Here is a 57,671-nt window from a genome sequence, read left to right on the forward strand (position 1 = left end):
GCTCACCGAAGAGATCAACACCCGCAAGGGCTGACCCCCTGGCGAACACCCCGACCCGGGCCGCACGGTGAACACCACCGCGCGGCCCGAGGCCGCTTCCGCACCGTCGTCACGGTCGTCGCTCGGCCCGACGTGACGCGGCATCCCGGTCGTCCCGGTCCTGCGCGTCGAGGCCGAACGTGGTGAAGGCCGTACGTTCCGGCAGCGGGTAGAACTCCTTGCCCGTCAGCGCGTTGACGATGACGGCAGAACGCCAGGCGGCCAGGCCCAGGTCCGGTGCACCGACGCCGTGCGTGTGCCGTTCGGCGTTCTGCACGAAGACGGAACCGGCTATCTCCGGTGCGAGAACGAGGCGTTGGGCCGCGTCGACCTGCGGACGCCCGGCCTCGTCGCGGACGATGTACGGGTCGAGAGCGGCGAGCAGCGTGTCGACCGGGCGCTCCCGGTATCCGGTGGCGAGAACGACGGCGTCCGTGACGACTCGGCCCCGTGTCTCCTGCTGGCCGTGCTCGACGCCCAGTTCGATGCGTCCCGACTCGGTGACGGTGGCTTCGGTGACCTCGATGCCCGGGGTGAGGGTCACCTCGGGCCAGCTTCCGCCGAGGCTTCGCCGGTACAGCTCGTCGTGGATCTCTCCGAGCGTTTCCCCGCTGACGCCCTTGTACAGCTGCCACTGGCGGGGCAGGAGCCGGTCCCGGGTGGCCTGCGGAAGTCCGTGGAAGTAGCGGGTGTAGTCGGGGGTGAACTGCTCCAGGCCGATCTTGCTGTACTCCATGGGCGCGAACGCGGGCGTACGGGCCAGCCAGGTCAGCCCCTCCGCCCCCTCGGGCCGGGACCGCAGCAGGTCCAGCAGGATCTCGGCGCCCGACTGGCCCGAGCCGACGACGGTGATGTGGCGGGCGGCCAGCAGCTGATTCCGCTGGGAGAGATAGTCGGCGGAGTGCAGCACGACGGCGGCCGGGTCCTGGACCAGCTCCCGCAGCGGTTCGGGGACGTGAGGGGCCGTTCCGACGCCGAGGGCGAGGTTGCGGGCGTGGGTGAGCCCGGTGGTGAGCGTCTCCCCACCGGGGCCCAGCCGGGTGAACTCCACGGCGAACGCGTCCTGTCCGGGATCCCAGGCCACCGTGTCGACCCGGTGGCCGAAGCGGGTGGCGGGGATCTCGGTGCTCACCCAGCGCAGATAGCTGTCGAACTCGGAGCGGTGGATGTGGAGCTGCTCGGCGAAGTAGAACGGGAAGAGCCTGCGGCGGATCTTGAGGTAATTGAGGTACGACCAGGGACTGGTGGGTTCGACGAGGCTCACCAGGTCGGCCAGGAAGGGCACTTGGAGCGTCGCGCCCTCGATGAGCAGGCCGGGATGCCAGTGGAAGGCGGCTCGCTGCTCGTGGAAGAGGGTGCGCAGCCCGGGGACGCCGTCGGCGAGTGCGGCGAGCGAGAGGTTGAAGGGGCCTGCCCCCACCCCCAGCAGATCGAGGGGCGGCGTGCGCGGTCCGGGCGTCATCGGGTTCCTCCGGCGGGGGTCGCTGGGGCGGCGGGGAGTCGTCCCGGGCGCGTCGTGCGCGTCGTCGGCGTCATGGCGCCAGCCTTTCCGGCACGGGGGATTCGGCATCGTCGGCCGCTGCGGCTTCGAAAGCGGCACGGTCCGCCGCCGCCGTGACGAGGTCGAGCAGCGGCAGCAGGTCGGCCGTCGCGGCGTCCGGGTGCAGCAGGGTGGCCTTCAGCCACAGGCGGCGCCGTCCGTCGCCGTCCTCCGCCACCGCTCGGCCGAGGACGGCGCGCCCCTCGGTGAGCAGGGTGCGGCGGACGGCGGCGACCACCGCGTCGCCCGCCTCGTCCGGCAGCGCGTCGGCCACCGCGGGGCGGAACAGCACGGTGCTGATCCCGATGTCGCCGGGGCGGCGACGCAGTGCGGGGCGGGCGTCGACGGCCCCGCCGAACTCGTGGGCCGTACGCACGCAGTGCTCCACCAGTTCGCCGAGCCCCCGGCGTCCGAGCGCCCGGAAGGTGACCGCCATCTTCAGGGCGTCGGGGCGCCGGGTGGTGCGGATCGAGCGGCCCAGCAGGTCCGGGAGCCCGGCCTCGGTGTCGTCGTCGGCGTTGAGGTAGTCGGCGCGCAGGGACAGCGGCGCGAGCATCTCCGCGTCCGCGACGGCCAGCACTCCGGCGGCGACCGGCTGCCAGCCGAGTTTGTGCAGGTCGAACGTTACGGAGGCGGCGTGTTCCAGACCCGCGAGCAACGGGGCCAGCCGCTCGCTGAACAGCAGCGGACCGCCGTAGGCGGCATCGACGTGGAGCCGGGCCGCGTGCCGCTCGGCGACGCGGGCGATCTCCGGGAGCGGGTCGATGCGTCCCTCGTCGGTGGTCCCGGCGGTGGCGACGACCAGGAGCGGTGCTCCGGCCAGGGCGGTCAGGGCGTCGTCGAGTGCTGCCGGGTCGATCCGGCCGTCGCGGCAGGCAACGGTCACGGGGGCGGGCAGACCGAGCATCCATGCGGCGCGGTGGACGCTGTGGTGGGCGTTGGCGCCGGTCACCACCCGGAGGGTGCCGGGGGCTGCTCGCTCCCGGGCGAGGAGCAGGGCGACCAGGTTGGACTCGGTGCCGCCGCTGGTGATGAGGGCGTCGGGGGCCGGGGCGGCCGGGTGGATCAGCCGGGCCAGTGCGGCCGTGGTCAGCTCTTCTATCACCCCGGCGGCGGGCGCCTGGTCCCAGGAGTCCATGGAGGGGTTGAGGGCCGCCCCGGCCAGGTCCGCCGCGACGGCCACGGCGAGCGGCGGGCAGTGCAGATGGGCGACGCAGCCGGGGTCGGCCGGATCGGCGGCGCCTTCCGCGACCGCGCGGACCAGGTCCCCGAGCGCGGCCTCGGGTCCGATGCCCTCCTCCGGCAGGACCGGGGCGCAGAGGGCGAGCGTGCTCAGGGCCACGGCCTCGGGCCCTCCGGCGGGCAGCGGTCCGCCCCGGGCCGGGGCGGCGCTCTCCAACGCGTCCAGGACGATCGCGGTGAGGGCCCGTAGCCGACCGGGCCCGTGCGCACCGCCCGCCACAAGGCCTCCCCGCGGACCCGACGGGCCGGGAGCCGGCGACGTAACGTCGCTCACACCCCACGCTCCACGGGGAGTTCGCGGGGCGGCAGGCCCTGAGCACGCAACATGTTCGAAGTCCTTCGGTCGGAGTGCGCGGCGGGTCGTGCGGGTGTGCCGCCCCGCGCACGGGGCGGCACCGGTCACGGAAAGATCCACAACCGGGCATTCGCTGGTTAGGCTAACCTAACTCCGACCCCGCGAAGGAATGCGCTCCCGCCGTACGGGACGATCCACCGGCGCCCGAACTGCCGTTCCCCCGAGCGTAGTCGGGACGGAGCCGACGGCCCAAGCCGGCACCGGTCCGGCGGCGCGGACAGGGCCCGGTGCGGGGCCGGTCGAGGCCGCCCCCGCACCGGGACCGGATCACACCGCTTCGGTGGGCAGCTCCGCGCGGACCTCCCGCGCGGCGGCGACCAGATTCTCCAGGGAGGCCCGGGTCTCGGGCCAGCCGCGGGTCTTCAGGCCGCAGTCCGGGTTCACCCACAGGCGTGTCGCCGGGATGGCCTCAAGTCCCCTGCGCAGCAGGGCCGCCGCCTCCTCGGTGCTGGGGATGCGCGGGGAGTGGATGTCGTAGACGCCCGGGCCCGCCTCGCGGGGGTAGCCGTGGGCGGCCAGTTCACCGGCGACCTGCATGTGGGAGCGGGCCGCCTCCAGACTGATGACGTCGGCGTCGAGGTCGTCGATGGCCTGGACGATGTCGCCGAACTCCGCGTAGCACATGTGGGTGTGGATCTGGGTGCCCGGCCGCACCCCGGAGGTGGCGAGCCGGAAGGACTCCGTCGCCCACTCCAGGTACGCGGCGTGCTCGGCCGCCCGCAGCGGCAGTGTCTCGCGCAGTGCGGGCTCGTCGACCTGGATGACCGAAGTGCCGCCCGCTTCCAGGTCGTTCACCTCGTCCCGCAGGGCGAGGGCCACCTGGCGCGCGGTGTCGCCGAGCGGCTGGTCGTCGCGGACGAAGGACCAGGCGAGCATGGTGACCGGACCGGTGAGCATGCCCTTGACGGGGCGTGCGGTCAACGACTGCGCGTACGTGGTCCAGCGCACCGTCATCGGCTCGGGGCGCGAGATGTCGCCCGCGAGGACGGGCGGCCTGACGTACCGGGTGCCGTAGGACTGCACCCAGCCGTGCTGGGTGGCGAGGTAGCCGGTGAGCCGCTCGGCGAAGTACTGGACCATGTCGTTGCGTTCGGGCTCACCGTGCACCAGGACGTCGAGCCCGGCCTTCTCCTGGAAGGAGAGGACCTCGCGGATCTCGTCCTTGATGCGCTCCTCGTACCCGGCCTCGTCGATCCGCCCCGCACGCAGGTCGGCGCGCGCGGTGCGCAGTTCGGTGGTCTGCGGGAACGAGCCGATGGTGGTCGTCGGCAGCGGCGGCAGCCCGAGGTGGGCGCGCTGGGCGGCGGCGCGTTCCGGGTACGGCTGGGAGCGGCGGCCGTCCGCGTCGGTGACGGCCGCCGTGCGGGCGCGGACGGCCGGGTCGCGGGTGAGCGCGGCGTCGGTGCGGGAAGCCAGGTCGGCCCGGTTGGCGGCGAGTTCGGCCGCGATGGTGTCCGTTCCCGCGCCCAGGCCGCGGGCCAGGACGACGATCTCCTCGGTCTTCTGCTTGGCGAAGGCGAGCCAGCGGGCGATCCGCGGGTCGATGTCGTGCTCGGCGTCCGCGTCCAGCGGGACGTGCAGCAGGGAGCAGGAGGCGGAGACGTCGACCCGGTCGGCGAGGCCGAGGAGGGTGCCGAGGGTGGCGAGTGACTTCTCGTAGTCGTTGATCCAGATGTTGCGGCCGTTCACGACACCGGCGACCAGGCGCTTGCCGGGCAGTCCGCCGGCCGCCGCGAGGTCGTCGAGGTTCCCCGCGCCGGACTCGGTGAAGTCGAGGGCGAGCCCGTCGACGGGGGCTTTGGCCAGGACCGCCAGCGCTTCGCCGAGCCGGCCGAAGTAGGAGGCGACCAGCAGTTGGGGCCGGTCGGCGAGTCCGCCGAGCTCGCGGTAGGCGCGGGCGGCGGCGTTCAGCTCGGCCGGGGTGCGGTCCTGGACGAGTGCGGGTTCGTCGAGTTGCACCCACCCGGCGCCCGCCGCGCGCAGGTCGGCGAGGACCTCGGCGTACACGGGGAGCAGCCGGTCCAGCAGGGTCAGCGGCTCGAAGTCCGGGGCCACGCCGGGGGCCGGCTTGGCGAGCAGGAGGTAGGTGACGGGGCCGACGAGCACCGGCCGGGGGGTCAGGCCGAGGGCCAGCGCCTCCTGGAACTCCGCGACCTGCTTGGCCGATTCAGCGGTGAACTCGGTGTCCGGCCCCAACTCGGGTACCAGATAGTGGTAGTTGGTGTCGAACCACTTCGTCATCTCCAGCGGGGCGACATCCTGCGTGCCGCGGGCCATGGCGAAGTAGCCGTCGAGGGCGTCGGCGTCGACCGCTTCGCGGTGCCGCCCGGGGATGGCACCGACCATGACGCTGGTGTCCAGGACATGGTCGTAGTACGAGAAATCACCGGTCGGCACCTCGTGGACGCCGGCCCCGGCGAGCTGCTGCCAGGTCTCGCGGCGCAGCTCGGCGGCGGTCTCCCGGAGGGCGTCGGCGCCGACGCGGTTCTTCCAGTAGCCCTCGACGGCCTTCTTCAGTTCACGGTTCTGGCCCTGCCGGGGGTAGCCGTACACGATGGCCCGTGCTGCCGCGGCTGCGGTCTTCGCTGTCACGTGACTCTCCTTCGCGAGCGTGTCTGCGGGACAGACCCCGGGACGGGACGCGGACGCGAAGGGATGACGCATCGGGCGGAGACCGGGACACGGGATCCGTGTCCGTCCGCCTGATGGTTACGCCGACCCGCCCACGAGGTCACCGAGATCTCCGCACGCGAACGGTCGCGTGCGGGCAACGGGCAGGTCTTCGGACTCGCGGGCGCGTCTGCCGGGGCAGACACCTACTGGCCGTCGCTTCCCAGACCCGGCCGGGCCCAGTGCGTATGACGGCGGTCGTTCCCACTCACCGCTGCGGGGCAGTCCCGGATTCCCACCGGGTTCCCTCTTGCGACACCCCGCCTGGCGGACAGGGCGAACCAGCTGCACCGGCCAGCCTAAGGGGACGCCCGGCCCGCGCACACCGTTGCTCGTACTTCGGACGGTGACGTGGGACACGGTCCGGCGTACGTCCCCGGCTCCGGGTCGGACTCCGTCGCGGCGGGCCACAGCGTCGAGCTACGCGCGTTCTCCGCTCGTTCGGCTGTTCGTCGGCGTCGTGCTGACCGCCAGTCAGGTCGGTCGCGTCCACTGGACGTGACAGTGACACAGATGTAACCGAATGGCGTAGGGACTGCGGAACCACCAAGCGTCACAAGCCGTTCTTCTTCCCACTACACGGCCGCCGACCCGCGGCGAGGCCGACCGAGGAAACGGAAAACGCCAGATGAAGAAGACAGTCGGGTGGGCCCAGGACGGCGACGACTGGACGATCACCGTGAACGGCACGCTGTATCGCGCGATCGAACGACCGGCGGACGGCCGGGTGCACAACTACCTGGTGCGGGGCGACGACCTCACCGCCGAATGCCCGAGCCTGGGGCACGGGCTCGGCGTGATCAGGGCGCACGAGACCCGGCGCTGACGCCTCCTGACACCTCGGCCGGTCCGACGACGAGGTGCGGAGGCCCCCGCTGCCCGCGCCTCGACGTGGACCCGTCAGCCATCGGCCGTCAGTCGCCGTCGGCGCCGGGCGGCCGGCTCAGCAGGTAGGTGTCCATGATCCAGCCGTGCCGTTCGCGGGCCTCCGCGCGCAGTCGGCTGACCCGGCCCGCCACCTCGTCGAGCGGGCCGGAGACCAGGATCTCGTCCGGGGTCCCGATGTAGGCCCCCCAGTGGATCCACCACCCCTTGCCCGTCAGATGCGTGAAGCTCTCGTGGCCGTCGAGCATCACGACGAGGTCGCAGTCCTCGGGGAATCCCTGGGCGAGGCGTCGTCCGGGGGTGATGTGGACGGGGCGGCCGACCCGGTTCAGGGTGACGCGGTGCCGGGCGGCGAGGGCGGAGACGCTGCTGATGCCGGGGATCACCTCATGGCCGAATTCCACCGTTCCGCGGCTTCGGATGTCGTCGAGGATCGCGAGGGTGCTGTCGTACAGGGACGGGTCGCCCCACACCAGGAAGGCTCCGCACTGCCCCGGCGCGAGCTCCTCGGCGATCAGGCGTTCGCAGATGTCGGCGCGGCGGTGGCGCCAGTCGCGCACCGCCGAGGTGTAGCGCCCGGCGTCCTGCTGGGTGCGGTCCCGCCACGGGTCCTCGGCCTCGACGACGCGGTAGGGGCCGGTCAGGTGTTCGTCGAGGATGTCCCGCCGCAGCCGGGTCAGCGCGTCCTTCTCCTTGCCCTTGCCCAGCACGAAGAAGACGTCGGCCCGGCGCATGGCCTTCACCGCGGCGAGGGTCAGGTGGTCGGGGTCGCCGGCTCCCATGCCGATGACGAGGATGTGGCGCGGTGCGTCGTTCATGTCGGCCGATCATGCCAGGGTGCGGCGGGATGAACCGGTCGCGCGCATGCGTTATGGACGTTGGTGTCCGGCTCACAGCGGGCCGGGACCGGAGGGCGGAGGCATGGCTGTGCACGGTGAGTACAAGGTTCCCGGCGGCAAGCTGGTCGTGGTGGACCTGGACGTGGAGGGCGGGGCGTTGCGGAACGTCCGCGTCGCCGGGGACTTCTTCCTCGAACCCGACGAGGCGATCCTCGCGATCGACGCGGCGCTGGAGGGCGCCCCGGCCAACACCGACACGGCCGGGCTCGCGGCCCGGATCGAGGCGGCGCTGCCCGACTCCACGGTGATGCTCGGGCTCAGCGCGGAGGGAGTCGCCGTCACCGTGCGCCGGGCGCTCGCCCAGGCCACGGAGTGGAGCGACTACGACTGGCAGCTGATCCACGAGGCCCCGCAGTCGCCCGCCCTGCACATGGCGCTGGACGAGGTGATCACCGCCGAGGTCGCGGCGGGGCTCCGGCCGCCGACGCTGCGGGTCTGGGAGTGGGACTCCCCCGCCGTGATCATCGGCAGCTTCCAGTCGCTGCGCAACGAGGTGGACCCGGCGGGCGTCGAGCGTCACGGCGTGGACGTCGTGCGCCGGATCTCCGGCGGTGGCGCGATGTTCGCCGAGCCGAGCTCCACCATCACCTACTCGCTGGCCGTCCCGCAGTCCCTGGTCTCCGGGCTTTCGTTCGCCGACAGCTACGCCTATCTGGACGACTGGGTCCTCGGAGCCCTCGCCGACATGGGCATCAAGGCCTGGTACCAACCGCTCAACGACATCGCCACCGAGGTCGGCAAGATCGCCGGGGCGGCGCAGAAGCGGATGGTCGGGCCGGACGGCGGGCCGGGCGCCGTGCTGCACCACGTGACCATGGCGTACGACATCGACGCCGACAAGATGCTGGAGGTGCTGCGCATCGGGAAGGAGAAGATGTCCGACAAGGGCACCCGCTCCGCGAAGAAGCGCGTCGACCCGCTGCGCCGGCAGACGGGCCTTCCCCGCCAGACCGTCATCGAACGCATGATCGAGTCGTTCCGTAGGCGCCACGGTCTCACCGCGGGAAGCGTGACGGACGACGAACTGGCGCGCGCCGAGGAACTCGTACGGACGAAGTTCGGTACGCCGGAGTGGACGGCCAGGGTGCCGTAGCGAAGCCCCGACCTCTGAGTCCTCCACCCGGCATACTGGGACCCATGGACAGGGCGGCGCCAGGCTCCGGGATGAGGGAACGGCTCGGCCGGAGCCTGTTCTCCCGGGTCGCGGGCCCCTCCGGGCCGGAGAACCGGGCCCGGATCCACGGCACCCCTGGCCCCCGCTGGTTCGGCCACGACCGACCGGTGCGCCGTGTGCACGGCGACGCGTCCATGTTCATCGGCGGGCTGCGGGCCCTGCTCCTCCAGTCGCTGCACCCCCTCGCCATGGCCGCCGTCGCGGGCCACTCGGGGTTCCGGGGCGATCCGTGGGGGCGGCTCCAGCGGACCAGCACGTTCCTGGCGGTGACCACGTTCGGTACGGCGGAGCACGCCCAGGAGGCGGTCGACCGCGTACGGTCCGTGCACGAGGGGGTGCGTGGAATCTCGTCCTCCGGTGAGCCGTACCACGCGGCCGACCCGCACCTGTTGTGCTGGGTGCACATCGCCGAGGTGGACAGCTTCCTGCGCGCCCACCAGCGGTACGGGGCACGTCCGTTGGACGGCGCCGGGTGCGACGGGTACATCGACGACATGGCGACCGTGGCCCGGGCCCTCGGCGTCCTGGACCCGCCGCGCGACCGGGCGGAGCTGGCGACACGCATCGCCGCCTACCGCCCCGAGCTGCGCGCGACCCAGGAGGCGCTGGACGCGGCCCGCTTCATTCTTCTGCGTCCACCGCTGCCCTGGCCGGCCCGTCCCCCGTACGCCGTGCTCGCCGCCAACGCCGTGGCCGCCCTGCCGCCGTGGGCCCTGGAGCAGCTGCGGCTGCCGCGAATGGCGGGGGTCGAGAGGATCTGCGTACGGCCCGCCGGAAGGGCCCTGACAGGGACGATCCGGTGGGCGATGGCCTCCCCGCCCGCGCCCGCGGAGGCGTGAGGGTCCCCGGGTGCCGGAGACCGCCGATGGCAGGACGATGGAGAAAACCGTATTAAGGGGGGCGCACGGCGGGAGGCCCCGGTGGCACGCAGCACATCGACCGACGTACTCGTGGCGGGCGCCGGCCCGGTCGGACTGACGCTCGCCGCCGAATTGCGGCGATCGGGGGTCTCCTGCCGGATCGTGGACCGGCTCCCGGCACGGCTGCCGTTCGCGAAGGCGGTGGGCGTCCAGCCGCGCACCCTGGAGCTCTTCGACCGGATGGGCCTGGTGCGGGACGTGCTGGATGCCGCCGTCCCGATGCGCGGACAGCTGACGTACGTGAACGGGGTGGCTGAGGAGCGGATGGAGCTGGTCCTGCCGCCGGACGTGCCGTACGGCTTCGCGGCGCTGCCGCAGTACGAGACCGAGCGCGTCCTGGAGGAGTTCCTGGGGCGTTTCGGCACCCCGATCGAGCGTGCCACCGAACTGGTGGCGTTCGCCCAGGACGCCGACGGGGTGACGAGCCGGCTGACCACGTCGTCCGGTGCTGAGGAGGAGGTCCGGTCCCGGTTCCTCGTGGGGTGCGACGGGGCGCACAGCCTGGTCCGCAAGGGGCTCGGGCTGTCCTTCGGGGGCGGCGCGTTCCCGGAGGAGTACATGCTCGCCGACGTGGAGGTGGACTGGGGCCTGCCGCCCGGGTACGGGGTGCGCTCGATGCACCGGGGCGCGGACGGTGCGGTCGACGATCTCCTGGTCTGCATCCCGTTGCCGGGGACGGGCCGCTACCGGATGTCGATGCTCGTGCCGCCCGAGCTGTCCGCCGCACGGCAGGCGGAGGCGTCCGGGGCGGCGGGCGGCGACGGGGTGGCCCACGGCCTGGAGGGCGGCACCGCGCCCGCCCTCGCCGACATCCAGAAGGTCCTGGACCGGCTGGCGCCGGAACCGGTCTCGGCGTCCGCGCTCCGCTGGTCGTCGGTGTTCCGGATCAGCCACCGGCTGGTGGACCGGTACGGTCGGGGCCGGGCGTTCGTCGCCGGGGACGCGGCGCACATCCATCCGCCGACCGGCGCCCAGGGCATGAATACCGGGATCCAGGACGCCTGCGGCCTGGCGTGGAAGCTGGCACTGGCGGTCGGGGACACGGCGGCGCCGAACGTGCTCACCGGTTACGACGCCGAGCGCCGTCCGGTCGGTGAGGAGGTCGTCGGGCGGACCGTCCGGCACGCCGCCGAGGGCGTCCAGGCCGATCCGGCGGACCTCGGCACGCTGCTGCTGCGCGAGGCCCAGTTGCTCATCGGCTACCGGGACAGCCCGCTGGTGACGCCGCTTCCCCCGGACGACGGGAGCGTGCCGCGCCCCGGGGACCGGGCCCCGGACTGCGGCGGCCTCACGGGCGACATCGCCGCGTATCCGATGCGCCTGTTCGACGTCCTGCGCGGGAGTGGACACGTCCTGCTGGTGTACGGGACCCACCCGGGCGGCGACACGGTGGCCGATCTGGCCGCCGCGGCGCGGGAGTCGTCCCATGGCCTGATCGAGACCCGCTGGATCCTGCCCGCCGACGCGACCGCCCCTGCCGGCGCGCCGGTCCCCTTCCACCGGGACTCTCTCGGCGAGTTCGCGCGTCAGTACGGGGCCGGGGAGGGGACGGCGTTCGTGGTGCGGCCGGACGGCTATCTGGGCGCCCGGCTCTGTCCGCCGACGGTCCGGGGGTTGTCGTCGGCGCTCGGGAGGGTCTTCGCCCCGTGAGACGGGGCGAAAGCCGCGCCAAGGGCGGCACGTGACGATTCGTCAGGCCACGGTCACCACGACGATGAATCGTCAGTCCACCGTCACCACGACGGAGTGCCAGCCGCTCGCGCCGTCGGGGACGGTCTTGGTGCGCTCCTCGGTCTGGAGCTCGCCGGTGCCGTCGGTGGCGCGGACGGTCAGGGTGTGACCACCGGGGGCCGCCTTCCAGGGGTAGGACCACTGGCGCCAGGTGTCTACGGTGCCCTGCTCGGCGAGCTGCGCCGGCCGCCAGGGACCGTCGTCCACCCGGATCTCGACCTTCTCGATGCCGCGGTGCTGGGCCCAGGCCACTCCGGCCACCATCACCGTGCCGGCCTCCGGGCGCCCGAAGGGCTTGGGTGTGTCGATCCGGGACTGGGTCTTGATCGGGGCCCTGCGCGCCCACTTGCGCTTCACCCAGTAGGCGTCGTAGTCGTCGAACGTGGTGAGCTCGATGTCCTCGATCCACTTGCAGGCGGAGACGTACCCGTACAGGCCGGGGACGAGCATCCGGGCGGGAAACCCGTTGACGAAGGGCAGGGGTTCGCCGTTCATGCCGACGGCGAGCATCGCGTCCCGGCCGTCCATGACGTCCTCGACGGGGGTGCCGAGCGTCATGCCGTCCACCGAGCGGGCGATGATCTGGTCGGCCTCGCCGCCTCGGGACGGCGGCTTGACGCCCGCCTCCTTGAGCAGGTCGGCCAGGCGCACGCCGATCCACCTGGCGTGACCGATGTAGGGTCCGCCGACCTCGTTGGAGACGCAGCAGAGAGTGATCTCGCGTTCGATCAAGGGGCGTTCCAGCAGGTCCTGGTAGGTGAACTCCAGGTCCCGGCGTACGCCCTTGCCGTGGATGCGCAGCCGCCAGGAGTTCGCGTCGACCTTGGGCACCACGAGGGCGGTGTCCACCCGGTAGAAGGAGTCGTTCGGGGTGGTGAAGGGGCTGATGCCGCGGACCCTCAGCTGTGCGCCCGCCGGGATCGGCTTCGCGCGCGAGGCCGGCTTCGGCAGTGTCACGGACTCGCGGGACGCTACGGCGTTCTGGCCGCTTCGGCTGTTCAGCGCGCGGCCGACGGCGCCGGCCGCGGTGGACGCGGCGGCCGCGGCGGTGGCGGCGATCACGAAGCCCCGCCGGTCCCAACCGGCCTCGGGCTCCGGCTCGTCGGCCCGTTCGCTGTCCTGCTCGTCGCCGGTGTCGCGGTGCGGGCGGGTGAGCCGGCCGATGAGGACGTACAGCAGCGCGGCCCCGATGATCGCCCCCAGCAGGGACGGCAGACCGTCCACGAGGCCGGTGGAATCCGGCCTGCTGACGGCGGCCGCCGTGCCGACCACACCGAAGAGCAGGACGGCGGCGGATCCGGCCCGCCGGTGCCGCAGCGCCAACAGGCCTACGGCCAGGGCGAAGAGGGCGAGCATGACGACGATGCCGAGTTGCAGGACGAGCTTGTCGTCCTCGCCGAAGTTCCGGATCGCCCAGTCCTTCACCCCGGCGGGCGTCCGGTCGATGGCCGCTCCGCCGACCGCCGTCACAGGGCTCGCCTCGGGCCTGACGGCCGCCGAGACGAGCTCGGCGACGGCCAGCGAGGCGAATCCCGCGAGCAGTCCGCTCAGGGCGGCGAGCGTGACGCGGGTCAGGGCTTTCCGGGTGATACTCACGGTCGTCATTCGGAGCCCCGGCCCCGGCGGATTGGTCCGTCCCCCGTACGGGCTCCGAACGCGCCCCGCCCCGGCGGGCACGGGGCCTGCCGGGGCGGGGCGGTGAGACGGACGGGTCCGCCTCGCTTCAGGTCAGGCGAGGGACGCGATGGCCTGGTTGAACGTGGCGGACGGGCGCATGACCGCCTCGGCCTTGGCCGGGTCGGGCTGGAAGTAGCCGCCGATCTCGGCCGGGGAGCCCTGCACCGCGATCAGCTCGGCGACGATGGTCTCCTCCTGCTCGGCCAGCGTCTTGGCGAGCGGCGCGAACGCCTCGGCGAGCTGCGCGTCGTCGGTCTGCCGCGCCAGCTCCTGGGCCCAGTACAGGGCCAGGTAGAAGTGGCTGCCGCGGTTGTCGATGCCGCCGAGGCGACGGCTCGGGGACTTGTCCTCGTTGAGGAAGCTGCCCGTCGCCCGGTCCAGGGTGTCGGCGAGGACCTGCGCCCGCGCGTTGTCCGTCGTGGTCGCCAGGTGCTCGAAGCTGACCGCGAGGGCCAGGAACTCGCCCAGGCTGTCCCAGCGGAGGTAGTTCTCCTTGACGAGCTGCTGGACGTGCTTGGGGGCCGAGCCGCCCGCGCCGGTCTCGAAGAGGCCGCCGCCGTTCATCAGCGGGACGACGGAGAGCATCTTCGCGCTGGTGCCGAGCTCCAGGATCGGGAAGAGGTCGGTGAGGTAGTCGCGGAGCACGTTGCCGGTGACGGAGATGGTGTCCTCGCCGCGGCGGATGCGCTCCAGGGAGAAGGCGGTGGCCTCGACCGGGGACTTGACGGAGATGTCCAGGCCGGCCGTGTCGTGGTCGGCGAGGTACGTGGTGACCTTGGCGATCAGGTTGGCGTCGTGCGCGCGGGTCCCGTCCAGCCAGAACACGGCCGGGTTGCCGGTGGCGCGGGCGCGCGTGACGGCGAGCTTGACCCAGTCCTGGATCGGCAGGTCCTTGGTCTGGCACATCCGGAAGATGTCGCCGGCGCCGACGGCCTGCTCCAGCACCACGTCGCCGTTCGTGTCGACGACGCGCACGGTGCCGGTGGCGGGGATCTCGAAGGTCTTGTCGTGGCTGCCGTACTCCTCGGCCTTCTGTGCCATCAGACCGACGTTGGGCACGGAGCCCATGGTCGACGGGTCGAAGGCGCCGTTGGCGCGGCAGTCGTCGATGACGACCTGGTAGACACCGGCGTAGCTGCTGTCCGGGAGGACGGCGATGGTGTCGGCCTCGTCGCCGTCGGGGCCCCACATGTGACCCGAGGTGCGGATCATGGCGGGCATGGAGGCGTCGACGATGACGTCGCTGGGGACGTGCAGGTTGGTGATGCCCTTGTCGGAGTCGACCATCGCGAGGGCGGGGCCCTCGGCGAGCTCGGCCTCGAAGGACGCCTGGATCTCGGCGCCGACGTCCGGCAGGGAGCCCAGGCCCTTGAGGATGCCGCCCAGGCCGTCGTTCGGGGTGAGGCCCGCCGCGGCGAGCTGGTCGCCGTACTTGGCGAAGGTGTTCGGGAAGAAGGCGCGGACCGCGTGGCCGAAGATGATCGGGTCGGAGACCTTCATCATGGTGGCCTTGAGGTGCACGGAGAACAGCACGCCCTCGGCCTTGGCGCGGGCGACCTGCGCGGTGAAGAACTCGCGCAGCGCGGCGACGCGCATGACGGCCGCGTCGACGACCTCGCCCTCGAGCACGGGTACGGACTCGCGGAGCACGGTGGTGGTGCCGTCGTCGCCGTGGAGCTCGATGCGGAGCGAGCCGTCCTCGGCGATGACCGCGGACTTCTCGGTGGAGCGGAAGTCGTCGACGCCCATGGTCGCGACGTTCGTCTTCGAGTCGGCCGTCCAGGCGCCCATGCGGTGCGGGTGGGCCTTGGCGTAGTTCTTGACGGAGGCGGGGGCACGGCGGTCGGAGTTGCCCTCGCGCAGCACCGGGTTCACGGCGCTGCCCTTGACCTTGTCGTACCGGGCACGGACGTCCTCGGCCTCGTCGGTCTGCGGGTCGTCCGGGTAGTCCGGAAGCGCGTAGCCCTGCTCCTGGAGCTCGGCGATGGCGGCCTTGAGCTGCGGGATCGACGCCGAGATGTTCGGCAGCTTGATGATGTTCGCGCCGGGCGTCCTGGCCAGCTCGCCGAGCTCGGCGAGAGCGTCATCGATACGCTGCTCGGCCTTGAGGTGCTCCGGGAAACTGGCGATGATCCGGCCCGCGAGGGAGATGTCACGGCGCTCGACCGTGACGCCTGCGGTCGAGGCGTAGGCCTCGACGACGGGCAGGAACGAGTAGGTCGCCAGGGCAGGGGCCTCGTCGGTGTGCGTATAGATGATGGTCGAGTCAGTCACCGGGTGCTCCGCTCCACGTCTGCAACATTGCTTGACATCAAGATATCTCTTCACCGTGCCGGGCTCCACAAGGCCCCCGCACGGGTTCACCCACCGTGGGCGCGTCCGTGTCCCGGGGCTGGGCCCCCGTCGGTCCGCGACCGGGGCTCGACCAGCCCGGACTCGTAGGCGAAGACCACGAGCTGGGCCCGGTCGCGGGCGCCGAGCTTGATCATCGCGCGGCTCACATGGGTCTTGGCGGTGAAGGGGCTGACCACCATGTGGACGGCTATCTCGTCGTTGCTGAGGCCCCGGGCGGCGAGCGCGGTAACCTCCCGCTCACGTCGGGTGAGGGACTCCAGTCCGGGGGCGGTGGAGCGGTCCGGAGGACGGGCCACGAACTCGCCGATCAGCCGACGGGTGATCGCGGGCGAGAGGAGGGCGTCGCCGGCGGCGGCGACCCTGATCGCCCGGAGCAGCTCGGCGGGCTCGGTGTCCTTCAGGAGGAAGCCCGCGGCTCCGGCGCGCAGCGCCTCGAAGACGTAGGCGTCCAGTCCGTAGTTGGTGAGGATGACGACGCGCACCGGGTCCAGGAAGGGGTCGGCGGTGATCGCGCGGGTGGCCTCGATCCCGGTCATCACGGGCATGGTGATGTCCAGGAGCGCCACGTCGGGCGTCCGCTCGCGGACGAGGTCGAGCCCGGCGCGGCCGTCCGCCGCCTCTCCGACGACCTCGATGTCCTCCTCGGCGTCCAGCAGGGCCCGGAACCCCGCACGCATCAGCGCCTGGTCGTCGATGATCGCGACGCGCAGGGGGCCGCGCGCGCTCACCGGGTACTCACGGCGCCGGGCAGCGGAAGGGCGAGCGGCAGTTCCGCGTGGACGGCGAATCCGCCGTCCGGTCGAGGGGCCGCGACCAGGGTGCCGCCGAGGGCAGCGACGCGTTCGCGCATGCCGGTGAGCCCGGTGCCCGGGGTGATGCTGGAGCCGGGAGCGCACGGGCCCTCGTCGAGGACCGCGACGGTGAGGATCCGCTCCGTGTAGCCGATCCGCACGGCGGTGCTCGCCCGGCCCGCGTGCCGGGCGACGTTGGTCAGGGCTTCCTGGACGATGCGGTACGCGGTGCGGTCGACGTCCTCGGGCAGGGCGCGCGCGTCGCCGTCGGTACGGACGGACAGCGTGATCCCCGCGGCCCGGGCGCGTTCGGTCAGCTCGCCGATCCGCGCCAGGCCCGCGGCCGGGGACGAGGGCTCCTCGGGTCCGTCCGTGCGCAGGACCTCCAGTGTGGCGCGCAGTTCGCGCATGGCCTCGCCGCCCGCCTCCTGGATGGCGAGCAGGGCGGGGTCGACCGCGGCTCCACGCTTGTGGGCGAGGTGGACGGCGACGCCCGCCTGGAGCTTCACGATCGAGATGGAGTGGGTGAGCGAGTCGTGCAACTCGCGGGCGATGCGCAGGCGTTCCTCGCCGGCCCGACGCAGCGCCGTCTCCTCCCGCGTGCGTTCGGCGTCCAGCGCCCGCTGCTCCGTCTGGTGCAGATAGGCCTGCCAGTTCTTGTCGATCAGTCCGGTGACCGAGGCGCAGAGGAACCAGCCGAGCAGCAGCAGTGCCCGCTCGACGGTCTCCCCCGCGCCGGGCCCGGAGGCGAGCAGGACACCGAGGTACCCGGCCAGGAAGACCGCCCCGGCCGCGACGCCGAAGGCCCGGTGTCCGCTGCGGGCCGCCGCGTGGACGGCGACGACGACCGGAAAGGCCGCCCAACTGCCGGGCCGGGCGTGGACGACGTACCCGAGGAGGCACAGGGTGGTCACCGCGAGGACCGCCCGCGGCGCGCGCCGGTGTCCGGCCAGGGCGAGCGAACCGGTCCCGATGAGCAGCAGGTCGAGGGCGCTCGGCGATGAGGCCGCCCAGGCCGCCGCGGTGATCGCCGCGGCGATGGCGGCGGCGAGCGCCCCGTCCAGCAGATACGCCCGTCGTGCCCTGTCCCCCTGCATGTGCGGCAGCCTAACGCCGGTGCGGTGGCGGCCGCGTCCTCCTCGGAGAGGGGCCCGGCACTACTCCCGCGGAAGTAGCCGGGCGCCCGGCCGGTCGGTGCGGAGCAGCCTCGATCGCCTCCCCCCGCACGACGCCCCGGAGGGCTCGCGACCGCCAGTATCCGGGGCATGACCTCACCTTTCCGCTTCACCTCACCCGAACCCGCCGGCAGGACGACGGGAACGGCCGCCGCCGTCCACGCGCAGCTGACCCGGGACTTCGGCATCGAGGGCGCTCTGCCCTTCGTCGCGCTGTCCGCCGCGCCCGATCTGATGGCGGGAGCCTGGGCCCTGATGCGGGAGTCCCTGCTGTCGGGCCACGCCTCACGTACGGAGAAGGAGTTGGTGACGTACGGGGTGTCGCTGGCCAACCGCTGCCCGTTCTGCGTGGGCGCGCACACCCTGCTGCTGTACGCGGGTGGCGACCGGGACCTGGCCGGATCGCTGGCCCGGGGCGAGCGGCCGGCCGATCCGGAGCACGCGCGACTGCTGGCCTGGGGGCAGGACATGCGGGGGCCGTGGCCCTTCGCCGCCGCCGACGCACCGGAGTTCGTGGGCTCCGCCCTGGCGTTCCACTTCATCAACCGGATCGTCTCCGCCCTCATCGACGAGGAGGCGGTGTCCGGCGGCGCGGACCCGGCCGAGCTGCTGGACAGCGAGGCGGGGCAGGCTCTGGTCCGTGCGGTGCGCGGCCGGCCGGAGCCGGGGCTGAGCCTTCCGCTGCTGGGAACCGGGGGCCCGCAGCCGCCCTGGGCCGCGGGCACCCCGGTGGGCGCGGCCTTCGGCGCCCTGCGCGCGGCGGCCCACGCGGGCGCCGGGCTGCTGGACGAGCGGGACGCCGTGTTCGTACGGGAATCGGTGGCGGCCTGGGACGGGTTCACGCCGCTGCCGCTGACCGGTGAGCTGCCGGACCGGGCGGAGCGGCCGGAGGCCCGGCTGGCGCTGCTCGCGGCGCGGGCCCCGTACCGGATCACGGCCGAGGACGTGAAGGCCTGGCGGGTGCCGCCGTTCACCGATCACTGTCTGGTCCACCTGGTCGCGTTCGGCGCGATGCTGGCCGTGGAACGGGTGGAGGCGGGGCTGACCGCCCAGAGGGAGGCCCGAGGGGGCGCCCGGGGATGAGCCTTGGCCGTCAGACCGGCGGGCGGTGCTCGTACCAGCGCAGGTCGTCCTCCAGTTGGGCGGCGAGCGCGATCAGCCGCTCCTCGCTCCGGGAGGGGCCCAGCAGTTGGGCGCCGACGGGGAGCCCGGACCGGGTGAAGCCGGCCGGAACGCTCACCCCGGGCCAGCCGAGGACGTTCCACGGCCAGGCGTAGGGGCAGGCGGCCGCCATCGTGAGGTCGGTGCGCCAGGCGCTGAGGCGGTCGAAGGCGCCGATCCGGGGCGGCGGCGCGGCCGTGGTCGGGGTGAGCAGCACGTCGAAGCCGGAGGCGTCGAAGAGGGCGCCGATCCTGCGGTGCTGGCGCACTTCGCGGGCGCGGGCGGCCCGCACCACCCGCCCGCCCAGCCGCGTCCCGGTGCGCAGGGCGCTGCGGGTGCGCGGGTCGAGCAGGGCAGGATCGGGGTGGCGGGCGGCGAATTCGGCGATGCCCGCGGTGGCGCGGGGCACGAAGGCGAGGCCGATCAGCCCGTACCGGGGGCGGGCCTCCTCGACGTGGTGGCCGAGCCGGGCGAGGGTCTCGGCGAGCGCGGTGACGGCCCGGCGCACCTCCGGGTCCGGTCCGGCGCCGGTGAGCGTGAGCGGGGGGCGCCAGGCGAGGGCGACGCGCAGGCGGCCCGGGTCGCGGCGGGCGGCGTCGGCGGCGCGCACGGCGGGCGGGCGGTGGAGGTCCTCGGGGTGCGCTCCGGCGACGGCGTCCAGGAGCAGCGCCGCGTCGGCGACCGTACGGGTGAGGGTGCCGTTCACGGTGAGCCCCTGGAAGGCGTCGCTGTGCGGGTGGACCGAGATGCGCCCGCGCTGCGGTTTGATGCCGACGAGGTGTGTCCACGCGGCGGGGATGCGCACGGATCCGGCGCCGTCCGAGCCGAGAGCGGCGGGAACGAGGCCCGCGGCGACGGCCGCCGCCGATCCGCCGGAGGAGCCGCCCGGGGTGTGCGCGGTGTTCCAGGGGTTGCGGGTGGCCCCGAAGGCGGGGCCTTCGGTGAAGGGCCACTGGCCCAGTTCGCAGGAGTTGGTCTTGCCGACGACGACGGCTCCGGCGGCACGCAGTCGGCGGACCGCCTCGCTGTCGGAGGCGGCCGGGGGCCGCTCTCCGTCGCAGCCGAAGTGCGTGGGCAGGCCCGCCACATCGGTGTCGTCCTTGACGGCGACCGGCACGCCGAGGAGTGGCAGCCGCTCCCCCGCCGCGAGCCGCCGGTCGGCCTCCGCGGCCTCGGCGAGGGCCGCTTCGGCCCGCAGGTGGCGGAAGGCGTTGAGGGTGGGCTGCGTGGCCTCGATGCGGGCGAGGGCATCGGCCACCAGTGCGGTGGAGGTGGTGGCGGAGTCCGCGAGCCGGCGGGCGCTCTCCGCGAGTCCTGGCCCCGGACCCGGCGGCGGAACGGGGGCGGCGGGGCGGGGGCCGCGTCCGGGTTCCCGTACGGCCGGGCCGGTCTGCCCGGTGGGCTCCGCTTCGGTGGGCTCCGCTGAGGACATGGGCGTGCCGCCTTCCTCGTGGTGCGGGCCGACCGGTCGTCCCGGCTGCGCCCGCACGTACTTACTGGAGGGTAACGAGAGGAGAGGGCACGCTCAACCGTTCGGACCGGACCGGGTGCCGGGACGGGCGTCAGGTCACGGGCGGACGTGGATCTCGCCGATGCCGCTACCGAGGCCCGCGCAGTGGGCGGTGGACTGGCCGGACTCACCGGGCCTGAGGGTGACGTGCTCGCCGTCGACGTCCGGGGACCAGCCGCAGACGAGGTGGACCCAGAAGGTCTGCGTCCGGGTGCCGTTGTTGCGGCAGAGCGCGAAGCCCGTGTAGTCGTCGATGGCGTGCTTGCCGGTGTCGCAGGAGAGGCCGGGCGGGATCGCGGCCGGGGCGGCGGTCGCGATCGCCGCGGTGACCGGGACCGCCAGCGCGCCCGCCATGGAGGCCGCGGCGACGGCCCGCCGGGCCGGCCGGAAGCGGTCGCTCCCCGTGAACGGCCTCTTCCCCGTGAACAGCTTCATGGTTCTCCCTACGTGGTGCGTGCCCGGCGTGATCCCGGGCGGGAGCAGAGCTGCGGTGATCCCGGGCGGGATCACCGCAGCTCTGCCCACCCTCCGTAACGAGAAACACGACCACTTCTCACACTCTGTGAGTGCGCCGGGCGGCTCCCCCGCTCGCGGCGTACGCTCGAATGTGCCGGTTCTCATGGAGCGCACCCCCTGACCGGGGCGTCTTCGAGGAGGCGATGTGAACGCACACCGTTGGGCCGCACGTGCGGCGGCAGGGGCCGCGACCGTTGCCCTCACCCTGACGAGTGGCATGGTCGCGCGGGCTGACGACGACATCGACTCGCTCCCCGCCGAGGAGATAGCCGACCGCTCGCGCGACGCCCTGCTCGACGTGGACTCCCTGCATCTGAGCGCGCGCGGGAGTCTCGACGGGAGCGGCCCGGACATGAGCCTCGACCTCACCCTGGACCGCGAGGGGAACTGCACGGGCGGGGTCGACATGGGCGAGGACGGCTCGGTGGAGATCGTGAAGCGCGGCGACGACGTCTGGCTGAAGCCGGACGCCGCCTTCTGGAAGAAGCATGTGCCGATCGGCGGCTCCACCTTCGACGCGATCCTCGACGGCCGCTACATGAAGGCCGAGGCGGACGACCCGCGGCTGCTGAGCGTGACCGAGGTCTGCGATCTCGACACCTTCCGCGAGCTGATCACGGACAACGCCGACACCACCGACCGGTCCACCCTGACCAAGGGCGAGCGGACCGAGGTGAACGGTGCGCCCGTCGTTCCGGTGACCCGGGCCGAGGGCAACGACCGCCTCACGGCCTACGTGGCCGCCGAGGGCACGCCGTACCCGGTGCGCATCACCGTGCGCGACGCCGCCGAGACAGGGACCGTGGACTTCTCCGGATTCGACCGGCCCGTGCCCACGGCCACTCCCTCGGCGGACGAGACGGTGGATGTCACGGCTCTGCTGGGGCGCAGCATCAAACCCGTCTGAGGCGCCCGCCTGGAGCTACGCAGAGGCCCGGCGGGTCAGTGCCACGTACAGCAGCAGCGACGAGGTCGGCCCGACCGCCCAGCCGTGGTCGGCCAGCGGATTCAGGAACGGGATCAGGCCGTCGGCGGGGAAGTGGCCCTTGCCGGGAGCCGAGTGCGAGCCGCCCACCGCGAGGACGCCGCCGACCGCGAAGGCCGCCACCGCCCGCCAGTTCCAGCCGCTCCGGTAGGCGTACCTGCCGCCGGGCCGGTACAGATCGGCCAGGTCGAGGACGGTGCGGCGGATGATCCAGTAGGCGGCGATCAGGATGCCCGCGACGGTGCCGAGCAGTCCACCGACCAGGCCCAGCCAGGTGAATATGTACAGCTCGGGCGTCTTGGTGAGCTTCCACAGCATGATCACAACCCCGAGCACGCCCGTGATCAGCGCCTCGGTCCGGAAGCTGATGAACCTCGGCGCGAGGTTGGCCAGGTCGTACGCCGGTGAGACCACGTTCGCCGCGATGTTCACCGAGATCGTCGCGATCAACACGGTGACGAGGCCGAAGACCAACCCGAAGACGTTTGTCGGTACGGGCCACGAGCTGAACCGGGTCCCAGATGGCCGCCCCGTACACCGCCTGCGATCCAGAGGTGACGAAGACCGAGAGCAGGGCGAAGAACGTCATGGTGTCGGCAGCCCGAGCGACTGCCCCCGGTTCTGGGCGCGTTGGCCGGCGCCGAAGCGGGGGGCGTCGGGATGTTAGGGGCAGGACGCCTGCGGGGCCGGGGGTCTGCGGGGCCGGGGGAGATTACACCGGGGTCGAACCGGTAAGCGGCACTTCTCAGGCTTCGCGGCTTCCGAGCAGGGAGCGACGAAAGGCCCTCGCACCGCTCCCTTCGCAGAGAGGCGGCACGAGGGCCTGGGCAGGTGCAGGTTCCATTGTTCGCGTCTCGCAAGGTCACGTACGATCACGAGGTCGTATCGCAGGGCAGCCAGGTCGGCATTCAGGCCGTCGAGGTCCGGACGGTGCGCCAGCTTTCCGGAGACGGCTCCGTCCGTGTAGTCCTCGTCGCGACCATGGACCTCCTGGGCCAACTCTTCAACACCACCGTCCCGCATCTGGATGAGCGTCAGTGTCGGCTGGCCATAGGGGCGGAAGCGACCACCACCAGCACACAGGACGAGGCACGAAATCGGGTTCGTGTTCGCAGCGTCTTGAGCAGACCCGGCGGTCCGGGTCCCGGCCTGACCGGCCGAAACCACACAAAGGAGATCATGGGCGAGGATCGAGCCGCTGCTGCCCGACCGGACGCCGAACCGAAAGTGGGCGGTGGCGTGATCACCGGTAGGTGATCGACGCGATCGCGTGCAAGTCACGTACTGGCCCGCCGTGGATGGACCTGCCCGCGTCCGTCGGGACAGGGAAGGACGCCCACAACCAGCTGCGGAGGTGGGCCGCCGACGGTACTTGGGAGAAGGTCTTCACTGGGCGTCGCGGTCGGCTCGACCACCGCCCTGCCTCATCGGCACGCTGCCCGGGCCCGTCACAAGGCGTTCCGGCCGGCGAGCCGGACGACCATGCTCTCGGACGGTCCCGCGGCCGCCCGACCGTTGAGATCCACCTCGGCGCGGACAGCCGCCCGGTGCCTCGGCGAGCCGGCAGGCCGAGGAGCACGCCGGATACGCCTGGTCGGCAAGGTGCCGTCGTCGCGCGCGATCCGGACCCGTCTCCGGCGACGCGATGCCCGGGCAGAGTGATTCGGCAGCCTGCCGATCAGGCCGCGAACCGCAAGCGGCGCGGCCGACTCAGCGGCCGTCCGCCGGCCGCGACAAGCTCGAGCGGTGGCGCGGTCCGGCCACCAGATCCGACAGACCGCCACGATCCACCTCGCCGCGCCAGGCCCCGGGTCTCGGGTGCGGGGTGTGTCAGGTGGGTGGTTTGTGGGCGACCGCGACGATTGCCGCGCGCGGGATCTCCGCGATGAAGGCGTCCTCGGAGCGGTAGACGACGGGTCCCGGTGTGAAGTCGGTCTTCTCGGGCAGGGTCGCCGCATACGCTTCGTGCTGGAAGTAGTGCTCCAGGAGTCGCCACCGGGCGTCGGTTCCGCCCAGGGTGGCGAAGAACGCGCCGACTCCGTACATGTCGGCCACGTACGCGCACATGCGGCGGCGCGCATCTTCCCGGGTGGTGCCGCGGACGACGAGGGGGTCGTACAGGTCGATGACGCGGGCCGGTGTGCCCGCTTCGGCGAAGAGTTCGGCCAGGGGGCCGCGGGAGAAGTGACGGTAGTCGTGGCCGGCTGTGGTGTGGGGGTGGACGACGTCGGTGAAGAACCGTGCCATGGGGCTGGTGTCGTCGAAGTCGTGCAGGACGACGTGGCCGCCGCCCTTGACCACGCGCAGGGCCTCGGTGACGGCGTCGAGCCTGTCCTGCGGCGCGATGTGGTGGGTTCCGTAGGCGAGCAGTGCCGCGTCCATGGTGCCGTCGGCGAGGAAGAGGTGGTCCGCGGCTTGCCGGATGGCGGCCAGGCCCTGGGCGAGGGCTCGTTCGACCATGTCCCCCGAGAGGTCGCCGGTGAGGATGTGGACTTGGTCGCGCAGGTCGGGGGCGTTGTCGTGGACAGCGCGGGCGATGGTTCCGTCCCCGCCCAGGACGTCGAGGACGGTGCGGGGAGCGGCCGTGTCGGGCGTCGCGCGGGAGGGGGCGGCCAGTTCGAGCAGTTGTCGCATTCCCGCCCACCGGACGGAGGAGTCCTGCTGGGCCCTGCGGTAGGAGTCGCCGCGTCCGGTGTCGTCGGAGTCGAATTCCGTGGTCGTCGCGGCCAGTGCTCTCAGCGCTTTGTCGGCGCCTGGGCGGCCGAAATCCACGGACGCTTTCAGGACCGGGTGGGCCGGGACCGTGTCGCGCAGATAGTCTTCGAGGGTCAGGGACGGTAAGTAGGCGTCCGTTCCCGTCGGTGCATCCGCCTGCATTTCCACCAATCCGGTCAGTCGATGGATCTCATTGTGGACAACTGGTCGTTCCGTATGAAGGGTTTTCACCCTCCGCAGCCCATGAACGGCCCGTGATTCCGTCGGTCCGTCGAACCCTTTCAGGGCACCGATCCCGCGTCAAGAGTGCTCACGCGGGGGTACGGCCCCTGGGGCGGGTCGCACCGATCGCCGCTGCCGGTCGTGTGAACCCCGGCGAAATAAGCGGGACTTAGGCCGTGATTCGGCCACCGCGATTCATGCCCGACCAAGGAACACCGTCGGTGAGTCGGGGGGCCGCCGTGGGACTGTCCACTTCGTGTCTTGATTCGAGAGTGTTGTTTGTACCTCGTCTCCGATTCAGGCGGACAATCCCCAAAATTTCCCTTCCTGTCAACTCCGGTCGGCGAGTCCGCCGTGCCCCACCGGTCGGGCGGAACGAACCGTCCGGGGCTCCCTGGTAGATTGACGTCCCTTCACCCTTCTCCACGCCCCGTACCGGTCGGCCGGGGATGCGCCCGGTGAAACCGGGAAGTCGTTTCACTGTTCCCTTCGGTGAGCTCTCGAAGGGCGCGGGATTCCCAGGGGCGCCGCCAAGAGGGCTCCACGAGCAAGGAGAGGCGGAACGGTGCTGCCATGTCTTGGATGAACGATCTGCTGACAGCGGTGTCGGAGATGAACCCGGTCGCCAGATTCGCCCTGGCCTCGGCGTTCGCGTTCGCGGAATCCGGCCTCGGGGCCGGAATGGTCGTCCCCGGCGAGGTCGCGGTCCTGGCCCTGAGCGCCGGAACGGAGGGAACCCGCCCGCTGCTCGCCCTCTTCCTCGTCGTCACCATCAGCAGCTCGGCCGGCGACCACATCGGCTACTTCCTCGGCATCCGCTACGGGCAGCGAATGCGCGAGACGCGCCTGGTACGCCGGATCGGGCAGCACCACTGGGACCGCGCCCAGGAACTCTGCCACCGGTACGGGGCGAGCGCCGTCTTCCTGACCCGGCTGCTGCCCGTGGTGCGCACCCTCACCCCCGCGACCGCCGGAGTCGGCTCCGTACGCTACCTCCGCTTCCTGCCCGCCTCCCTCGCCGGAGCCGCGATGTGGTCCGCGCTCTACGTGACCGCTGGAACGTTGGTCTCGGCCTCCCTGCGCGAGGCCGAGACCCTGCTCTCCACCATCCTCTGGACCCTGCTGGGCGTAGCGGCCGCACTCACGCTCGCGACCGCGTGGTGGCGGCGCAGGCACCGCCGCCGCAGCGCTTGACCGTGCGTCGCGTCGTCCCAGGTCGCTCGCCCCGGACGTCACGGTCGTCGGCGCGTCATCGCGTCCCGCCGGCGCGTCGTCACGATCACTCGTCGGGCGGCCTGCGGAAACCGCGCGCGGCGAGGACCATCATCACCGCCATCAGGCCCAGGGCAGCGCACAGCGCTGCGGGCACCTCGCTCCCGACCTGGCCTCCCAGGGCGAGGCTCCGCGACGCCTCCACCGCGTAACTCACCGGATTGACGGTGGCGACGGCCGCCAGCCAGCCGGGCAGCACATCGACCGGCACGAACGCGCTGGAAGCGAACATCAGCGGGAAGTTGACGAAGAAGCCGATGCTGGACAGCACCTCCACCTTCCGCAGCCACGCGGCGAGCGCGATGAAGATCCAGATCAAGGACCAGATCACCACCGTGGACAGCGACAACGCCGCCACCAGGCCCCCGATCCCTCCCCCGGCCCGGTAGCCGAACAGCAGATGGCCCCCGGCGACCAGGACCAGCAACTGCATCCCCGAGCGCGTCAGATCGGCGATCGAACGCGCCACGAGCACCAGCGGCAGCGACAGGGGCAGGACACGGAAGCGGCGCACCATCCCGCCCTCCATGTCCCGCACCAGCCCCACCCCCGCGGACTGCGAGGTGCCGATCCCCGTGGTGACGAGGAGAGCAGGCAGCAGGAACTCGATGTAGGACACCCCGCGCGGCAGGACCGAGCGGTCCGCGAGGCTGCCGAAGACCTGGCTGATCAGCAGCAGCATCACCAGCGGCTGCGCCACGCTGAAGAGCACCACCCTGCGGTCCGCGTAGACCAGGCGGATCTGGCGTGCCGTGAGAACCCGAAGTTGCGCGGCCCTGCCCGCCGGTGTCCAGCGCGGGACCCGCGCTCCCGTCGGGGGCTCGGCCAAGGGCGCCATCGTCCCAGGTACGTTCACGAGGTCTCCGAGGGGTCGCCGGTACGCCGTTCGGCCGCCGGGGTGGTGCTCAGGTGGCCTGTCAACACCGGAGCGGGGGCAGGAGGCCGGCCGATGGCACCGGTCGCCGGGGCGGGGGTGCCGGGGGTCGTAGCGGTCAAAGCGAGGTAGACGTCGTCCAGAGAGGGCTCCGCGTAGCGGATCTCGCTCACGTGCTGTCCCACGGCGTCCAGCACCCGGATCACCACGGCCAGATCCGCCGAATCCCCCGCCGGCACCGTCAGCTCGCCGCTCCCGCCCTCCACTCCTGGCGGGAAACCGGCCCGGCGCAAGGCCTCAGCGGCCACGGCCCTGTCCCCTTGCGGCCCGACCCTCAGCGAGATGGAGCCACTACCGGCCTGTGCCTTCAACTCCACCGCCGTACCCGAGACCAGAACCCGGCCCGCCCCCAGGACGGTGATCCGGTCAGCGAGCCGGTCTGCTTCCTCCAGATACTGCGTCGTCATCAAGACCGCCGTACCACCCCGCGCCAGCCCCTGGACCATCTCCCACAACCCGAGACGGCTGGGCAGGTCCAACCCCACGGAGGGCTCGTCCAGGAACAGGACATCGGGAGACCCGACCAACCCCAGCGCCACATCCAGCCGACGACGCATCCCCCCCGAATACGACGCCACCCTGCGCCTCGCAGCGGCACGGAGGCCGAACACCTCGAGCAACTCGTCCGCACGGCCCACAGCCTGGGCCTTGGAGGCTCCGCACAGCCGGGCCACCAGGACGAGGTTGTCGTATCCGGAGAGTTCCTCGTCGAGCGCGGCGAACTGCCCGGTGACCCCGATGCGCCGACGCACCTCCTCGGGGTGGCCGACCACGTCGAAACCGGTGACCGAGGCGGTGCCCGACGTGGGGGGCGTGAGGGTGGACAGGATGTTGACGAGGGTGGTCTTGCCCGCCCCGTTGTGGCCCAGAAGGCCCATGATCTCCCCGCGCGCCACGTCAAGGTCCACGCCGTCGAGGGCTTGGACCGCGCCGAAGCGCTTGTACAGGCCGGTGGCGTGGATCACCTGGTCCGCCGCCATCAGCTCAGCACGCGCCCGTGCTGCGCGCGCACGGCGCGGGACCGACGGTGGTCCAGGTGGACGAAGGTGCGCTGGAGCCAGCGGTCCTGGCCGTCGTAGCGCGGGACGAAGGCCGTACGCCCGTGCAGCGCGACGCGGTTGTCCACGAACACCAGGTCGGCCGGGTCCAGGACGAGTTCCTCGGAGACGGCGCGGACGGCGTCCGCCAGGGCGTCCATGGCCTGCCTGCCCCAGGGGTCGCTCGCGTGGGTGGCGTGGAAGTCGACCCGGATGTCCGGATCCTCCGCGTCACCGGTGAGCACGGCGTGCGGCTTGGTCCCGCTGTCCGGCCGTCCGAAGGAAGGGGGCGGCTCGGTGGTGAACAGGGGGCGTCGCAGCGTTTCGCGTGTCCCGGCGTCCAGGTGGTCCATCGCGGCGCGGATGGAGGCGACCCGCAGTCCGGCGGCCCGTTCGTGGTCGCTGCGGACGCAGAACAGGCCGACGTAGTCGGGGCGGTGGGGGTGGAAGGCGTTCTCGGTGTGCATCTCCAGCGGGACGGAGCCGGCGTTGGACTGCTGGCCCTCCCGGCCGGGCACGGGCACCACGTTCTGCACGAGCGCCCCCTGCTTCTCGTTGCGGTAGGCGATGACGTCGCCCAGTTCCATGGACAGGGCACACAGCACGGAGGCGCTCAGCGTCGCCCTGCGCTCCACGGAGTCGGCCTCCTGCGGAGTGGCCGGCACACCCTCGGTGGCGGGGAGGTTGCGCAGGAGCAGTCTGCCGGTGGGGCCGGGGTCCTGGCGGAAGGCGCGGAGCCGGTCCTGGAGCCGGGCGGGCAGGTGGCAGGAGAGGGCGCGGCACCGGTCGAGCCATTCCCGTTTGTCCACGAGGCCGGGGGGCGTGCGCGTCAACTCCTGGGCCAGCGCCGTCACGTCGTCGCGTTCGGCGGCGGACAGGGTGAAGCTGTTCTCGGGGTTCATGCTGTCTCTCCGGGTCGGGGAACCGTTCGGTTCGGATCTGCGGGGGGCGGCCGGGCAGGGGCGTGCCTCAGCCGCGGCGGGACCCAGCGACGGCGAACACGGAGTGGCGGTCGCTGCCCGCGTACCGGTCCTCCTGCTCGGTCAGGACGCTGAACCCGCGCCGCTCCAGCTCGTCGGCCACCGCTCGCAGCCGGCCGGCAGTGTTGCTGTCAGGGCTGTCGTGCACCTCCATGGCGATCTGGCGGACCAGTGGCCAGTGCCGGTCCGCCAAGCCCCGCAGCACCTCCCGCTCACCGCGCTGAACGTCGATCTTCAGCAGGTCGATCCGGTCCACGGGGTGCTCGTCGAGGACCGCAGAGAGCGGGCGGAGCCGGCAGTTCACCTTCTCCTCCCGGAACCGGAAGGCGAGGAGTTCGTCCAGCATCCGCTCGGCCTCGGGCAGGTGGTCGGTCCGCACCTGCCCCCGGACGAAAGCCCGTTCCGCCTCGGTGTCCGCCAGGGTGCTGCGCGTGGACATGGTCGAGTAGCCCGGATAGTGGGTGAACTCGACCTGCTGTTCCGCCTCGGCGAGGCCGTAGGGGTGGGCCTGCCCTGCCACCGCGTGGCGCTCCCGGTTGCGGCGCAGGAGTTCGTACACCTGGGGGACCGGCTCGAAGGAGTGGACCGTGGCATCGGGTCTCTCGGAGCGCACGAAGAGGGTGAACACGCCGATGTTGGCCCCGATGTCGAAGACCACGGGGGCCTCGGGCAGGTGCAGGGCCTCGGGCAGGTAGGCGCGGCGGGTGAAGATCTCGTCGTAGAGGAACTCGGTCTCATGCTTGTTGAGCCCTTCCACGTCGGCGAGGGCGATGGTCATCGGCGGCCTTCCTGTGAGGTGCGCGGCGGCTGTCTGTGGCGGTGGGAGCGGCCCGCGGGCCCGGCATGATCCGAGAGACGGGACCTAGTCCGACATGGCGACCAGGATGCGGCGTTCGCCGGTGAAGGGCCTGCGGCCGTGGGCCGCCTGGACGTTGTCGACGAGCATGAGGTCGCCGGGCCGCCAGTCGTTGTCCACGGCGTGCTCCAGTCCGCGGTCGCGCACCCGGCGTACGTGGTCGGCGGGTATCGGGGTGCCGTCCGCGAAGGCCACCGACTGGGGCAGTTCCTCCGGGGGCAGCATCCCCATCAGCGCGGCGGCGGCCTCGTCGCCGAGCGTTGCCGGGTGCCACTGATCGCTCTGGTTGAACCACAGCGGCTCGCCCGTGACGGGGTGCTCGATCGTCGCGGGCCGCACGTGGCTGACGCGCAGTCCGTTGCGGGCGTTCCACTGCCAGGTGGCCCCCGTGCGGGAGAGGTAGTCCTCGACCTCCGAGCGGTCCTGCGTCTCGAAGGTGTCCTGCCAGCTCTTGCCGAGCCCGCGTCCTCCGTGGAGGTTCTGGGTGTAGCGCAGGCCGCCCGCGAAGGCGTCGCGGATGTCCTGGTCCAGTGCGCGGTACCAGGCGGCGTTGTCCACCACCGGTGTCGCGCCGCCGCTGTCGGCCGCCCGCTCGCAGTAGAAGAGCAGCCGGGCTGGCCACCGCGCGGCGTAGGACATCTCGCTGTGCATCGAGATGGTGTACTCCGCCGGGTACTCCGTGGAGGTGTACACGTTGTGGCCGACCTTGGTGCGGGGGGAGTTGCCGAAGACGTAGGGCAGGCGGTCCGGGAGCAGGAGCGGCATGATCTTCTCCAGCTCCGTCGGGTCCACTCCGAAGCCGCTCAGGACCAGTGCTTTGTGGGCGGCCAGGAGTTCGTCGGTGCGCGCGGAGTCCTGGAGGAAGCCGGCCAGGGCGTCGGCGGTGGCGGGCAGCGCGTGGCTGTCCGGGCTGATCGCGGCGGGGCGCCAGGGGGTGGTCGGTTCCATGGAAGGGCTCTTTCATGCGTCGAGGAATCGGGTGATGAGCCGGTTGACCCGGTCGGGCTGTTCGAGGTAGCCGTAGTGGCCGCAGTCGGGCACCACGTGGTAGTCGGCTTGGGGCAGGGCGTCGGCGATCTCCTTGGCCAGGTGCGGCGGCGCCACGATGTCGTCGGCGAAGGCGATCACCCGGCAGGGGGTTGTGATCTGGGCCAGGTCCTCCCCGTGGGCGTCGGTGGCGCTGATCTCCGTCTGGGTGCGGACACCGGGGCCCGCGGTCGCCGTCAGCTCGAAGAGGTCGAGCCAGTCGGTGATCCGCTCGTCGTCCGCGAGCGTCCTGGGCGATAGGTTCCCCATGGCCCGCACCACCGCCAGGTAGCGGGGCGGCACGGTGACGCCGCTGTCGGCGAGATCGATCTCGGCTGCGGTCGCCGCGGCCCTCATCCGGTCCGCCCGGGCGCGCGGCGCCATCAGGACACACCGGGAAACCAGGTCGGGGCGGATACGGGCGACCTCGCGCGCGACCCTGGCTCCCAGGGACGTCCCCACGACCGAGCATGGGCCCAGACCGAGGTGCTCGATCAGGCCGATGGTGTCGGCGGCCATGTCCTGGAGGGTGAAACCGGGGCCCCCGCCGCTGGGGGCGATGCCCCGGTTGGTGAACGTGACGGCCTCGAAACCCGCGGCGACGAGCGCGGGCACCTGGTGCAGGTGCCAGCTCGTTCCGGCGGCTCCGCTCCCCATGATCAGGAGGACGGGGGGACCACTGCCGGTGCGTGTGTGATCCAGGTCGATCCCGTTGATCCGTGCCAGCATCCAGGCTTCCTCGCAGTTCGTCGGCGGTCTCCAGGACCGGGTCGGTCGGTGAACGGGCGCGGAGGGCGCGGGCGGGCGGGTCCGTGCACCGGGCCGCCCGCCCGCGCCCCCGAGGTCACCGGGTCGCGCCCGCGGACTTCTCGTGGGTCTCCATGGCGTCGATGAGGCTCTGGGGGCGCAGGTCGGTCCAGTTCGCCTCGATGTAGTCCAGGCACTCCTGGCGCGGGCGCTCGCGCACGACGGCCCGCCAGCCCGCGGGGATCTCGGCGAAGTGCGGCCACAGCGAGTGCTGGTTCTCGTCGTTGACCAGGACGTTGAAGACGCCCTCGGCGTCGTCGAAGGGGTTGGTCATCGTCATACCTCTCGTTTCTTCGTGGGGGCTCCCCGCAGGGAGTCCAGTCGGCGGGTCAGGACGCGGCCGGCTTCGGCGACCGACGTCGGTTCGGTGAGCATGGACATGTGGGCGGCGTCCAGCCGGTGCACCTCGACGCCTCCGTCGGTGTGCGCCTCCCACGCCGCGGGGTCGAGGCTGCGGGTGCGTTCCGCGGTCATCAGGGTGATCCCGCACCGGACATGGCCGGGGGTGAAGGAGCGCATGAGCCGGACGTTGTTGACGTAGACGTCCTTGGCCGCCGTCAGTTCGGCGTCGTCGAGGTGGCCGAGCGAGCTGTCGACCCGGCGCAGATGGGCGCGGAACCGCTCCAGCGGGAAGCGCCCCGCGCGCTGGTCGGCCTCCTCCCACGCGAACCCCGACTCGCGCAGGTTGGCCGCGACGATCTCGGCCTCGGACTCCCCGGCCCTTCCGCCGGGGGCCCCGGCGCGGTGGGGAGGGTAGGCGTCCAGCATGGCAAGCAGGTCCACCCGCTGCCCGTCGCGCTCCAGCAGGGCCGCCGCGGTGTGGGCCACGTGGGCCCCCAGCGACCAGCCGAGCAGCCGGTAGGGGCCGTGCGGCCGGACGCGGCGGATCAGCCGGACGTAGTCGGCGGCCATCTCCTCGACGCTCGCCGGCAGACCGACACCGTCCGCGGGCGTGCGGGCCTGCAGCGCGTGGAGGGGGACGTCAGCGGGGAGCCACGGCAGGAGACTCGCGTACGCCCATCCCAGACCGACGGCCGGGTGGACGCAGAACAGGGGCGGCTGCTCACCCCGGCCCCGCAGGGTGAGCAGGGGCGCCGGGGCGCGGCGCTCGGTGCCCCGGCCGAGGTGCGCGGCCAGGGCGGCCGGGGTAGGCGCCTCGAACAGGTCCCGTGCGGCCAGGGGCACGCCCAGGCGCTCACGGATCCGTGAAACCAGACTGACGGCGAGCAGGGAGTGCCCCCCGTTCTCGAAGAACCCGTCGTCGGCGCCGAACGACGTGCGCTCCAGCACCTCGGCGAACAGCTCGCACAGGGCGGCCTCGCGTTCGTCGCGCGGCGGCCGCCCGGCCTCCTCGGCGACCGGTTCCGGCGCGGGCAGGGCGTCCCGGTCGAGCTTGCCGTTGGCGGTGGTCGGCAGGGCGTCCAGCACCAGGAAGGCGGCGGGCACCATGTAGGGCGGCAGGAGCGCGGTCAGGTGCGCGCGCAGTTGGGTCGGGGTGGGGCGGGGCGGGCCGTCGGCCGGTACCGCATAGGCCACCAGCGCGCGTCCGCCCGGCCCGTCCTCCCGCAGGACGACCGCCGCCTCCCGCACGGCGGGGTGCTCGGTGAGCCGGGCCCGGATCTCGCCGGGCTCGACGCGGAAGCCGCGCAGCTTGATCTGCTCGTCGGTGCGGCCCATGTGGTGGACACGGCCCTCCCTGTCCCGGCGCACCAGGTCGCCGGTGCGGTACATCCGCTCCCCCGGCTCTCCGAACGGGCAGCCGACATACCGGCTCGCGGTGAGCGCCGGGCGGCCGCCGTAGCCGCGTGCCAGTGACGCGCCGGCCAGGTACAGCTCTCCCGTCACGCCGGGCGGGACGGGTCGCAGCCGGTCGTCGAGCACGTAGGCCCTGGTGTTGGGCACGGGGGTGCCGATGGCGGGCGGTGGGCCGCCGGGGGTCAGGGCCTCGCTGGTCAGGGTGACCGCGGTGGTCTCGGTGGGGCCGTAGATGTCGAGCATGCGCCGGCCGCGGGCCCAGCGGTCCACGAGGGGGGTGGTGACCGCCTCGCCGCCGACGACGAGGCAGCGCAGGCCCTCCAGCCCTTCGGAGGGGAGGCCGCTCAGCACCGCCGGGGGGATGAAGGCGTGGCTGATGCGGCGTTCGGCCAGCATCTCGGCGAGCGGTTGCCCGGCGAGCAGGGGCCCGTCGGGCAGGACGAGGGTCCCTCCGGTGGTGAGGGCCATGAGCAGTTCGAGTACGGCGCCGTCGAAGGACGGCGAGGCGAGTTGCAGCACGCGGCTGCCGGGCTCGACCGGGTACCGCTCGCGCTGCGCGACGGCCAGGGGCAGCAGGCCGCGGTGTTCGGTCACCACGCCCTTGGGGCGGCCCGTGGAGCCGGAGGTGTAGACGACGTACGCGGCGTTGCCGACGGTGAGGGGGGCGTTGCGGTCGCCGTCGGTGAGGTCGGCTGCCCGCTCCTGGGCCGGTTCGTCGTCGGGGACGAGGACCGGGACGCCGGCGATCTCCTCGCGTCCCGCCGCGTACGGGTCGTCTGCCAGGACCAGCGCGCAGGCGCTGTCGCGCAGCATGAAGGCGATGCGCTGCTCGGGGTGGCCGGGGTCCACCGGTACGGCGGCGCCGCCGGCCTTGGCGATGGCGAGCAGGGCGGTGATCTGCCCGAGGGAGCGCGGCATCAGCGTGGCGATGCGGTCCTCGGGGCGGATGCCGCGCCGCACCAGCACTCTGGCCAACCGGTTGGCGCGGGCGTTGAGTTCGGCGTACGTCAGTTGGTGGCCCGCGTGTTCGAGGGCGGTGGCGTGCGGGGTGCGGGCGACCTGCTCCTCGAACATCCGCGGCAGGGTCGCGACCAGGCCCGCGCGCCGGGTGGCGTTCCATTCGGTGACGACCGTGTGCCGCTCGTCGGCCGCGAGGAGTTCTCGTGCGCCGATGGTGTCGGCCGGTTCCGCCGCCCAGATCGCCAGCATCCGGCCGAAGCGGTCGAGGAGGCTCTGCGCGGTCTCCCGGTCGAAGAGGTCGGCGCTGTATTCGAGGGCGGTCTCGATGCCGGTGGGCCGCCCGTCCTCCCCGTGGCTCTCCAGGAAGGTGAACATCAGGTCGAACTTCGAGCGGGCGGTCTCCACATGGTGCGGTGCGACGGTGAGTCCGGGGGGGCGGCCGCCCTGGCGGGCCATCTGCTCCTCGGTGTTGTTGCAGGACAGGGCGACCTGGAAGAGGGGGTGCCGTCCGAGGGAGCGGGTCGGGCTCAGCCGCTCCACCAGCTGCTCGAAGGGCAGGTCCTGGTGGGCGTAGGCGGCCAGCGCGGTTTCACGGGCCCGACCGATGAGTTCGGTGAACGTGGGGTCGCCGGAGGTGCCGGTCCGCAGGACCAGGGTGCTGACGAAGAATCCGACCAGCTCCTCCACCGCTTCGTCGGTGCGCCCGGCGACCGGGGCGCCGATGGGGATGTCCTCCCCGGCGCCCATCCGGCTGAGGAAGGCGGCGACGGCGGCCTGGACGACCATGAACACGCTGGCCCGGCAGGTTCTGGCCAGGTCGGCCACGGCGGAGTGGACCGTCGCCGGGAGCGTCAGCCAGACCTGGCCTCCAGTGCGGGTCGGGCGGGTAGGGCGCGGCCGGTCGGCGGGCAGCCGCAATTCCTGGGGAAGCCCTGCCAACTGCTTCTCCCAGTAATCCAGTTGGACGGCGGCGGGGCTGGCGGGGTCCGCGAGGTCGCCGAGGTAGCGCCGTTGCCACAGGGCGTAGTCCGAGTACTGCACCGGCAGCGGCCGCCACTCAGGGGCCCGGCCCGCACGGCGCGCGGTGTAGGCGGTGAACAGGTCGCGCAGAAGCCGCCTGCCCGACCAGCCGTCGCTGGCGATGTGGTGGAGCACCAGCGCGAGGACCCGGCTGCGCGGACCGCTCTCCAGCAGCCAGGCGCGCATCGGCGGTTCGGACTCCAGGTCGAAGCGGTGGGCCGCCAGCTCGGCGAGGGTGCGGTCCACGTCCTGGCCGGCGACCGGGAGGACGGTGAGGGCCCCGGCCGCCCGCCGGGCCGGGAGCACCTTCTGGTAGGGGCCCTCGGCGCCCTCGGGGAAGACGGTGCGCAGCGTCTCGTGCCGTTCGGTCACGTCGTGCAGCGCGGCCTCCAGCGCCGGGACGTCGAGGTCGCCGTCGAGCCGCAGGGCCCGGTGGATGTTGTACGTAGCGTCGGGGCCGGTGAGCCGGTGCATGATCCACAGCCGCTGCTGGGCGTACGAGAGCGGGACGTGCTCCGGTCGCCGCGCGGGCGTCACCGGTGGGCGTCTGCCGTCGTGGGAGTCCAGCAGCGCGGACAGGGAGCGCACCGTGGGGTGTTCGAAGACGCGCCGCACCGGCAGCTCCGCGTCCAGGGCCGCCCGCACCCTGCTGGCCAGGCGGGTGGCCAGCAGGGAGTGCCCGCCCAGGGCGAAGAAGTCGTCGTCGATGGAGACCTGCGGGCGTCGCAGCACGTCGGCGAAGATGCCGCACAGGATCTCCTCGCGGGGGGAGCGGGGCGCTCCCCCGGCCGGGGCGCCGGCGACGGAGGGCTCCGGCAGGGCTGCCCGGTCGATCTTGCCGTGGGGCGTGACGGGCAGCGCGGGCAGCTCCACCAGGTGCGCGGGAACCATGTAGGGCGGCAGAGTCCGGCGCAGGTGCTCCAGGATCTGCTCGGTGGGCAGCGGGGGGGCGGAGGGCTGTGTGCCCCGTTCTCCTTCCGGCTCGGTGGGGACGGCGTAGCCGACCAGTCGGGCGTCGCCGGGCGTGTCCTCCCGCAGCACCACCGCGGCGCGGCGGACCGCGGGGTGGGCCGCCAGCGCCGCCTCCACCTCGCCGGGCTCCACCCGGAAGCCGCGCAGGCTGATCTGGTCGTCCACCCTGCCCAGGTACTCCAGCAGTCCGTCCTCGTTCCAGCGGACGAGGTCGCCGGTTCGGTACATCCGCTCCCCGACGGCGTAGGGGCAGGCGACGAAGCGCTCGGCGGTCCTGCCCGGATCGCGGAGGTAGCCGCGGGCCAGTCCGGCGCCGACGACGTACAGCTCGCCCGGAACGCCGACCGGCACCGGGGCGAGGCCGGGGCCCAGGACGAACAGGCGGGTGTTCCAGAGCGGCCGTCCGATGGGGACCGGCCCGTCGCCGACCGGGTCACGGGGGGCTATGCGGTGCTCGGAGCAGTTCACGGTCGTCTCGGTGGGTCCGTAGACGTTGTAGACGGTGACGTCCGGATGGCCGGCGCGCCAACGCCGCAGGTGGCGGCCGGTGAGCTGTTCCCCGCCGAAGGTGATCGCCCCGGTCGGGCTGACCTGGCCCGGCAGTCCTTCGAGGACGGGCAGATGGCTGGGGGTCACCTTCACGAAGTCCGGGGAGGCCTCGCCGGGGCGCAGGACCGGTTCGTCGTCGAGGGAGGCGAGGCGCACGGTGCCGCCGCTGATCAGCGGGACGTACAGGGCGCCGACGGTGAGGTCGAAGGAGACCGGCGAGTGCACCAGGGAGCGTCCGTCGGACGGGTACTGGTCGGATCCGCGCAGCAGGTAGCCGACGAGGGAGCGGTGGGTGGCGACCACCCCCTTGGGGCGGCCGGTGGAGCCGGAGGTGTAGATGGCGTACGCGGCGTTCTGCGGGCCCGCGGGGGCGTGGAGTCCACTCGCGTCCAGCGGGCCGCCGGGCAGAACCTGGAGGGCGGCGGCGGTGCTCGGGGCGTCCAGGACCAGCAGCGGGAGCCCGGCCGGCAGCCGGTCGGCCAGGTCGGCGGTGGTGACGGTGAGGGCGGGGTCGGCCTCCCGCAGCAGCCGGGCCACCCGGTCGGCCGGGTGGGCGGGGTCCACCGGGACGTAGGCGGCTCCGGTCTGCCACACCGCGAGCGCGGTTTCGACCAGTTCGGGCGAGCGGGGCAGTACGAGGGCGACGAACCGCTCGGCCCGGGCACCGCGCTCCGCCAGCAGACGGGCCAGCCGGCCGGAGCGGTCGGCGAGCCGGGCGTAGTCGATGGAGCGCTCGGCCGTCTCCACGGCGATCCGGTCGGGGGTGCGGGCGGCCTGGCGGAGGAACAACGCGATGGCGGTGGTGTCCTCGACCTCGCGCGCGGTGTCGTTGAACTTCTCCAGTACCAGGGCGCGTTCGGTGTCGTCGAGGACGTCGAGCCTGCCCAGGGGCAGGTCGGGGGCGGCCAGGAAGGCGTCGACGAGCCGCAGCAGGCGATCGCGCAGGGCGGCTGCCAGGCGCGGTGTGACCGCGCTGGGCCGGTGGCCCAGGCGAAAGCGCATCGGCGGTCCGGGCGAGGCCAGGAGGCCGAGGGGGTAGTGCATGGCGTCGCGCATCCTGGAGGCCACCACGCGCACGCGTTCCGGCGCGTCGGCGGACGGGCCGGAGGGCTCCTCGGCCGGGTCGGAAGGCTCCTCGGCGGGGCCGTCCGGGTAGTTCTCGAAGGCCATCACCGAATCGAACAGCTCGCCCTGGCCGGCCAGGCGCTGGATGTCGGCCAGCCGTAGGTGCTGATGGTCCAGCAGCGCGCTCTGCTCGCGCTGCAACCGCCGCAGGAAACCGATCAGGGGTTCGTCGACGGGCATCCGGGCCCGCAGCGGGACCGTGTTGGCGAACAGGCCGATCATGGACTCGACGCCGTCCAGCTCCGGCGGACGACCGGAGACGACCACCCCGTACACCACGTCCTGACTGCCGGTGGTGCGGGCCAGGGCCAGGGCCCACAGTCCCTGCACGACCGTGTTGAGCGTGAGGCCGGCGCCTCGCGCGGCCGCGGTCAGACCGGCGGAGGCGGCCTCCGACAGTGCGAAGTCGATCCATTTCGGCGCCTCAGCAGCCCGGTCGGCCCGCGGGGCGATGAGGGTGGGGGCCTCCAGGCCCGCCAGAGCACCGCGCCAGGCGTCCCGCGCGGCCCCGTGATCGCGGCTCCCCAGCCAGGCGAGGTAGTCCCGGTAGCGGCGCACCGGCGGCAGGGCGGAGGCATCGCCACCGGTGCGGTAGAGCAGCATGAGCTCGCGCAGCAGCATCGGCATCGACCAACCGTCCAGAAGGATGTGGTGGTTGGTGAGGGCGAAGCGGTGGCGGTCGTCCGCCGTACGCAGCAGCAGGAACCGCACCAGCGGCGGCTTGGCGGGCCGGAATCGGCGCCAGCGGTGCTCCTCCAGCCGTCGAGCCGCCTCCGCGTCCGGGTCGTCGGCCGCGCGCAGGTCGGCCTCCTCCCAGGGAAGCTCGACCTCTCGGGGGACGAACTGCACCGGGTCCTTCAGGGCGCGGGTCGCGAAGCCGGCCCGCAGGTTGTCGTGGCGGCGCAGCAGGGCCTCGGCGGCCGCGCGCAGCGCCGGAACGTCCAGCGGTCCGCGCAGCTCCACCTCGGTCTGGACGGTGTAGACGTCGACGGCCTCGTCCCCGGCGTACTCGCTGTGGAAGAGGAGGCCCTCCTGCAGCGGAGAGAGGGGCAGGACGTCCTGTAGGGATCGGCGCATCAGTCGGCCTTCCACTCTGCTTCGAGCTGGTCGAGTTCGGCGTCGGAGAGTTCGACCAAGGGGGCCGGGTCCGACAGGGGCGGGGGACCGAGCGGGGGCGGTTCGGCGGAAGCGAGCTCCTCCAGCTCGCGGAACCAGAGTCCGGCCAGTTCGCGGACGTCCCGCTCCCGGTGGAGCCGGCCGGCCCAGGACCAGGTGGCGATCAGACGCGGGCCCTCGGGCCCTTCGGCAGCGACCGCTGTGACCTCGATCTCGTGGGCCAGGGGGAGCCCGGCGGGCTGGCCGGCGAGCCCGCTGCCCACCGGCGACCAGTCCGGGGTCCGGTCGGCCGTGTCCCGGTCGCCGCCCGAACCGCCGAACCGGCCGAGGTAGTTGAAGCCGAAGCGCGGCGCGGGCAGGGAGGCGAGCCGTTGCCGTGTGCGCGGGTTGAGGTAGCGCAGGAGGCCGTAGCCGAGCCCTGCGTCCGGCGCCCGGTCCAGGATCGCGCCCAGCGCCCGCAGTGCGCCGGTCCGGTCGTCGTCGGGCGCGGCGGCAGGCACCCGGACCGGGTGGGCGGCGGTGAACCAGCCGACCGTACGGGAGAGGTCCGCTCCGGGGACGACGTCCTCCTCGCGGCCGTGGCCCTCCAGGTCCACCGTGACGCCGTCGGCGGCCTCCGCCGGACGCCAGCGCCGCACAGCGGCGGCGAACGCCCCGAGCAGGACGTCGGTCACCCCGACGCCGAGCGCGGCGGGCACCGGGCCCAGCACCGCGCGGGTGGCGGCGGCCGGGAGTGTGAGGGAGAGGGCCTTCTCGGTGCTCCGGTCGTCGAGGGCGGGGTCGAGGCGGCCGGTCTCCCAGGGCCGCGCCGACTGCTCCTCCCAGTGGGCGCACCTCTCGGCGCCGCGCGGGTCGGCGGCCAGCTCCGCCAGGTGCCGGGCCCAGATCCGCAGCGGTGTGCCCACCGGGTCGAGCCGAGGTTCCCGGCCCTCGGCGAGAGCCTGCCACGCGCTGCCGAGGTCGGCAGTGAGGATGCGCCAGGAGACGCCGTCCACGACGAGGTGGTGGGCGACGAGCCCGAGGTGTCCCGGCTCCCGCGGCCCCCGGTCGAACCAGACGGCGCGCAGGACGGAACCCTTCTGCGGGGCGAGCCGGTCGCGGGCCGCGGCGCAGTGCGTCCGGACCAGCCGGTCCAGCTCCTCCCGCCCGGCTCCCGCCGCGTCCACCCGCTCCAGTACGGTGGCCGCGTCCACCGTGCCCGCCTCGGCGATCTCCATCCGCCAGTGGCCGTCCTCCTGTTCGGCCCGCATCCGCAGCGCGTCGTGGTGGTCCAGCAGCGCCTGGAGGGCACCGGTCACGACGGCCACATCGGCCTCCGCAGGGACGCGCAGCAGCATGGACTGGTTGTATCCGTCGACCGCGCCGCCCAGCTCGGCGAGCCAGGAGCTGATCGGCGTCGGCGCCACCGTCCCGGTCCCCCGGCCGCCGAGCACCTCGGTCGCCGGGCCGCCGGGGCGCGAACGGGCCGCGAGGGCGGCGGGCGTCCGCTGTTCGAAGACGTCGCGGACGGTCATCCGGCCGCCCGCCCCGCGCACCCGGCCGACGAGCTGGATGGAGCCGATGCTGTCGCCGCCGAGGGCGAAGAAGTCGTCGTCCACCCCGACCTCCGCGACCCCCAGCACCTCGCGGAACGCCCCGCACAGCACGCCTTCCCACGCGTCGCGCGGCGGCCTGCTCTCGTGCGGGGTGTCGACGGGCGCAGGCGGCTGGGGCAGCGCCCGGTGGTCGAGCTTGCCCCCCGGAGCCAGCGGCAGGGCGTCCAGCCGGACGAACGCGGCGGGGACCATGTACCGGGGCAGCCGGGATGCGAGGGCCTGGCGGAGCGCGTCCGCGTCGAACCGCTCCGACGGGGCCGCGACGTAGGCGATGAGGCGTTCGCCGCGCAGGACGACGGCGGCCTGGCCGATCTCCGGCCGGTCGAGCAGCGCGGTCTCGATCTCGCCCGGCTCGACGCGGAAGCCGCGCACCTTCACCTGGCCGTCGCGGCGGCCGAGGTACTCCAGGTTCCCGTCGGTCCGCCAGCGGGCGAGGTCGCCGGTGCGGTACATCCGCTCCCCCGGCTCACCGAACGGGCAGGCCACGAACCGCTCGGCGGTCAGCCCCGGCCGGCCCAGATAGCCGCGGGCCACGCCGACGCCGCTGACGTACAGCTCGCCGGGGACGTTGGCGGGCGCCGGGCGCAGGCGCCCGTCCAGGACGAACAGCCGGTGTCCCGCCAGGGGGCGTCCGATCGGCACGGTGTCCGCGGGCAGCGGGTCGCCCGGTTCCAGGACGAAGTCCGCGCAGCTCACGGTGGCTTCGGTGGGGCCGTAGTCGTTGTAGACGCGCATGTCCGGATGCGCCTGACGCAGCCGGGCCAGTCGGGCCGCGGTCAGTTGCTCGCCGCCGACGACCAGGTCGGCCGCGGGGGCCGCCCAGGAGGCGATGGTGTCCAGGAAGGCGAGGTGGGAGGGGGTGACCTTGAGCAGGTCGGGGCGGGCCGGGGCGTCCTGTTCCGGCGCGTCCAGGTCCGCCACCACGATGCAGCCGCCAGCGATCAGCGGGGTGAACAGGGTGGTCACCGTGAGGTCGAAGGCCGGGGAGCCGTGCAGCAGCGCGGTTCCGGCGGCTCCCCGGTACCGGGCGGCCGAGCGGACCAGGAAGGCGGCGAGGGAACGCTGTTCGATCACGACGCCCTTGGGCGTACCGGTGGACCCGGAGGTGTAGACGACGTAGGCCGGGTCGTGGCTCGCGGCCGGTGCGCGGCGATCGGCGTCGGTGCAGTCGCCGCCGTCGAGCCCGGCGAGCGCCACCTCGGTGGCCGGGGCGTCGAGGTGGACCACGGGGCCTGCCCCGGCCGGGAGGGCGTCCTGGGTGCCCGTGAGGGCGAGGACGAGCACCGGGCGGGCGTCGTCCAGCATGTGGGCGATCCGCTCGGCGGGCAGTTCGGTGTCCAGGGGGACGTAGGCGGCCCCCGCCTTCTGGACGGCCACCAGGGCGGTGATCAGCTCGGGGCCGCGCGGCAGCAGGACGGCGACGGTGTTCTCGGGGCCCGCTCCACGCGCGGCGAGCATCCGGGCCAGCCGGTTGGCCCGGTCGTTCAGCTCGGCGTAGGACACCTCCCGGTCGCCGTCGCGTACGGCGGGGGCGTGCGGGGTGCGGGCGGCCTGCGCCTCGAACAGGTCCGGGAAGCGGGCGCCGTCCGCGGGCGCGGCGGGCTGTCCGGGGCCGGGCTCGCTCCACGCGCCCTCCAGCAGCGCGCGTTCGCCCGGCAGCAGTATGTCGATCTCGTCGAGCGCGGCGCCGGGCGCGGACACCACGGCCTCCAGCACCCGGCCGAACCGCTCCACCAGGTGCTCGGCGGTCGCGCGGTCGAACAGATCGGTGCTGTACTCCAGCACCCCGCGCAGTCCGTCGGGGCCGCCGTCGTGGGCGCGGGTCTCGGTGAGCGCGAACGTGAGGTCGAACTTGGACGTGGTGACGCCGAGCCGCTGCCCGGCCACGGTCAGCCCGCCCAGTTCGGGTGCGGCTTCGCGTGCTCGGGCCGTCTCGGCCGTGTCGTAGTTCAGCGAGACCTGGAAGAGCGGGTGGCGGGCCAGCGAGCGTTCCGGATCGCGGAGCTCCACCAGGCGTTCGAAGGGGAGGTCCTGGTGCGCGTACGCCGCCAGGTCGGTGGCCCGCACCCGCTCCAGCAACTCCCCGAAGCTCGGGTCGCCCGAGGTGTCCGTACGCAGCACCAGCGTGTTCACGAAGAACCCGACCAGGCCCTCCAACGCGTCATCGACACGCCCGGCCACCGGCGAACCGATCGGCACGTCCGTCCCCGCCCCCAACCGCGTCAGCAACGCGGCCAACGCCGCGTGCACCACCATGAACGGCGTCGCCCGGAACTCCCGCGCCAACTCCACCACCCGCCCGTGCACCCGCGGCGGGATCGAGAGGGGCACGCTGTCCCCCCGGTACGAGGGGACGGCGGGGCGGGGCCGGTCGGCGGGCAGCGCCAGCTCCTCGGGGGATCCGGCCAGCGCGCCCTGCCAGTAGGCGAGTTGGGCGGACAGTTCACTGCCCACCTCCCGCTCGTCCCCCAGGCGGGCCTGCTGCCACAGGGCGTAGTCGGCGTAGGCGACCGGCAGCGGCGGCAGGGCCGGGGCCCGGCCGGCGTGGCGCGCGGTGTAGGCCGCGGCCAGATCGGCGATCAGCGGCCGGCGCGACCAGGCGTCGGTGGCGATGTGGTGCATGACGAGCAGCAGGGTGTGCTCGTCGGGCGCCGTGGCGAACAGGTGTGCGCGCAGGGGTGGTTCGGCGTCCAGCCGGAACGCGTGGTCGGCCGCCTCCCGCAGCAGGCGGGGAAGTCCGTCCTCGTCGGTCCGGACGGGCCCGGTGAGCGGGGCGGGGCGGTCGGCGGGCAGGACGACCTGGTGCGGGCCGTGCTCGTCCTCGGTGAAGACGGTGCGCAGGCTCTCGTGCCGGGCGACCACGTCCCCCAGCGCGGCCCGCAGCGCCGCCACGTCCAGCGGACCGGTCAGCCGCAACGCCAGCGGGACGTTGTAGGTGGCACCGGGCCCCTCCAGTTGCTGGACGAACCACAGGCGGCGCTGGGCGTAGGAGAGCGGCAGCCGCTCGGGGCGCGGGTCTGCGGGGCGCAGCCGGGGTCCGGCCTCGCCCGCCCCGGAGAGCGCGGCGGCGAGGCCGGCCACGGTCGGTGCCTCGAACACCTCCCGGACCCCCAATTCGACGCCGAGTGTGCTGCGGACGCGGGCGACCAGCCGGGTGGCGAGCAGGGAGTGGCCGCCCAGGGCGAAGAAGTCGTCGTCCACGCCGATCCCGGACGTGCCCAGCACCTCGGCGAAGAGCCCGCACAGGATCTCCTCGCGCGGCCCGCGCGGCGCCCGGCCGGCGGCCCGGCCGGTTGTCGCCTCGGGCGCCGGGAGCGCTGCCCGGTCCAGCTTGCCGTTCCCGGTCAGCGGCAGACCGCCGTCCAGCACCACCAGCGCCGAGGGGACCATGTACTCGGGCAGCACGGCCCGTACGGCGGCGGACACGGCCTTCTCGTCGAGTACGCCGGTCCCGCCGGCCGGAACCAGATAGCCGACCAGGCGGGCGGAGCCGGAGGGGTCCGGGTGCACGGCCGCGGCGGCCCGGCCAACGCCGTGGGCCTGTGCCAGCGCCCTTTCGACCTCGCCCAGTTCGATCCTGAACCCGCGGACCTTGACCTGGTCGTCGGTCCTGCCCAGGTGTTCCAGGCTTCCGTCGGTCCGCCAGCGGGCGAGGTCGCCGGTGCGGTACATCCGCTCCCCCGGCTCACCGAACGGGCAGGCCACGAACCGCTCGGCGGTCAGCCCCGGCCGGCCCAGATAGCCGCGGGCCAGCCCGGCCCCGGCCAGGTACAGCTCGCCCGGCACTCCGTCGGGCACGGGCCGCAGCGCGGCGTCCAGTACGTAGGCGGCGGTGCGGGCGATCGGCGCCCCGGTCGGCACGGCGCCGCCGTGCGCCTCCAGGGTCTCGGCGGTGATGGGCGCGGCGGTGGACCAGACGGTGGTCTCCGTCGGTCCGTACAGGTTGAGCAGACGACCGCCCGACGGCGCGCGGCCGGGTTCCAGGAGGGTGCGGGCCAGGGCGGGTGGCAGCGCCTCGCCGCCCACCAGCACGCGCAGGGAGGTAAGGTCGAGGCCGCCGTCCACGGCCATGGCGTGCCACCAACCGGGGGTGGCCTGGATCACCGTCACACCCTCGCGGGCGCACAGGGACCTCACGGCCGCGGGGTCGCGCTGGGCGGTGGCGTCGGCCAGGACGACCGTGCCGCCGGTGAGCAGCGGAGCGAAGATCTCCAGGACGGCGATGTCGAAGGAGACCGTGGTGACCGCCAGCAGCCGGTCCCCGGGCCCCAGTTCCAGGCGTTCGGTCATGTCGGCGAGGAAGTTCGCCACGGCCGACCGGGTCACCATGACGCCCTTGGGGCGGCCGGTGGAACCGGAGGTGTGGATGGTGTACGCCAGCTCCTCCCCCCACTCCCGCGCCCGCGTGTCTTGCGCCGGTGCGGGAACGTGGGCGGCGGCCAGGCGTGCCGCGGTGGCCGGGGCGTCCAGGACGAGCAGCGGGGCGGGCACCGCCGGGAGGCCGCCCGCGACGTCGGTGGTGGTGAGGACGCAACCGGGCGCGGAGTCGCTGAGGATGTCCGCCAGGCGGTTCTTCGGGTGGTCGGGGTCCAGCGGCAGGTAGTGCAGGCCCGCCTTCCAGACGGCGAGCAAGGCCACCGGAAGCAGCGCGCCGCGCGGCAGGGCGACGGCGACGGGTCCGCCGCGCCCATCGGCGCTCTCGGACAGCAGGGCGGCGAGCCGGTCGGCCCGCGCGTCGAGTTCGGCGTAGTCGATCCGCTCCTCGCCCGCGACCAGGGCCGTGGCCCGGGGAGTCCTGGCGGCCTGGACCTCGAACCGCCGCAGCGGGGAGGTGTCGGGCAGGGCGCGGGCCGTGTCGTTGCGCCGGACGAGGACGTCGTGCAGCTCGGCGTCGCTCAGGACGGGAATGCGGCTCAGCGGCGTGCGGGGCTCCGCGACCGCCGCTTCGAGCAGCCGGAGGTAGCGCTCCGCCATCCTTCGGGCCGTGCTCTCGTCGTACAGGTCGGCGCTGTACTCCAGAACGCCCCGCATCCCGGCCGCCGGGCCGTCGGCCGCCCGGTCCTCGTTGAAGGACAGCGACAGGTCGAACTTGGCCGCCGCGATCTCCACCGTCTCGGGCCGTACCAGGACGTCCGCGGCCCGGTCGGCGGGTCCTTCGTCGGGCGCCGCGCCGTTGTTGAAGGCCAGCAGGACCTGGAAGAGCGGGTGGCGGACCAGGGAGCGCGTCGGGTTGAGCACTTCCACCAGGCGTTCGAAGGGGAGGTCCTGGTGCGCGTACGCCGCCAGGTCGGTGGCCCGCACCCGCTCCAGCAACTCCCCGAAGCTCGGGTCGCCCGAGGTGTCCGTACGCAGCACCAGCGTGTTCACGAAGAACCCGACCAGGTCCTCCAACGCGTCATCGACACGCCCGGCCACCGGCGAACCGATCGGCACGTCCGTCCCCGCCCCCAACCGCGTCAGCAACGCGGCCAACGCCGCGTGCACCACCATGAACGGCGTCGCCCGGAACTCCCGCGCCAACTCCACCACCCGCCCGTGCACCCGCGGCGGAACGGTGAAGGCGACGCGGCCGCCCCGGTGCGAGGGGGTGGCGGGGCGGGGCCGGTCGGTGGCCGGCGCCGACTCCTGCGGCAGTCCGTCCAGGGTCTGGCGCCAGTAGCGCAGTTGCGCGGCGATGGGGCTGTCCGGATCGTCCTCGGATCCCAGCTCCTCGTGCTGCCACAGGGTGTAGTCGGCGTACTGCACGGGCAGTTCGGGCAGGTCCGGGGAGGCGCCGCGGCGGCGGGCCGCGTAGGCGGACGCCAGGTCGCGCACCAGGGGGCGGACCGACCAGCCGTCCATCGCGATGTGGTGGACCGCGAGCAGCAGGACGTGGGTGCGTTCGTCGAGGACGAAGAGGCGGGCGTGGACCGGCGGTGCCTGGGCGAGGTCGAAGGGGCGGCCGGCCTCGGCCTCCAGGTCTGCCCGCAGGCGGTCCTCGGTGGTGGGGACCGCCTTCAGGCCGGGCTCGGCGGCCCGGGGCGCGAGGACGATCTGGTGCGGGCCGTGCTCGTCCTCGGCGAAGACGGTGCGCAGGCTCTCGTGCCGGGCGACCACGTCCCCCAGCGCTGCCCGCAGCGCCGCCACGTCCAGCGGACCGGTCAGCCGCAACGCCAGCGGGATGGTGTAGCTGGCGCTCCGCCCCTCGATCTGGTGGAGGAACCACAGGCGGCGCTGGGCGTAGGAGAGCGGGAGGCGTCCGGGGCGCGGCATTGCCGGGCGCACCGCGCCGGGGCCGCGTCCGGGCCCGTCGAGCTGGGCGGCCAACCGGGCCACCGTGGGGGCCTCGAAGAGCGCGTCGATGGCCACGTCCACGTCGAGCAGGGCCCTGATCCGGCTGATCACGACGATGGCCAGCAGGGAGTGGCCGCCCAGGGCGAAGAAGTCGTCGTCCACGCCGACCGCGGGCACGCCCAGCACGTCGGCGAAGAGCCCGCACAGGATCTCCTCGCGCGGGCTGCGCGGCGCCCGGCCCGCGGTGCGGGCCGGCTCGGCCTCCGGCGCCGGCAGCGCGCTCCGGTCGACCTTGCCGTTCACCGTCAGCGGCAGCCCGCCGTCCAGCACCACCAGCGCCGAGGGGACCATGTACTCGGGCAGCACCGCCCGCACCGCGTCCCACACCGCCTCCTCCTCCAGCACCCCGTTCCCGGCGGCCGGTACGAGGTAGCCGACCAAGCGCTGGTCGCCCGGCTGGTCCTCGCGCAGCACCACCACCGCGCTGCCGACGGAGGGGCAGCCCTCCAGGGCGTGGGCGACCTCCGCGGTCTCGATGCGGAACCCGCGCAGTTTGAGCTGGTCGTCGCTTCGGCCGACGTACTCCAGCTGGCCGTCGGACCGCCAGCGGACGAGGTCGCCGGTGCGGTACATCCGCTCCCCCGGCTCACCGAACGGGCAGGCCACGAACCGCTCGGCGGTCAGCCCCGGCCGGCCCAGATAGCCGCGGGCCAGCCCCGTGCCGGAGACGTACAGTTCGCCGACCGCGCCCCCGGCGGGGACCGGGCGCAGGCCGGGGCCGAGCACGTGGACCCGCACCCCGGCGAACGGGCGGCCGATGGGCACCGGTCCGTCGCCGACCGGTTCTCCCTTCGGCAGCCAGTACTCGGTGCAGTTGACCGTGAGTTCCGTCGGCCCGTAGGCGTTGACGACCTGGGCGGCGGGGTGCCGTTCGAGCCAGGGGCGCAGCCGCCCGCCGGTCAGCGCCTCGCCGCCGAGGATCAGGGTGCCCCCGTCCGTCAGGACTCCGGGCAGCTCGCTCAGCAGGGGCAGGTGGGAGGGCGTCGCCTTGACCAGGGTGGCCCCGGCGGCTCGGGCGGACTCGTCCAGTTCGCCCAGGCGCACGGCGCCGCCGGCGGTGAGCGGGGTGAGCAAGGTGGTGACGGTGAGGTCGAAGGCGAGCGAGGTGTGGGCCAGCGAGGTCCCGGCCGCGTCGGGGTAGCGGCGGCGCGCGCCGCCGACGTACGCGCCGAGGGCGCTGTGGTCGATCACCACGCCCTTGGGGCGGCCGGTGGACCCGGAGGTGTAGAGGGCGTACGCGGCTCCGCCGGGCGTCACGGGGCGTATCCGCTCGGCGTCGGTCAGGGCCTGGGCCCCGCGCGCGGCGAGGGCGGCCGGGTCCACGGGGAGCACCGCCGCCCCGAGCTCCCGCGCGGCTCCGCTGACTGCTCCCGCCGGGGCCAGCACGAGCGCGGGGCGGCAGTCCTCCAGGACCGTGCGGAGGCGTTCGGTCGGCCACTGCTCGTCCAGCGGGACGTAGGCAGCGCCCGACTTGAGGACGCCGAGCAGGACGGTGAGCACGTCGGGGCGGCGGGGGGCCAGCACGCCGACGTAGACGTCGGTGCCGCCGACGGCTTCGACGCGGTCGGCCAGCCACCGGGCGACGCCGTTCGCCCGCCGCTCCAGCTCGGCGTAGGTCAGGGTGCCGTCGGGCGAGATGACCGCCGGGGCGTCGGGGGTGCGGGCGGCCTGCTCCTCGAACAGCTCGACGTAGGTGCGCGGGGCGTCCTCCGGTGCGGCGCCGGTGCCCCACTCAAGCAGTCGGGCGCGCTCCTTGGCCCCGAGCAGGTCGAGGGTGCCGGCGGGGGCGAAGGGGCGGTCGACGGCCTCGGTCAGGGCGGCGATCACCCGCTCGCCCAGGGAGCGGGCCCAGTCCTCGCCGAAGAGGTCGGGGCGGTAGTCGATGCGGACGGTCAGCTCGGTCCCGCGCATGGCGCCGACCAGGGTGAGCGGGTAGTGGTTGCGGCTGTAACTGGCCGTGCCCGACGCGCGGAAGGGCGCCTGCCGGGCGGTGATCTCCGCCGGGTAGTTCTCGAACACCATGGTGGTGTCGAAGAGCTCGGGCAGGCCGCTCCAGCGGTGCAGGGTGGTGAGCGGGACGTGCTGGTGCTCCAGGAGTTCGAGCTGTTCTTTCTCCAGCCGCCGGACTAGTTCCATGAGGGGTTCGGCCGGGCGGAGGCGGACGCGCAGCGGGATCTTGTTCACCAGCATGCCGACCAGGTCCTCGGCGCCGGAGAGTTCCGCCGGGCGGCCGGAGACGGTGATGCCGAAGGTGACGTCCGAGCGGCCGGTCTCCTGGGCGAGGACGAGCGCCCAGACGGCCTGGACGACGGAGTTGAGGGTGACCCCGACCTCGCGGGCGCGGGTCCGCAGTTGTGCGGAGACCTCCTCGGGCAGGTGCAGCCGCACCGACTCGGGGACTTCTCCGACGCGCGGCGCGCCGGGGGCGAGCAGGGTCGGCCCGTCCGTGTCCGCCAGCGCCCGCGTCCACGCCTCGCGCGCCGCCGCGAGGTCGCGTGCGGCCAGCCAGTCGGCCTGGAGGCGGTGACCGGGTGCCGGGGGCAGCGGGGCGCCGCCGTAGAGCGCGAGCAGTTCGCGCAGCAGGATGGGGATGGACCAGCCGTCCACGATCGTGTGGTGGGTGGTGATCACGAACTGGTACTGCTCGGGGGCGGTGCGGGCCAGGAGGAAGCGGACCAGCGGCGGGCGGGTGAGGTCGAACCGCTCGGTGCGTTCGGCCGCGGCCATCTCCTCCAGCCGCCGCCGCGCGGCCCCGGCGTCCGCGGGCCCGCCGTGCGGGTCGAGCAGGTCGTGGAAGGTCCACGGCAGCTCCACCGACCGGGCCACGGCCTGCACCCACTCGCCTGATTCCCGTTGGTGGAAGCCCGTCCGCAGGCTGGTGTGGCGGGCGAGCAGCGCGGCCGCGGCCGTCCGCAGGGCGTCCTGGTCGATCTCGCCGTCCAGACGGAAGGCGAGCTGCCCGACGTAGACGTCCAGGGTGCGCCGGTCGTACACGCTGTGGAAGAGCAGGCCCTCCTGGAGGGGGGCGACCGGCAGGACGTCCTGCAGGGCGGTGCCGCAGCGGCGTTCGAGCTGTTCGATCTCCGCCTGGCCGAGGTCGGGGACGGCGACGTCGGAGGGGGTGAGGCCGCCCGCTCCGGCGGCGGTGGCGTGGCCGACGACGGCGTGCAGCGCCAGCGACCAGGACCGCGTGAGGCGGCGCACCTCCTCCTCGGTGAGCAGGCCGGTGGCGTAGGTCCACCGGGTGATCAGCCGGGGCCCGTCCGGGCCCTCGGCGGTGACGACGTTGACGTCGATCTCGTGGTCGAGCGGGGTGTCCGGGTGGTGCCCCGCAGGGCCGCTGCCGAGCAGCGGCCAACTGTCCTCGCCCGCGCCCTGCTCGGCGGCGAACCGGCCGAGGTAGTTGAAGCCGAAGCGCGCTCGGGCCAGGCCGCCGAGGCGGGGGGCGGTGTCGGGGTTCAGGTGGCGCAGCAGGCCGTATCCCAGCCCTCCGTCGGGGACGGCGCGCAACTGCTCCTTGATCCGCTTGATCGCGTCGCCGACGGCCGGGGCACGCTCGGCGAGGTCGGCGGCGGTGACCTTCCCGGCGGCGAGCCGCACCGGGTGGACGGTGGTGAACCAGCCGACGGTGCGGGACAGGTCGGCCCCCGGGACCAGTTCCTCGGCCCGGCCGTGGCCCTCCAGGTCCACCAGGACCGGTTCGTCCTCCTCGCCCCGCCAGTGGGCGACGGCGAGGGCGAAGGCGGTCAGCAGCAGGTCGTTCACCCCGGCGCGGAAGGCCGTAGGGGCGGGGCCCAGCAGGGCGGTGGTGAGGGCTTCTGGCAGTTCGCCGCTGAGGACGGCGGAGGTGGCCGCGGTGTCCCGGGCCGGGTCCAGCGGGCGACTGGACGGCGCGGGGCCGTCGTCGGCGAACGTGGCCGTCCAGTAGTCCAGTTGGGCGGTGACGGCCGGGTCGGTGGCCCGTTCGGTGAGCCGGGTGGCCCAGGTGCGCAGCGAGGTGCCCGTACGGGCGAGCTCGGGGCGGCGGCCGGCGCGCAGCGCCCGCCATGCCTCGCGGAGGTCGCCGAGCAGGATGCGCCAGGAGACGCCGTCGACGGCGAGGTGGTGGATCACCAGCACGAGCCGGCCCGGCTCGTCGCCCCGGTCGAACCACACGGCGGCGACGAGGGCGCTGGCCAGGGGGTCGAGGGACGCGCGCGCGGTGACGGCCTCGGCGGCCTGGGCCTGCGCCAGCTCCTCGTCGGACATCCCGGTCGCGTCGATCCGGCGCAGGCATCGCTCGGCGGCGACCGTGCCGGCCTCCTCCACCCGCAGGTCCCACAGGCGGCCGGGGCCGGCCGCCGGGGCGGCGTGGACGCGCAGCGCGTCGTGGCGGTCCAGCAGGGCCTGGAGCGCGTCGCGCACGTCGTCGGGTGCGGCGTCCGGCGGGGAGGCGAGGACGACCGACTGGTTGTATCCGTGGACCGGCCCGCCGGCCGCGAGGGTCTCGACGACGACGGGGAGCGGTGGCAGCGGTCCGACGGCGAGGGCGGGGTCCTCGTCGCGTGCGGCGTCGGTCCGGCGGGCGGCCGTGGCCAGGGCCGCAGGGGTCCGCAGCTCGAAGACCTGCCGGACGGTGAACTCCAGGCCGGCCCGGCGCGCGCTGCCGACCAGTTGGATGGAGAGGATACTGTCGCCGCCCCGGCCGAAGAAGTCGTCGTCCATGCCGACGCTCCCGGCGCCGAGGACGTCCGCGAACAGCGCGCACAGCTCCCGTTCCAGGGCGGTGCGCGGGCGCCGGCCGGCGGGGAAGTCCGCGGGGTCGGGGGCCGGGAGCGCGGCCCGGTCCAGTTTGCCGCTGGCGTTGACGGGGAGTTCGCCGATGCGCACCAACGCGGACGGCACCAGGTGGTCGGGCAGCCGGTCGCGCAGGCGGGCCAGCACCTCGGCGGGCCGGAGCAGGTCGTCGTCGGCGTCGGGGGCCCCGACGACGTACCCCACGAGTCTGCGGGTTCCGGGGGTGTCCTCGCGGACGGCCACGGCGGCGCTCGCGACGCCCTCCAGCTCCCGCAGGGCGGCCTCCACCTCGCCGGGCTCGATGCGGAACCCGCGGATCTTGACCTGTTCGTCGCCGCGTCCGACGCAGACCAGGTGGCCGTCGGGGAGCCACCGCGCCAGGTCGCCGGTGCGGTACATCCGCTGCCCGGGTCCTCCGAACGGGCAGGCCACGAACCGCTCGGCGGTCAGGGCGTGCTGCCCCAGGTAGCCGCGGGCGACTCCGGGCCCGGCGATGTACAGCTCGCCCAGCACGCCGGGCGGGACCGGCTGGAGTCCGGCGTCGAGGACGTAAGCCCGCCAGCGGGGCACGGGCCGGCCGATCGTGCCCGGCGGCAGGTCGCCCAGTGCGGTCACTACGCCGTCGACGGCGGTCTCGGTGGGGCCGTAGGTGTTCATCGCGGTCACGCGGGGGGCGGCCGCCCGCAGCCGCTCCCACAGCTCGCCGTCCATCGGCTCGCCGCCCAGGGCGATCAGCGACGGGCAGGGGGCTGCCTCCTCCAGCAGCCCGGCGTCGAGCAGACTGCGGAAGTAGGTGGGGGTCAGGTCGACGTAGTCGATGCGGCGGTCGCGGAAGTAGGCCACCACTCCCGGCGGGTCGAACCGCAGGTCCTCGTCGATCATGTGCAGTTCGTGGCCGGCGACCATCGCGAGCAGCGGGTCCCACGAGGCGTCGAAGGAGAAGGAGGAGACGTGGGCGGCGCGGCCGGGGCCGCCGCCGGAGGGGCGGATGCGGGAGAAGGTGACCCGGCGGTGTGCCTGGAGCAGCCTCGTCAGGCCCCGGTGGTCCACCACGACCCCCTTGGGCCGGCCGGTGGAGCCCGAGGTGTGGATGACGTACGCCGCGTGGCCGGGCAGGAGGGGCGCGGTGCGGTCGGCGTCGGTGACCGGGCCCGGTTCCTGGGCGCCGATCGCGGCCTGGGTGCTCGGGTCGTCCAGGACGAGGACGGGGGCGGCCAGTTTGGCGACCGCCGCCTCGGTGGCGCGCTCGGCGAGGACGAGGAGGGGGGCGACGTCGCGTTCGACGGCGGCCAGTCGCTCGTGCGGGGAGCGCGGGTCCAACGGTACGTAGACCGCGCCGCTGCGCAGCACCGCCAGCACCGTCACGGGCCACAGGGCGCCGCGGTCCAGGCAGACGGCGACGCGGACCTCGGGGCCGGCGCCCCGGGAGATCAGCAGCCGGGCCAGCCGGGAGACGCGGGCGTCGGCCTCGGCGAAGGTGAGCGCGACCGGGCCGCCGACGACGGCCAGGGCCTCGGGGGTGGCGGCCGCCTGGCGGGCGAAGGTGTCGCAGACCGCCTCCAGCTCCTCGTCGGCCGCGCCGGCCGGGGGCTCGGCGGCTGCTGAATCCGTGGCTTCGGGCTCGGCGGCGAACTCCTCCAGCAAGCGCCGCCGTTCGTCGGCGGAGAGCAGGTCGATCGAGAGCAGTCGCGCCGCGGGATCGGCCGTCCCGGCCTCCAGGAGGCGGACGAGGCGTTCCCCGAGCCCGCGGACGGTGGCGGCGTCGAACACGTCGGTGGAGTACTCGACGGTGCCAGAGATGCCGTCCGGGCGGCCGTCGGGGCCGCGCTTCTCCAGGAGGTCCAAGGACAGGTCGAACTTGGCCGCCCGCCACCCCGTGTCCAGGGGGGCGATCTCCAGACCGTCCAGGAGGGCCGTGTGCGCGGTGGCGTGCTGGAGGCTCAGGCTCACCTGGAAGAGCGGGTGGCGGGCCAGGGAGCGCTCGGGGGCGAGCGTCTCCACCAGCCGCTCGAACGGCACGTCCTGGTGGGCGTAGGCGTCCAGGGCGCATTCGCGGGCCCGCTCGACCAGTTCGTCGAAGGTCGGGTTCCCCGAGGTGTCGGTGCGCAGCACCAGGGTGTTGACGAAGAAGCCGATCAGCCCCTCCAGCGCCGCGTCGGTGCGTCCGGCCACCGGGGTGCCCAGGGGGATGTCCGTGCCGCCGCCGAGCCGGGACAGCAGGCCGGCCAGGGCCGCCTGCACCACCATGAAGGTGCTCGCGCCGTGGCGGGCGGCGAGCTCGGCGATCCGCTCGTGGGTCCGGGGCGGGAGGATGAAGGGCACGGTGTCGCCGCGGTGGCCGGCGATCGGCGGGCGGGGACGGTCCAGGGGCAGCTCGATGGCGTCCGGCAGGCCCGCGAGGCGCCGCTTCCAGTGCGCCGTCTGGCGGCTGAGCAGGCTCTCGGGGTCGTCCTCGGCGCCGAGTAGTTCACGCTGCCAGAGGGTGTAGTCGCCGTACTGGACGGGAAGTTCCTCCCACCCTGGGGCGTGCCCGGCATTGCGGGCGGCGTAGGCGGTGGCGAGGTCGCGTGCGAGCGGGGTGCGCGACCAGCCGTCGCTGGCGATGTGGTGGATCACCAGGCAGAGCACGTGCTCCCGCTCGCCGAGCGTGAACAGCTTCGCCCTGAGCGGGGCTTCGCGGGCCAGGTCGAAGGCGTGGCCGGCCTCGTGGGCCAGGGCGGCGGGCAGCTCGTCCTCGGTGGACCGGGTGACGGCGAGCTCGACCCCGGTTCCCGAGGCCGGCAGGACGTGCTGCCGGGCGCCGTCACCGGTGTCGGGGAAGACGGTGCGGAGCGTCTCATGGCGCCGTACGACGTCGCGCAGGGCTTCGCGCAGCGCGGCGACGTCCAGCGCGCCGGTCATCCGCAGCGCCGTGGGGATGTTGTACGTGGAGCTGGGGCCGTCCATCTTGTGGAGGAACCACAGACGCTGCTGGGCGAGGGAGAGGGGAAGCATCACAGGTCCTCCGACCGCGACATCCGTCGCAACGCGGGGCGGGTGTCAGGACGGCCGGTCCGCAGCCGGGCCGCCAGCGCGGCGACCGTTCGTGCTTCGAACACGGCCCGTACGTCGAGTTCTTCGGCGAGTTCGGCCCGGATGCGGTTGACCAGCCGGGTGGCGAGCAGGGAGTGGCCGCCGAGTGCGAAGAAGTCGTCCTCGGCGCCGACCTCGGGCAGGCCCAGCACGTCGGCGTAGATCCGGCACAGGGCCCGCTCGCGCTCGTCGCGCGGCGGGCGGCCGCCGCGCGACTGGTGGGCGGGGGCGGGGAGCGCGCGCCGGTCGAGCTTGCCGTGGGGCGTGGTGGGCAGTTCGTCGAGGACCACGACGGCGGAGGGCACCATGTAGTCGGGCAGGGTGCGGGCCACCGCGCCGCGCAGTTCGTCCTCGTGCGGGCGGGCTCCCGCAGCCGGGACCACGTAGCCGGTCAGCCGCCGGTCGCCCGGACGGTCCTCCCGTACGACGGCGACCGCGCGGGCGACCGACTCCTCGGCGGCCAGGGCGCGCGCCACCTCGGGGAGTTCTATCCGGAAGCCCCGCAGCTTCACCTGCTCGTCCGTTCGGCCGACGTACTCCAGTTCGCCACCGGGCAGGCGGCGGACGAGGTCGCCGGTGCGGTACATCCGCTCCCCCGGATCCCCGAACGGGCAGGCCACGAACCGCTCGGCGGTCAGGGCGCACTGCCCCAGGTAGCCGCGGGCCACTCCGGGCCCGGCGACGTACAGCTCCCCGGCCACGCCCGGGGGCGTGGGTGCCAGTCCCGTGTCGAGCACCATCGCGCGGACGCCGGCGAACGGGCTGCCGATCGGCACCGGCCCGTCCGGCACCGGGTCGCCGGGGGCGATGCGGTGCTCGGCGCAGTTGACGGTGAGCTCCGTGGGGCCGTAGGCGTTGACGACCTCGGCGTGCGGGTGGGCGGCCCGCCAGTCGCGCAGGGCCCGCCCGTCGAGCGCCTCACCGCCCAGTACCAGGGTGCCGTTCTCCCCCAGCAGTCCGGGAGACCGGTCCAGAAGCGGCAGGTGGGACGGCGTCGCCTTGACGAGGCCCACCGGGTGCTCCGCCGCCCGGTCCACCTCCCCCAGCACGACGCAGCCGCCCGAGGCGAGGGGGGTGAACAGGGCGGTGGCGCTGAGGTCGAAGGTCAGCGGCGAGTGGAGCAGTGCCGTCGCCGCCGCGTCCGGGTAGCGGTGGACGGCCCCTTCCACGTAGTGCGCCAGTGCCCGGCGCTCCACGCCCACGCCTTTGGGACGCCCGGTGGAGCCGGAGGTGTAGATGACGTACGCGAGCGAGCGCGGGTGGCTCCGCCCGGCCGGCACGGCGGGGCCGCCGGTGGCGCGGAAAGCCCGGTCCGCGAGGCCGAGGACTTCGGTGCTCGGTCCGCAGGAGGGGCCGAAGGCGGTCCGGGCGGCGCCGGTGTCCCCTGCCGCCAGGAGCAGGCGCGCCCCGGCGTCGGCGGTCACCCGCCGCCGCCGTTCGAGCGGCCACGCCTCGTCGATCGGGAGGTACGCGGCACCGGACTTGAGCACCCCGAGGAGTGCGGCCACCACGTCGGGGTCGCGCGGGGCGACGACCGCGACCACGTCCTCGGGCCCGAGGGAGCGCCCGCTGAGCACGCGGGCCACCGCGTCAGCCTTCCGGTCCAGCTCGGCGTAGGTCAGCCGGCCGCCGTCCCACCGCAGGGCGGGGGCGTCGGGGGTGGTCGCCGCCCACCTCTCGAAGCGGGCCAGCGGTTCGTCCACGCCTGCCGCTGTGTCCGGTCCGCGGCTGTGCTCCAGCTCGCGCCGCGCCTCGCCGGGCAGGAGCACGTCCACCCGGCCCACGGGGGCGGCGGGGGCGGCGAGCACCTGGTCCAGCACCCGCAGCAGTCGGTCCACGAGCCCCTGTGCGGTCGCGCGGTCGAAGAGGTCGGCGCTGTAGGTGAGGACTCCGGGCATGTCGCCGCCCTCCGGTCCACCCGGGGCCAGCACGAAGGACAGGTCGACCTTCGCGCCGTCACGCCGGGTGCGGACCGCGTCGGCGCGCAGTCCGGGCAGTCCGTCCACCGCCGCCGCCTCTTCGAGGTTCTGCAGGACGAGGGAGACCTGGAAGAGGGGGTGGCGGGCCAGGGAGCGCTCGGGGGCGAGCACCTCGACCAGCCGCTCGAAGGGCACGTCCTGGTGGGCGTAGGCGTCCAGAGCGGTGGTGCGGACCCGGCCCAGGAGTTGGGCGAAGGTGGGCGAGCCGCTCAGGTCCGTGCGCAGGACCAGGGTGTTGACGAAGAGTCCGACGACCCCCTCCACCGCGCTGTCGGTGCGCCCGGCGACCGGGGTGCCCAGGGGGATATCCGCACCCGCCCCCATGCGGTGCAGCAGGACCGCCAGCGCGGCCTGGAGGACCATGAAGGGCGTGGCGCCGGTGGTTCCCGCCAGCTCCCTGATCCGTGCGGTCACGGCAGCGGGAACCGTGAAGTCCACGTCCTCCCCCCGGTGGGAGGAGGCGGCCGGGCGCGGCCGGTCGGCCGGCAGGGCGATCTCCTGCGGCAGGGCGGCCAACTGCCGCTGCCAGTGGGCGAGCTGGTCGTCGAGCGCGCCACCACCGTCCGCGTCAGGGTCGCCGAGCACCCGGTACTGCCAGAGGGTGTGGTCGACGTAGTCGACGGGGGTCGGGGCGGGCACGAAGTCCTCGCCGCGCACGCGGGCGGCGTACGCGGCGGCCACGTCCCGCGCGATGATCCGCAGCGACCACCCGTCGGCCGCGATGTGGTGCACCACCAGCAGGAACAGGTGCTCTTCCGGCTCCTCGCCCCCGCGCGGGTCCGCGGGGTCCACGGAACGGGTGAACAGTCTGCACCGCAGGGGCGGTCCGGCCGTCAGGTCGAAGGGCTCGGCCACCGCCTCCTCCGCCGCCCGCAGCGGGTCCTCGACCGGTTCCGGGACCAGGGTGACCAGCCGGGCTGCCTCCGCGGCGTCCTGGACGACCTG

Annotated in this window: 30 protein-coding genes, 1 pseudogene and 1 riboswitch (1 of these 32 running past the window's edge); of the genes and pseudogenes, 9 read left to right on the top strand and 22 right to left on the bottom strand. The window is 73.7% G+C overall.

Annotated elements, in window-relative coordinates; translation table 11 throughout:
- Window positions 1–109: 109 nt before the first annotated feature.
- From ACIRJT_RS31855 to metE, 3 genes are all read right to left on the bottom strand, one after another.
- Complete coding sequence (locus ACIRJT_RS31855; RefSeq protein ID WP_403916066.1) at window positions 110–1,501, bottom strand: lysine N(6)-hydroxylase/L-ornithine N(5)-oxygenase family protein; 1,392 nt, start codon at window positions 1,499–1,501, stop codon at window positions 110–112.
- 70 nt (window positions 1,502–1,571) lie between these two features.
- A complete protein-coding gene (locus ACIRJT_RS31860; protein ID WP_403916068.1) occupies window positions 1,572–3,095 on the bottom strand; it encodes a pyridoxal phosphate-dependent decarboxylase family protein in 1,524 nt (507 codons plus the stop codon).
- A 348-nt stretch (window positions 3,096–3,443) separates the two neighbouring features.
- The gene (gene metE / locus ACIRJT_RS31865) at window positions 3,444–5,768 is read right to left on the bottom strand and encodes a 5-methyltetrahydropteroyltriglutamate--homocysteine S-methyltransferase (protein ID WP_403916071.1); all 2,325 of its coding nucleotides are present in this window, start codon (window positions 5,766–5,768) and stop codon (window positions 3,444–3,446) included.
- Between the two features lie 184 nt (window positions 5,769–5,952).
- Window positions 5,953–6,098: riboswitch (cobalamin riboswitch) on the bottom strand.
- A gap of 376 nt (window positions 6,099–6,474) precedes the next feature.
- Between metE and ACIRJT_RS31870 the strand changes: the two genes are divergently transcribed.
- Window positions 6,475–6,672 (top strand): hypothetical protein, encoded by a 198-nt coding sequence (locus ACIRJT_RS31870; protein ID WP_103510236.1) that lies wholly within the window; start codon window positions 6,475–6,477, stop codon window positions 6,670–6,672.
- Window positions 6,673–6,760: 88 nt separating this feature from the next.
- Here ACIRJT_RS31870 and cobF read toward each other — a convergent pair whose 3' ends face one another.
- Window positions 6,761–7,549, bottom strand: a complete 789-nt coding sequence (gene cobF / locus ACIRJT_RS31875) for a precorrin-6A synthase (deacetylating) (RefSeq protein ID WP_403916074.1) — start codon at window positions 7,547–7,549, stop codon at window positions 6,761–6,763.
- Window positions 7,550–7,658: 109 nt separating this feature from the next.
- Here cobF and ACIRJT_RS31880 point away from each other — a divergent pair, with 109 nt between their 5' ends.
- The 3 genes from ACIRJT_RS31880 (at window position 7,659) to ACIRJT_RS31890 (ending at window position 11,374) form a co-directional block, all read left to right on the top strand.
- Entirely contained in the window at window positions 7,659–8,723 is a 1,065-nt protein-coding gene (locus tag ACIRJT_RS31880) for a biotin/lipoate A/B protein ligase family protein (protein ID WP_403916201.1), read from the top strand.
- Window positions 8,724–8,767: 44 nt separating this feature from the next.
- On the top strand, window positions 8,768–9,643 hold the full coding sequence (locus tag ACIRJT_RS31885; protein WP_403916076.1) for an oxygenase MpaB family protein: 876 nt from the start codon (window positions 8,768–8,770) through the stop codon (window positions 9,641–9,643).
- 81 nt (window positions 9,644–9,724) lie between these two features.
- On the top strand, window positions 9,725–11,374 hold the full coding sequence (locus ACIRJT_RS31890; protein ID WP_403916078.1) for an FAD-dependent monooxygenase: 1,650 nt from the start codon (window positions 9,725–9,727) through the stop codon (window positions 11,372–11,374).
- 72 nt (window positions 11,375–11,446) lie between these two features.
- On the opposite strand, the gene ACIRJT_RS31895 is transcribed toward ACIRJT_RS31890, so the two are convergent.
- The 4 genes from ACIRJT_RS31895 to ACIRJT_RS31910 all read right to left on the bottom strand — a co-directional run bounded on the left by ACIRJT_RS31895 (window position 11,447) and on the right by ACIRJT_RS31910 (window position 17,375).
- On the bottom strand, window positions 11,447–13,060 hold the full coding sequence (locus ACIRJT_RS31895) for a molybdopterin-dependent oxidoreductase (RefSeq protein WP_403916080.1): 1,614 nt from the start codon (window positions 13,058–13,060) through the stop codon (window positions 11,447–11,449).
- Between the two features lie 123 nt (window positions 13,061–13,183).
- On the bottom strand, window positions 13,184–15,406 hold the full coding sequence (locus tag ACIRJT_RS31900; RefSeq protein WP_403916082.1) for an NADP-dependent isocitrate dehydrogenase: 2,223 nt from the start codon (window positions 15,404–15,406) through the stop codon (window positions 13,184–13,186).
- Between the two features lie 86 nt (window positions 15,407–15,492).
- Window positions 15,493–16,215: a response regulator gene (locus tag ACIRJT_RS31905; protein WP_403916086.1), complete on the bottom strand. Its 723-nt coding sequence runs from the start codon at window positions 16,213–16,215 to the stop codon at window positions 15,493–15,495.
- The gene (locus ACIRJT_RS31910; protein WP_403916089.1) at window positions 16,212–17,375 is read right to left on the bottom strand and encodes a sensor histidine kinase; all 1,164 of its coding nucleotides are present in this window, start codon (window positions 17,373–17,375) and stop codon (window positions 16,212–16,214) included. The genes ACIRJT_RS31905 and ACIRJT_RS31910 overlap by 4 nt, the downstream gene beginning before the upstream one ends.
- A 168-nt stretch (window positions 17,376–17,543) precedes the next feature.
- Between ACIRJT_RS31910 and ACIRJT_RS31915 the strand changes: the two genes are divergently transcribed.
- On the top strand, window positions 17,544–18,536 hold the full coding sequence (locus ACIRJT_RS31915; protein ID WP_403916091.1) for a carboxymuconolactone decarboxylase family protein: 993 nt from the start codon (window positions 17,544–17,546) through the stop codon (window positions 18,534–18,536).
- A 10-nt stretch (window positions 18,537–18,546) separates the two neighbouring features.
- Here ACIRJT_RS31915 and ACIRJT_RS31920 read toward each other — a convergent pair whose 3' ends face one another.
- Both ACIRJT_RS31920 and ACIRJT_RS31925 read right to left on the bottom strand, forming a co-directional pair.
- Complete coding sequence (locus ACIRJT_RS31920) at window positions 18,547–20,046, bottom strand: amidase (protein ID WP_403916093.1); 1,500 nt, start codon at window positions 20,044–20,046, stop codon at window positions 18,547–18,549.
- 135 nt (window positions 20,047–20,181) lie between these two features.
- Complete coding sequence (locus ACIRJT_RS31925) at window positions 20,182–20,559, bottom strand: hypothetical protein (protein WP_403916095.1); 378 nt, start codon at window positions 20,557–20,559, stop codon at window positions 20,182–20,184.
- A 226-nt stretch (window positions 20,560–20,785) separates the two neighbouring features.
- Here ACIRJT_RS31925 and ACIRJT_RS31930 point away from each other — a divergent pair, with 226 nt between their 5' ends.
- Entirely contained in the window at window positions 20,786–21,547 is a 762-nt protein-coding gene (locus ACIRJT_RS31930; protein ID WP_403916098.1) for a hypothetical protein, read from the top strand.
- Between the two features lie 15 nt (window positions 21,548–21,562).
- Here ACIRJT_RS31930 and ACIRJT_RS31935 read toward each other — a convergent pair.
- Window positions 21,563–22,285 (bottom strand): annotated as a pseudogene (locus tag ACIRJT_RS31935) (cytosine permease); the annotation flags it as partial.
- 171 nt (window positions 22,286–22,456) lie between these two features.
- Here ACIRJT_RS31935 and ACIRJT_RS31940 point away from each other — a divergent pair.
- Both ACIRJT_RS31940 and ACIRJT_RS31945 read left to right on the top strand, forming a co-directional pair.
- The gene (locus ACIRJT_RS31940; protein WP_403916100.1) at window positions 22,457–22,882 is read left to right on the top strand and encodes a hypothetical protein; all 426 of its coding nucleotides are present in this window, start codon (window positions 22,457–22,459) and stop codon (window positions 22,880–22,882) included.
- Window positions 22,883–22,923: 41 nt separating this feature from the next.
- Window positions 22,924–23,514: a hypothetical protein gene (locus tag ACIRJT_RS31945; protein ID WP_403916204.1), complete on the top strand. Its 591-nt coding sequence runs from the start codon at window positions 22,924–22,926 to the stop codon at window positions 23,512–23,514.
- Here the strand turns inward: ACIRJT_RS31945 and ACIRJT_RS31950 are convergent.
- The gene (locus tag ACIRJT_RS31950) at window positions 23,456–24,502 is read right to left on the bottom strand and encodes a class I SAM-dependent methyltransferase (RefSeq protein WP_403916102.1); all 1,047 of its coding nucleotides are present in this window, start codon (window positions 24,500–24,502) and stop codon (window positions 23,456–23,458) included. The genes ACIRJT_RS31945 and ACIRJT_RS31950 overlap by 59 nt on opposite strands.
- Before the next feature lie 633 nt (window positions 24,503–25,135).
- Here ACIRJT_RS31950 and ACIRJT_RS31955 point away from each other — a divergent pair.
- Window positions 25,136–25,756 carry a DedA family protein gene (locus ACIRJT_RS31955; RefSeq protein ID WP_403916104.1) on the top strand — a complete coding sequence of 207 codons (621 nt, stop codon included), beginning with the start codon at window positions 25,136–25,138 and terminating at the stop codon, window positions 25,754–25,756.
- Between the two features lie 85 nt (window positions 25,757–25,841).
- Here ACIRJT_RS31955 and ACIRJT_RS31960 read toward each other — a convergent pair whose 3' ends face one another.
- From ACIRJT_RS31960 to ACIRJT_RS32005, 10 genes are all read right to left on the bottom strand, one after another.
- Window positions 25,842–26,663: an ABC transporter permease gene (locus tag ACIRJT_RS31960; protein WP_403916106.1), complete on the bottom strand. Its 822-nt coding sequence runs from the start codon at window positions 26,661–26,663 to the stop codon at window positions 25,842–25,844.
- 23 nt (window positions 26,664–26,686) lie between these two features.
- Window positions 26,687–27,748 carry an ATP-binding cassette domain-containing protein gene (locus tag ACIRJT_RS31965; RefSeq protein ID WP_403916109.1) on the bottom strand — a complete coding sequence of 354 codons (1,062 nt, stop codon included), beginning with the start codon at window positions 27,746–27,748 and terminating at the stop codon, window positions 26,687–26,689.
- Window positions 27,748–28,707: a TauD/TfdA family dioxygenase gene (locus tag ACIRJT_RS31970; RefSeq protein ID WP_403916112.1), complete on the bottom strand. Its 960-nt coding sequence runs from the start codon at window positions 28,705–28,707 to the stop codon at window positions 27,748–27,750. The genes ACIRJT_RS31965 and ACIRJT_RS31970 overlap by 1 nt, the downstream gene beginning before the upstream one ends.
- A 67-nt stretch (window positions 28,708–28,774) precedes the next feature.
- Window positions 28,775–29,563 carry an FkbM family methyltransferase gene (locus tag ACIRJT_RS31975; RefSeq protein ID WP_403916115.1) on the bottom strand — a complete coding sequence of 263 codons (789 nt, stop codon included), beginning with the start codon at window positions 29,561–29,563 and terminating at the stop codon, window positions 28,775–28,777.
- Between the two features lie 84 nt (window positions 29,564–29,647).
- Entirely contained in the window at window positions 29,648–30,589 is a 942-nt protein-coding gene (locus tag ACIRJT_RS31980; RefSeq protein ID WP_403916118.1) for a TauD/TfdA family dioxygenase, read from the bottom strand.
- 12 nt (window positions 30,590–30,601) lie between these two features.
- Window positions 30,602–31,396, bottom strand: coding sequence for an alpha/beta fold hydrolase (locus ACIRJT_RS31985; RefSeq protein WP_403916121.1), 795 nt, complete (start codon window positions 31,394–31,396; stop codon window positions 30,602–30,604).
- Window positions 31,397–31,511: 115 nt separating this feature from the next.
- Window positions 31,512–31,748, bottom strand: a complete 237-nt coding sequence (locus tag ACIRJT_RS31990; RefSeq protein ID WP_403916207.1) for an MbtH family protein — start codon at window positions 31,746–31,748, stop codon at window positions 31,512–31,514.
- A 2-nt stretch (window positions 31,749–31,750) separates the two neighbouring features.
- The gene (locus ACIRJT_RS31995) at window positions 31,751–38,932 is read right to left on the bottom strand and encodes an amino acid adenylation domain-containing protein (protein WP_403916123.1); all 7,182 of its coding nucleotides are present in this window, start codon (window positions 38,930–38,932) and stop codon (window positions 31,751–31,753) included.
- On the bottom strand, window positions 38,932–54,669 hold the full coding sequence (locus ACIRJT_RS32000; RefSeq protein WP_403916126.1) for an amino acid adenylation domain-containing protein: 15,738 nt from the start codon (window positions 54,667–54,669) through the stop codon (window positions 38,932–38,934). Before ACIRJT_RS32000 ends, ACIRJT_RS31995 begins: the two co-directional genes overlap by 1 nt.
- A protein-coding gene (locus ACIRJT_RS32005; protein ID WP_403916128.1) for an amino acid adenylation domain-containing protein crosses the window boundary here: on the bottom strand, window positions 54,669–57,671 show its 3' portion. 3,393 nt of this gene lie beyond the right edge of the window; 3,003 of the gene's 6,396 nt are visible here — the last part of the coding sequence; its start codon lies off the right edge, out of view; its stop codon occupies window positions 54,669–54,671. The genes ACIRJT_RS32000 and ACIRJT_RS32005 overlap by 1 nt, the downstream gene beginning before the upstream one ends.

The organism is Streptomyces sp. NPDC102283 (assembly GCF_044766265.1).
Classification (GTDB): Bacteria; Actinomycetota; Actinomycetes; order Streptomycetales; family Streptomycetaceae; genus Streptomyces.

What these genes read in the sequence shown, in the direction of transcription:
- ACIRJT_RS31855 (WP_403916066.1), bottom strand. Translation starts at nt 1,501, where the DNA reads ATGACGCCCGGACCGCGCACGCCGCCCCTCGATCTGCTGGGGGTGGGG.
- ACIRJT_RS31870 (WP_103510236.1), top strand. Translation starts at nt 6,475, where the DNA reads ATGAAGAAGACAGTCGGGTGGGCCCAGGACGGCGACGACTGGACGATC.
- cobF (WP_403916074.1), bottom strand. Translation starts at nt 7,549, where the DNA reads ATGAACGACGCACCGCGCCACATCCTCGTCATCGGCATGGGAGCCGGC.
- ACIRJT_RS31885 (WP_403916076.1), top strand. Translation starts at nt 8,768, where the DNA reads ATGGACAGGGCGGCGCCAGGCTCCGGGATGAGGGAACGGCTCGGCCGG.
- ACIRJT_RS31895 (WP_403916080.1), bottom strand. Translation starts at nt 13,060, where the DNA reads ATGACGACCGTGAGTATCACCCGGAAAGCCCTGACCCGCGTCACGCTC.
- ACIRJT_RS31910 (WP_403916089.1), bottom strand. Translation starts at nt 17,375, where the DNA reads ATGCAGGGGGACAGGGCACGACGGGCGTATCTGCTGGACGGGGCGCTC.
- ACIRJT_RS31915 (WP_403916091.1), top strand. Translation starts at nt 17,544, where the DNA reads ATGACCTCACCTTTCCGCTTCACCTCACCCGAACCCGCCGGCAGGACG.
- ACIRJT_RS31920 (WP_403916093.1), bottom strand. Translation starts at nt 20,046, where the DNA reads ATGTCCTCAGCGGAGCCCACCGAAGCGGAGCCCACCGGGCAGACCGGC.
- ACIRJT_RS31925 (WP_403916095.1), bottom strand. Translation starts at nt 20,559, where the DNA reads ATGAAGCTGTTCACGGGGAAGAGGCCGTTCACGGGGAGCGACCGCTTC.
- ACIRJT_RS31945 (WP_403916204.1), top strand. Translation starts at nt 22,924, where the DNA reads ATGGACCTGCCCGCGTCCGTCGGGACAGGGAAGGACGCCCACAACCAG.
- ACIRJT_RS31950 (WP_403916102.1), bottom strand. Translation starts at nt 24,502, where the DNA reads ATGCAGGCGGATGCACCGACGGGAACGGACGCCTACTTACCGTCCCTG.
- ACIRJT_RS31955 (WP_403916104.1), top strand. Translation starts at nt 25,136, where the DNA reads ATGTCTTGGATGAACGATCTGCTGACAGCGGTGTCGGAGATGAACCCG.
- ACIRJT_RS31965 (WP_403916109.1), bottom strand. Translation starts at nt 27,748, where the DNA reads ATGGCGGCGGACCAGGTGATCCACGCCACCGGCCTGTACAAGCGCTTC.
- ACIRJT_RS31970 (WP_403916112.1), bottom strand. Translation starts at nt 28,707, where the DNA reads ATGAACCCCGAGAACAGCTTCACCCTGTCCGCCGCCGAACGCGACGAC.
- ACIRJT_RS31975 (WP_403916115.1), bottom strand. Translation starts at nt 29,563, where the DNA reads ATGACCATCGCCCTCGCCGACGTGGAAGGGCTCAACAAGCATGAGACC.
- ACIRJT_RS31980 (WP_403916118.1), bottom strand. Translation starts at nt 30,589, where the DNA reads ATGGAACCGACCACCCCCTGGCGCCCCGCCGCGATCAGCCCGGACAGC.
- ACIRJT_RS31985 (WP_403916121.1), bottom strand. Translation starts at nt 31,396, where the DNA reads ATGCTGGCACGGATCAACGGGATCGACCTGGATCACACACGCACCGGC.
- ACIRJT_RS31990 (WP_403916207.1), bottom strand. Translation starts at nt 31,748, where the DNA reads ATGACCAACCCCTTCGACGACGCCGAGGGCGTCTTCAACGTCCTGGTC.
- ACIRJT_RS31995 (WP_403916123.1), bottom strand. Translation starts at nt 38,932, where the DNA reads ATGCGCCGATCCCTACAGGACGTCCTGCCCCTCTCTCCGCTGCAGGAG.
- ACIRJT_RS32000 (WP_403916126.1), bottom strand. Translation starts at nt 54,669, where the DNA reads ATGCTTCCCCTCTCCCTCGCCCAGCAGCGTCTGTGGTTCCTCCACAAG.